Genomic DNA, 56,562 nt, shown 5'->3' on the forward strand with positions numbered 1-56,562 from the left:
CGTGGAAGTCAGTACGCCAGCGCGGCCTACCAGGCGTTGCTGCAGCGGCATGGCGTGGTGTGCAGCATGAGCCGCAAGGGCAATTGCTGGGACAACGCGGTGATGGAGCGCTTCTTCCTGAATTTGAAGATGGAACGGGTCTGGCAGCGCGACTACGCCAACCCGGCGGAAGCGGTGCGTGATGTGACGGATTACATCGTGGGCTTTTACAACAGCCTGCGGCTGCATTCCAAACTGGGTTACCGGCCACCCTCCGTGTTTGAGCGGGAATCGGCTGGCAACGCACCTAGTGGGGTGTCCGGGGAAAGTTGACCACTACAAGGGTTAGGGAGAGGGTGTTGAAAAGGATCCTGGCGCTGAAATACTCAACACCGCAGGCCCTCACCCCCAGCCCCTCTCCCACAAGTATGAGAGGGGAGCAAGTCCCCCTACCCCAACTCCACCATCGTCACCGGCAAGGTGATGTGAAACACCGATCCCTTCCCCACTTCGCTCGTCACGCTCACCGTACCGCCATGTCGTTCGATCACAGTTTTGACGAAAGGCAGGCCGAGGCCAACGCCGCTGCGTGCCTGGTGATCCACGCCAACCTGGAAGAACGGCTCGAACAGGTGTGGCATGGCTTCGGCGGGGATGCCTTCGCCTTGGTCGGCGATATCGATGGCGACGTGGCCGGGCAGATCGGCGATATCGCGCTGGATCGACACGGTAATCGTGGTATCTGGCGAGGAGTACTTGATCGCGTTGTCGATGATGTTAATCAGCGAACGCATGAGCATGTCGCGATTGGCGAGCACGAAGACATCGTTGCCATCGAGATCCGGGCCTTGTAGCTCGATGGACTTCTGTTCGGCCGAAGCGCTGATGTTATCGACCGTTTCATCGACCAGATCGAACAGCGGCACCGGGGCGAAATCGGCGGTATCGAGGTGCTCGGCGCGAGAGAGCTGCATGAAGTCTTGCGCCACGTTCAGGCTGTAATCGACCAGCCGGCGCAGCTCGCCGACGAATTTCTCATCTTGTGGCGGCGCATCGGGGCCGGCTTTGGCGTTTTGTGCTTCAAGCAACGCCAGAATGGTGGTGAGCGGATTGCGCAAGTCATGCGCCATGTGACGCAGCACTTGGCGGTCGTGCGTGACGGTTTCCTTGACGCCAGCGATGTCGACCAGACAAATCAGGTTCGATTCGCTTTTCTCGTTTTCCAGCGGCGTGAACGGCACGCACAGCAGCAAGTGCGCCATGCCATTCAGCTCCATCTCGATGCCGCCCTCGGCCGCTTCGGCGCGATGGTTGACGAGCAATTGCTGGATGGCGGGGATGGTCACGGCGGCCGGCTCGTGGGGATCGTCACCAGCATGCTTGAGCGAGAAATCCTTGCCCAGCACCTGCGATGCCTTGTCATTCCACAACACGATGCGACCGTTTTGCTCCAGAAAGATCGGATACGGCAACAGGTTGATCACATTCACATAGGCTTCTTGCCAGGAGCGAATCTGGCGCATGGCCTGGCTGATTTCCTCGCGCGAGTCCGCCACGGGCTGCGGCGTGCTGGCCGGGGCGTTGGGGTCGAAGCCGACCGCGGAAGAAATCTCGCGCAGCTCGCCAATCTCGCGCCGCAACAGCCGATAGGTGCTGGTCAGCCGGGCCCAGGCGAACGTGGCGTAGATCAGCGTGCCGGTCGCGATGATCGCGCCGACGGGCAGCCAGATATGCCATCCACCCAGCAGCGCGGTTGCGGCCGACAACACGCCAGCCCCCCATAGCAACGCAAACCAGTGCATCTTGCGACCCGGCGCGAAGATACAGATCGCCAGCATGATCAGCGCAAGCACTGCGTAGGCAGCCTGCTGGAGCCAGCGCGGCACTTCGCGCACCAGATTACCGTCGAGCAGGGAATCAGCAAGCAGCGCATCGAGCTGCGCCCGGCTGAGCGATTGCATGTTGAGCGATGAAATCTGGAACTCGCCTCCGGCCTCGTAGACGGAGTGGCCTACAAACACCAGTTTGTTGCGGAAGGTCTGCGGCGGCACTTGACCATTGAGCACATCGATATAGGAGTACTGAGCCACGCCCTGCAGGCCGGGCAGCATCAGCAGCAACGATGCGGTCAGTTCGGTATCGACCGAGAGCGCTTGCTCGCACACGTACGACTGCAACTTGCCGCCGGGCACGTGCAAACCCGCAACGCGGATGGCCTCCAGAGCGACGTGAGGAAAGCGTTTCGGGCCGATCTGCACATAAGGCACGATGCCGGTCACGGTGCCGTAATGGCCGATGGCGACCTCGTGATGCCCTACGCCAGCCACACCGCTGCATATGGCCGGCGATGAGCGCAGCAGCGGCTTGCCGCTGGGGCCGGCTTCACCCGAAGGCACTGGCAACACCACCCGGCCATTGCGATGCACCGCATCGGCAAAGTCGAAATCATCCTCCCCGGCACCGGGGAAAAGCATATCGAAGGTAACGCTGGAAGCCTGGTTCAGCCGGTCGATCAGCCGGGCATGCACGGTACGCTGGAAGATGGCCTCGGTGCCCAAGGCGCGAATCGTTTTCGCGTCGATATTGATCACCGCCACCTTGCCGGTGCCGGGCCGCGCAAAAAAGCGGGTGACGAAATCGAAATGAACCTTGTCGAAAGAGCCGAACAGCACCTGGGATTCCGGCATGCCAGCCACTACAGCGGCCACCAGCACAACCAACACGCTGATCACGCGAGCCATTCGCCACTTTGGCAACCAGAGGAACAGGGAATCTCGCAAGGGCATCAGGCAGGAATCTCTAACAACGGGGACAAGGTCTGGACGCTATGCCGGCCCACGCAAATCACGCCAAAGTGACGGATTGCTGACGTGACCCATTCTATCTATTCCAAACATTCTTGAACAAATTTCAAGCCGGATCAGATTCGGGTCAATATCAAGCACACCCGGCATCATCTTACGGGTACGTAGCCCGGACGGCTTGGCCGGCCGGGGTGGCATCGCACCAAAGATTATTCCGGCAGCCCCTCCGATCACTCAGCGCCCCCGGCCGGCCAAGCCGTCCGGGCTACAGACCCCCTCCCCCCTCACCCCTCACCCCTATTGATATTCCGTTTAGGTTTTTTCACTTCGCATAAGCCCCCTCCCAGAATGTCCCCATGCCAAGCGATTTCCTCGCCCGGGAGATCAAAAGGCAGCCATTTTCAACCGACATTCGGGAGTCCATCCAAATGAAACCGAGTATGAAACTAACCGCCCTCAGCCTCTTGGTCGTGGCTGGCGTGTGCATGCACGTTGCCCATGCCGCCAGTGCTGATTCAGGCACGATCCAGTTCAACGGCAAGGTGCTCGATACCACCTGCACCATCGATAACAACGCGCTCACGGTCGATATGGGCACAGTCGGCGCCGATTCATTCAAGACTGCAGGCACTACCGGCCCGGACAAGCTGTTCTCGATCGATCTCAGTGGCTGCAACGCCGCGTTGAATGGTGTGAAAGTCCAACTCACCGGCAACGCCGATGGCACCGTCCCCGACGACCTGAGTGTCGGCACGACCGCAAGTGATGCAAAAGGCATTGCCATTGCGCTGCAGGACGCGACCCACAACAAGCCAGTGGCGATCAACTCGACGACCGACGAATTCAAACTCGGCGAAACCACGGCCAAGCTGCAGTTCGCAGCGCACTACGTTTCGACCGCTCAGGCCGTGACTGCCGGCGACGCCAACGCCAATGCGCAATTCGTGCTGAATTACCGCTAAGCGGCCTGCGCTGGGCCGGGTCATACCAGCACAGTGCGGCAACGATCGGCCCTGGACAACACATCATCCCGGCCCAACCGCTCTCCCTTCCCGCTGGTCGAGGCCACCGCCTCTTGACCGCGAAGGTAGAGGGCGCACGGGTGACGGGACCGTGAACACCCAATCGGTCCGGCAACCCCGCTTCAGTGGATGACATCGCTTTGATGCGATCAAGGATGACATCACCATGAAGACGAACAGCTCCACCTTGAAGACACTTTGCTCGGCGGGCCTCATCGGTCTGGCCTTGAGCGCCGTGCAGCCCGCCCAGGCCAGTATCGTGGTTGGCGCCACACGCGTGATCTTCAACCAACACGACCGAGAGGCGTCAGTGCCGATCAAGAATGTCGATACCAAGTCATTCGTGGTCCAGTCGTGGGTCGAGGCAGAAAAGCAGGGCGTCAAAGCCCCGTTTTTCATCACCCCGCCGCTGGTTCGGCTCGATCCGGGCAAGCAGAACATGTTGCGGATCTTGCATTCGCACCAGGATCTGCCGGCGGATCGGGAGTCGAAGTTCCGTCTGAACGTGAAGGAAATCCCGGAAGCCGCCGACGAGCCGAACGTGCTGCAAATTGCAGTGCGCACGCGCATCAAGCTGTTTTATCGGCCAGCCGGTTTGCAAGGTTTGCCAATGGATGCGCCCAGGCAATTGCAGTGGCAGGTGATCCCGAACGCAACCGGCAAGGGCGATGTGCTCAAGGTGCATAACCCGACGCCGTATTACGTGACGTTTGCCCATATCAAGGCGGGCAACGAAAACGTGCCTGATCTGGAAGACGTCGCTCCGTTTGCCGATAGCATCCAGCCGCTCAAGCAGCACGCGCCCGCTTCGGAGCCGATCAGCTTTGCCACCATCAACGATTTTGGCGCAACGATTGAGCAGGACGTTGCGCACGCCGCGCCATGAACACCCTGCGCCATCCGCGTCCGGCATCCCGCCCTCGGCTGATATCCCGCCTGTTGCTTGCCGCCACCTTGGCGTTGGGCCTGGCTGGCACCGGCAGCGCGGCGGAGCTGGTGCTGGATGCCGCACCGGAAGGCATGACCGCGACCGCCCAGTTGCCCACCCTGCCTACCGATACTGCATCCACCGCCGCGACGACGCAGACGGCTGCCGTGCACCCGGCGCACAAGCGTTTCAACGCGCGCTTTCTGGCGCTCGGCGATAGTGAGGATGAGGCGGAGCAAGTCAGCGATACCGATCTGGCCGCGCTTGCAGATGGCAACGTCGCCACGCCCGGCGTCCACCGGATCGAGGTGATGCTGAACGACGAACGCGCCGGCATGCACGACATCCTGTTCCGTGCACGTGCCGCGGCAGGTGCGGCACCCTGTGTCACCCCGGCTTTGCTGGACAAGATCGGTGTGAATCTGTCTGCGTTTCCGGCTTTGGAAAATGTGCAGCCAGACGAATGCGTCGAAAAGATCGCCATGCCCGCCACCTACGTGGCTTATGACGCGGATACGCAGCATTTGAACCTGACCGTACCGAACGCGATGCTCAAGCATGTTGCGCGGGGCACGGTCGATTCATCGCAGTGGCAGAACGGCATCAACGCTGCGCTGTTCGATTACCGCGTGAGCGGCGCCAAGGATTTCGCCGCGTCGGATAGCAGCGTCAGCAGCTTGCAGTGGTATGCCTCACTGCGCTCCGGCCTGAATGTTGGCCCGTGGCGCTTGCGCAGCAATGCCTCGCTCAATCGCGATAGCACGGGCACCAAGCTGCAGATGCAGAATATCTATGCCCGCCGCGCCATCACCTCGCTCAAGGGCCAATTGACCTTGGGCGATGCGGTCACCGCCAGCGATCTCTTCGATAGCGTGCCGTTCCGCGGCGTGCAGCTGGAATCGGACGATTCGATGCAGCCGGATAGCCTGCAAGGTTACGCACCGGTCATTCGCGGCATCGCGCAAAGTCATGCCAAGGTGGAAATCCGCCAGAACGGTTTTCTGGTCTACAGCACCTACGTGCCACCCGGCCCGTTCCGCATCGACGACATGTACCCGACGGCCTCGAATGCCGACATGCAGGTGACCATCACCGAAGCCGATGGTCGCCAGCATGGTTTCACCCAGCCGTATGCGCGGATTCCGTCGCTGCTGCGCGAGGGCGCCTGGCATTACAGCGCCACCGCCGGCCAATTACGCATTCCGGGCGCGGATCGATCACCGGCCTTTGCCGAGGCCACCGTCTCGCGTGGATTCCGCAATGAATTCACGCTGTATGGTGGTGCCATCGCCTCGCCAATCTATCAATCCGCTGCCTTTGGGGTCGCCAAGAACATGGCGGTGCTGGGCGCGTTGTCGCTCGATGTGACGCATGCACGCTCGCAAATGGCCGATGGTCATACCGAGAGCGGCCAATCGTTGCGTTTCATGTACGAAAAATCCCTCGATTCGCTCGGCACTGAATTCCGCGTGGCCGGCTTCCGTTATTCCACGCGTGGTTATCACACCTTTTCGGATGTGGTGCAGCCGCTGAACACCGATCCATTCACGCTGCCGACGCTGAACGCGCGCGACCGGATCGAAACCAATATCTCGCAGAATCTGGGCGGCGCAGGCGCGATGTATGCCTCGTTCACGCAACAGGGGTACTGGAATCAGGGCGGCAAGGATCGGACTCTGCAGCTGGGTTATTCCAACAGCTACAAGAAGATTCCCTACAGCCTGAACCTGAGTTTCGACCGCCGCGCGGACGGTTCATCCAGCCGGATGATTTCGCTCAATGTGTCGATCCCGCTCGGCAAGGAGCCGACCAGCGCCAACGGCAATGCCAGCTATGCGACTGCATCTCTGGTGTCCGGCAGCGATGGCCTGCGGGAAAGCACCGGCGTGAGCGGCACCTTGCTGGACAACCATGCACTGAGCTACAGCGTGCACGCCGACAATAGCGACACCAGCGGCGTGAGTGGTGGCGCGAACCTGAGTTATCGCAGCGGCATCGGTGAGTTCGGCATCGCACACAACCAGTCGCGCACCCAGTCGCAAACCTCGGTCGAAGCCGCAGGCGGCATGATCATCCACGGCAATGGCATCACGCTGTCGCAACCACTGGGCGAAACCGTGGCACTGGTCGCCGCGCCCGGTGCCGCCGGCGTCGGCATTGAAAACAACACCGGTGTGCATACCGATGCCCGTGGTTATGCGGTGGTGCCGAACCTGACGCCGTACCGCATGAACCGCGTCACGCTGCATACCGCCGATCTGGGTCGCCAGCTGGAAGTGAAGACCGCCACCCGCATGATCGCCCCAACGCGCGGTGCAATCGTGCTGACCGACTTCAAGGTATCGACCGGCCGGATGCTGCTGAATATCAAGCAGGACAACGGCAAGCCTGCTCCGTTTGGCGCTCGTATCTTTGCCGGCGTGCACGATGAAGTCGGCATGGTCGGCCCGGATGGCCAGGGCTTCGTGAGCGGTGCCGGCAACCACGGCGTGCTGAGCGTGCGCTGGGGCAAGCAACTCAAGAATCAGTGCGAATTGAATTTCGACGCCACCGTCATCCACAAAAGCGAGGACTTCCCGGAAATCGATGCGGTCTGCCATCCGCCCAAGGTAGGAGCTGTATCGACCGCCGCTGCGCCGCAAAACGCTACGCCTTCCAAGGAGCGCGTGTCATGACTGTTAGAACTCTCTTCGGCAAGGCTCTCTTCGACGCGGGGTTGCTACGCCGTCTTCTCATCATGCTGGGTTTCGCGCTGCTCTCTGCACGGGCCTACGCCGTTTGCTATGTGCCGACCGGCGATTTCGATCCGCTCGAATTCGGCGCCGTCATGGCGGATGCATCCATCCCCATCGGCGCGCACCTTAACGTGCCAAGAACGTGGGATTTATCCATCAGGTGTGACAAAAAAGCGTCCGGCGACCCCGAACCGGAGCAATTGGATATATCACCCGCTTATGGCATCAGAACGGGTACGGATATGTGGAATACGACACTGTCAGGCGTGGCAATGCGCGTCTACCTGGATGAAACGGTGATCAGCGGCATCAACCACACCAGGTTCCCCCACCCCGGCGATGGCACCACCCAGATTCATCGCATGGCCATCGAATTGATCAAGGTTGGCCCGGTCCGGCCATCGCATTTCACGCCAAACATTTTCACGCTCACCGCCACACCCGCCGGTAGCAGCACAGTGACACTGGGCACCAAGCGCATCGTGGGGACATGGTTCCCCGGCATCGCTTGCACGGTGGATGCGGGGTCGCAAAACAAGGAGGTCGACTTCGGCATTGTCACGCCAGCGTCATTCAGCGGTATTGGATCAACTGCTGCGCAACGGCAACTTCAGCTACTACTGCATTGCGACAACATCGACGATCCGATTCCAACTCCCCTTTCGATCAAATTCGATGGCGTCGCCGTGAATGGGCATCGGGATTTGCTGCAAGTTGATGGCGACCAACCCGCCACCGGCATCGGGATTCGTGTGAAATCCGCCGATACGGGCACGCCGTTTACCCTGAAAACATGGAATAGCCTTGGCATAACAGGAAATGAGCATAACAAGTACCTCAACCTGCAAGCCGAGTACTACCAATACGCCGATCAGATCACGCCGGGCGATGCCAATGGGACGATGACATTCACCATTGATATGCGCTGATCCCAAAGACGCTTTCAGCGCTGATGATGGACGCGAAAACGGCGCACCGGGGTGCGCCGTTTATTGCTGGTTAACCGGGAACTGGATTAACGCAGGATTTCGATCTGATCGACTTCGACATCAATGCCGCGCCAATCGCGATCCACTTCACCGGTCAGGCGCACACGTGTTTGCGGTGTGATCTCGCCGGCGGGCCATTTATCGTGATCGACCTCGATCTTGATCGTGCCACTGGCGTCCTGGAAATCGTAGTGTTTCTTGTCGTGCTGACGAACGATTTTGCCTTCCAGCACCACCATCGTCTTATCGGCCGCCTTGCCGGCTTCCACCACGCTGGTGACCGTCGCGCCACCGGGGCCGACAAACCCGGCCATGGCGACCGATGCAGCGAACAAGCTCGCCAACAGAATGATTTTCTTCATATTGCCTCCGACGCGGGTAAACGCGTTTGGGCGGCATGCGGGGGGGTGTAGTTCCGGCTGCGGTATTTTTAAGGGAAGGCTGATCCGCCTGAGAAATCGGCAGACGTAGATGTAGGAGCGAGCTTGCTCGCGATGACACCGGTTAATCCAACGCAGCAATCGCGAGCAAGCTCGCTCCTACATTTTAGAAGCAGGCCTGCGGATAGACCTCAGTCGCCGCCCAGCGCCGCCAACAATTCAGCCTGCTGCTCATTCACCAGCGCCTGCGTCAAATCCTCCAGATCGCCATCCATGATCTGATCCAGCTTGTAGAGCGTGAGGTTGATGCGGTGATCGGTCATCCGCCCTTGCGGGAAGTTGTAGGTGCGGATGCGCTCGGAGCGATCGCCGGAGCCGACCAGCGATTTGCGCGTAGCCGCTTCTGCAGCATGGCGTTCACGGTCTTGCACGTCCTTGATCCGCGCAGCGAGCACCGCCAGGGCGCGAGCCTTGTTCTTGTGCTGGCTGCGGTCGTCCTGGCACTCGACGACGATACCGGTCGGCAAGTGCGTGACGCGCACAGCCGAGTCGGTCTTGTTGATATGCTGCCCGCCCGCGCCGCTGGCCCGGAAAGTATCGATGCGCAGCTCGGACGGATTAATGTTGATTTCTTCGGCTTCATCCGCTTCCGGCATCACGGCCACGGTGCAGGCCGAGGTATGAATGCGCCCTTGTGCTTCAGTCGCCGGCACACGCTGCACACGATGGCCGCCGGATTCGAACTTGAGGCGCGAATACGCGCCAAAGCCAACAATGCGAGCGATCACTTCCTTGTAGCCGCCGAGGTCAGATTCACTGGCCGAAATCACTTCCACTTGCCAGCGATTGCGCTCGGCGTAACGCGTGTACATGCGGAACAGGTCAGCGGCGAACAGCGCCGATTCGTCACCGCCCGTACCAGCGCGGACTTCCAGGAAGATATTGCGCTCGTCGTTCGGGTCTTTGGGCAGTAGCGCTTTTTGCAGATCGAGTTCCAGCGCTTCAATGCGGGCCTTGCCGGAGGCAATTTCCTCTTCGGCCATTTCCTTCATATCCGGGTCGGCCAGCAGTTCTTGCGCGGTAGCGATATCGGCTTCGGCCTGGCGGAATTCGTTGAACAGCGCGACAACCGGCTCCAGCTCGGCGTGTTCACGCGTGAGCTTGCGGTATTGATCCATATCGCGCGTGGCCTCTTCGGTGGCGAGCAGCGCGCCGACTTCTTCGAGGCGGTCTTTCAGTTGGGCTAATTTGCTAAAGATCGATGGTTTCATTCGTTGTCTTCCAGCGGCAGCCGATGAAGCCGGCGGGTGGCCGCTGCGAGTTGTTCTTGTTCGTGTGGCGCGGCGGCGTTAAGCGTGGCGAGCGGAGCGTGCAGGAATTTGGCGGCGAGTTGTTCGGCCAGGCGCTCCAGGACTTCCTCAGCGTTATCGCCGGCGGCAATGCGTTTCTTGGCGCGGGCCAATTCGTGGCGGGCGATGCGGTCGGTGTGATCGCGCAGCTCGCGGATGGTCGGCACTAGACTGCGGGTGGCGAGCCATTGGTGAAATTCGTCCACGCCCTCTTCCACCAGCACTTCGGCGGCTTCGACTTCACTCTCGCGGGAGGCCATGCCTTGGCGGACGATTTCAGAGAGGTCGTCGACGGTGTAGAGATAGACGTCCGACAGCTCGGCGACTTCGCCTTCGATATCACGCGGCACCGCCAGATCGACCATGAAAATCGGCCGGTGTTTGCGCACCTTGAGCGCCCGCTCGACCATGCCTTTGCCGATGATGGGCAGCGGCGAGGCGGTGGAGCTGACGACGATATCGAACTCGGCCAAGCGGGCACTGATGTCGTTCAGCAACATGGCTTCTCCGCCATGTTGCGCAGCCAGTTTCTCGGCGCGTTCCAGCGTGCGGTTGGCGACAACGATGCGGGCAGGTTTCTCGCCGGCAAAGTGGGTGGCGCACAGCTCGATCATCTCGCCCGCGCCAACGAACAACACCTTGCAATCGGCAATCGACGAAAACAGCCGCTCAGCCATCTTCACCGAAGCCGCCGCCATTGAGACCGAGGCCGCACCGATCTTCGTTTCGGTACGCACGGTCTTGGCAACCTGAAAGGCCCGCTTGAACAAACCGTTGAGCAGCACGCCCAGGCTGCCGGCCTCGCGGGCGACTCTTTCGGCATCCTTGAGCTGGCCAAGAATCTGCGTTTCACCCACCACCATCGAATCGAGCCCGGCGGCGACGCGGAAGGCGTGGCGGCTGGCGGCATCGTTTTCGAGTTGATACAGGTGTTGGGAGATTTCTTCGACCGGCCGACCACGCTGCGCCGCAAACCAACCCAGCACCGCATCCGCCTCGCGGGCGTTGCAGTACAGCTCGGTGCGATTACAGGTGGAGACGATAGCGGCCTCGGCAACGCCCTTCACTTGCGACAACTCCACCAGCGCGCCTTCCAGCTCGGCCGGCGTAAAAGCCAGCCGTTCGCGCACCGCAAGCGGTGCAGTCTGGTGGTTGACGCCAAGGACGAGCAGTTTCATCGGAGCGATGCGGAACGATCTAAAAGGAAAGGGTTTTATTCTACGCCGCGGCTAGCGGATACCACGTCCGGGATAGCGTGAATCCGGGCGTATGCCAAACAATTACAGGCCAGTGCCCGTTGATCACGAGCCCGGCCTGCAGGAGATGGCGCTATTTACGCGTAATCGCGCGCCAGCCGATGTCCTTGCGGAACTGCATGCCATCGAAATGCACGTCGGCCACCAGTTCATAAGCGCGTTTCTGCGCCAGCTTGAAGGTTTCACCAAAAGCCGTCGCACAGAGCACGCGACCGCCGCTGGTGATCGCTGCACCGTCGGCGTTCTGGGTCGTGCCGGCGTGGAAGATGTGGCCATCTTCGTACTTTTTGTCCAGGCCGGTGATCACGTCGCCTTTGCGGGGCGTTTCCGGGTAATTGGCCGCAGCCAGCACCACACCCAGCGCCACGCGGCGATCCCATTCGGCTTCGGCCTGATCGAGCGTGCCGTTGACGCCATGCTCCAGCAGCACAACGAAATCGGACTTGAGCCGCAGCATGATCGGCTGGGTTTCGGGGTCGCCGAAACGGCAATTGAATTCGACCACTTTCACCGCGCCATCCGCGCTGACCATCAGGCCGGCGTAGAGGAAGCCGGTGAACTCGACGCCATCTTTCGCCATGCCGGCGACGGTAGGCAGAATCACCTCACGCATGGCGCGGGCGTGCACTTCTGGCGTCACCACCGGTGCCGGGCTGTATGCGCCCATGCCACCGGTGTTCGGGCCTTCGTCGTTGTCCAACAGACGTTTGTGATCCTGGCTGGAGGCCATCGGCAACACGTTCTTGCCATCGACCATGACGATGAAGCTGGCTTCTTCGCCCTCCAGAAACTCTTCGATCACCACGCGGGCGCCAGCATCGCCGAACTTGTTGTCGGCCAGCATCATCTCGATGGCGGCGTGGGCTTCGTCCAGCGTCAGCGCCACAACGACGCCCTTGCCGGCAGCCAGACCGTCAGCCTTGATGACGATCGGCGCGCCCTTGGCGTTGACGTAGTCATGCGCTGCGGCGGCATCGCCGAAGGTTTCGTAATCAGCGGTGGGAATGCCGTGGCGCTTCATGAACGCCTTGGCGAAATCCTTCGACCATTCGAGCTGGGCGGCAGCGCGAGTCGGGCCGAACACCTTGAGGCCAGCGACACGGAAAGCATCGACCACACCTTGCGACAACGGCGCTTCCGGGCCGACGACCGTGAGCGAGACGTTTTCACGCTTGGCGAATTCGACCAGATCGGGAATCGCCGTCACATCGACATTGGTCAGTTCTCTTTCCAGCGCCGTGCCCGCATTGCCCGGCGCGACGAACACCTTGCCGACGCGCTCACTCTGGGCAATTTTCCACGCCAACGCGTGCTCGCGGCCACCCGAGCCGATGACGAGAATATTCATTACAAATCCTTAGTTAGAAACGAACCGCGTTGGCACCGCGAATAAAACCTTGCTGATTAGGCGACGACCGCCGGGCACCACAAATCTGCTGGTGTCGTGCGCAAACCCCTTCTGGCTAGGCATGCGAAGCGCAGACAGTACAACTCGTACGGCAAGCGAGCATAACAACGCCAGAAGGGGTTTGCGCATGACACCTATTCGAGTTCGATGCGACCGAATAGGTAGCCCACATTGCCATGATTCAAGCCCCCGCCCAGCTTGGGCAGGAAGGTACCCAGCAGCGAGAAACGATCAACCTTGACGGTCACGAGCGGAAACGCAACCGGGAACGGCACGCCGGAGAGGATATCGTGCCGGTGCGTCAGGCCAATGGTATAGCCGCCGCCAAGCTTCACCGGGCCGGCGATGTCCCAATACCAGAGCCGGCCGTAGCCGATATTGATCTGCATGTCCTTGTGCGAATCAGAAAACGCCAGACCGTAGACGAAGTCTTCGTTGCCGTCCGCATCGGTCAGCTGCTTGCCGTAACCGAGGCCCCACGCCTTGTTGTTGAGTTCGGAGCGCTTTTGTTCGGTATACGTGCCCGGATCATGCCAGGCGTAGCCGGACAGATAGAGGTCGCGCTTGCCGTCGGCAAAGGTCTTGGCGATGCGCTCGCAACCACTGCCGAGCGTTTCACCCATGTTTCCGCAATCAACCGCGTAGGCGGGCAACGCCGCGACGAGGCAAAGCAGAGCGAGTAGTTTTTTCATCGGTTGTCGATCCGTGTTGATGCGTTTACCTGGAGCCCGTTTACAGTTTTTTAGTCCCGTCTCCCACGTGTGGGAGAAGGTTAGGGAGAGGATGCTAAATAGAACGCTGCGTGTTGCAGGCCCTCACCCCCGGCCCCTCTCCCATAAATGGGCGAGGGGAGAAAACCTTGCTGGCCGCGAGAATTTCTACAGGCGATTTCCATCCAAAACCGATTCGGGAGCGAGACGTGCTTGGGCGCGAAACGAGGAGCGACGTGTACTTTCGTACACGAGCGATCGAGTGACAAAGCCCAAGCGCGTCGCAGCCCCGAATCAATGGCGGAAGTGGCGGATGCCGGTTACTACCATCGCAATGCCATGCTCATCCGCCGCCGCAATCACTTCATCATCACGCACCGAGCCACCCGGCTGGATGATGGCGGCCACGCCGTTCTCGGCGATCACGTCCACACCGTCGCGGAACGGGAAGAAGGCGTCCGACGCAGCCACGGAACCACGCAAATCCAGACCAGCATTCTTAGCCTTGATCGCGGCAATCTTGGTCGAGTCGACGCGGCTCATCTGGCCTGCACCAATCCCCAACGTCTGACCCTTGCCGCAGAAGACAATCGCGTTGGATTTGACGAACTTGGCGACATTCCACGCGAACAGCAGATCCTTGAGCTGTTCCGGCGTCGGCTGTTTCTTGGTCACGACCTTGATATCGGCCAGCGTCAGCAAATGCGTATCCGGCGTTTGCACCAGCAGGCCGCCACCCACGCGCTTAAAGTCGAACTTGTTTTCGCCCGACTCGATGGCGACCGCCAGCACGCGCACGTTGACCTTCTTGGCCAAGAGTTCGAGCGCTTCCGGCGTATAGGCCGGGGCAATCAGCACTTCCATGAATTGCTTGGAGACGGCTTCGACGGTTTCGACATCGATCGGCTTGTTGAAGGCGATGATGCCGCCAAAAGCGCTGGTGGTATCAGTGGCGAAAGCGAGGCGATAAGCGTTGTAGGTGTCGTCCGCGATGGCCACACCGCACGGGTTGGCGTGCTTGACGATGACGCAGGCCGGCGCTTCGAACTGCTTGACGGCTTCCCACGCGGCATCGGCATCAGCGATGTTGTTGTAGGACAGCTCTTTACCCTGGTACTGCTTGTAGTTGGCGAGCGAGCCGGCAGCCGGGTGCAGATCGCGATAGAACGCGGCGGCCTGGTGCGGGTTTTCTCCGTAGCGCATGTCCTGCACTTTCTCGAATTGCGCATTGAGGCGGGTCGGGAAGGCGGCTTTTTCGCCGTCTTCGGTCAGCGCGGTCAGGTAATTGGAAATCGCGCCATCGTAAGCAGCGGTATGGCTGAACGCTTTCTTGGCGAGATTCTTGCGCGTGGTGAGCGTGAGGCCGCCCTGGTTGGCTTTCATCTCGTCGATCAGCGGCGCGTAGTCGCTGGCATCGGTCACGATGGCAACGTGGGCGTGGTTCTTGGCGGCGGAGCGCACCATGGTCGGGCCGCCGATGTCGATATTCTCGATGGCGTCTTCATACGAGCAACCGGGCTTGGCGACGGTGGCTTCGAACGGATACAGGTTCACACAGACCAGATCGATGTTGCCGATGCCATGCTCACGCATGGTCTGCACGTGGGCTTCCAGATCGCGCCGGCCGAGGATGCCGCCGTGAATCTTGGGGTGCAGCGTCTTCACGCGGCCATCGAGCATTTCCGGGAAGCCGGTGTAGTCGGCGACTTCGATCACCGGCACGCCGTTATCGGCGAACAGTTTGGCGGTGCCGCCGGTGGAGAGGATTTCAACGCCTTGCGCGGACAGCGCCTTGGCAAAGTCGAGGACGCCAGTCTTGTCGGAGACGCTGATCAGCGCCCGGGTGATTTTGCTCATGCTCATTCCCTGATTTACAGACGATTTACAGAAGATCGTAGGTTTGCAATTTCTTGCGCAGCGTATTGCGATTGATGCCCAACAGCTCGGCGGCACGGGTCTGGTTGCCCTCGACGCGCTCCAGCACAAGCGTCAGCAACGGCTTTTCAACTCGCGCCAGCACCATGTCGTAGACCGCGCACGGCGCTTCGCCGTCGAGGTCGTGGAAATATTGCTCCAGCGAAGTCTTGATTGCGGCGGCGATCGGATCTCCGATTGCGTCCACGGCAAAATCGCTGGCTACCTGGTTATTCATCATGCCCCCTGATACATCTCATCATTTTCTATGTTGCTTCCACGTCATACGTCAGGCGCTCGCCGGTTTGTAGCAACCGGTCAAAAAACGCCTGCGTCGCACCTTGTTGTTCTGTCGTGCTTTCCAGCTTGTACATCGCCTGGCGAAACGCGTTACCGCCGTGCAAGCCCTTGGTGTACCAGGCAATATGCTTGCGCGCGATGCGGCAGCCGGAATACTCACCATAGTGGCTGTACAACCCGTCAAGGTGCTCGATCAGCACATCGCGGATTTCCTCCACCCGTGGTGGCGGCAACGTTTCCCCCGTTGCCAGATAGTGGCCGATCTCGCGAAACAACCACGGCCGGCCTTGTGCTGCGCGGCCGATCATGATGGCGTCCGCGCCCGTTTCCCTGAGCACTTCCGCCGCCTTCTGCGGGCTGTCGATATCGCCATTGGCGATGATCGGCATCTTGCTTTGCCGCTTTACTTCCCGGATCAGCGCATAACGCGCCGCGCCGTTATACATGTCTTCCCGCGTGCGACCATGGATGGCCAACGCGGCAATGCCAGCATCAGCGGCCATCTGCGCCACGCGCAGGATATTTTCCTCGCCGTTGCAAAATCCCAGCCGCGTTTTCAGCGTGACCGGCACATCGGCCGCCTTGACGACCGATTCCAGAATCTCACCCACCAGCGCCTCGTTCTGCAGCAAAGCCGAACCCGCCAGCTTGTTGCACACCTTCTTGGCCGGACAGCCCATATTGATGTCGACGATCTGCGCGCCGTTTTCCACCTGATATCGTGCTGCTTCAGCCAATTGGGCCGGATCGGAACCGGCGATCTGCACCGAGATCGGCGCCAGCTCACCCTCGAAATCCGCCCGGCGTTGCGTCTTTTTAGTGAGGCGCAGCGACTGATCTGAGGTAATCATCTCGCTCACCGCATGCCCCGCCCCGAAACGCTTGCACAACTGCCGGAATGGCTTGTCCGTTACGCCGGCCATGGGCGCGACGATCAGGTTGTTGGCAAGTTGATACGGGCCGATGTGCATGGAAAAAGGAGCGAAGAGGAAACCGCGAAAAAGGCGCGCATTCTAACGCCTGCCTAATTTTTAGGCAACAAAAACCGCCCTGTGGAGGGCGGCATTTCAAGGTTTGTCCGAGGATCAGACTTCCGTCCAAGGCTCTGCCTGCCCTGCGGCCTCCCACGCCTTGAACGCGGGCAGGTTCAGCAGCAGATCGGCATAGGCCTGCGCCTCAGGCGGCAGTGCGATGTTGTAGGTGCGGAACCGCGTCGCCACTGGTGCGAAAAACGCATCGGCCCAGCAGAACTCACCGAACAGGAATGGCCCTCGGTCTTGATTGGAACGGGTGCCGAAACGCGCCCGGCAATCGCCCCACAACGCGACGATGCGATCAACATCCGCCTGCACTTCCGGCGTGATCGTCACGGACTTCCGTTGCGACAAATCCATATTGCACAGCGAACGCAGCGGCACGAAGCCGGCATGCATCTCGGCACAAGCGGCGCGCGCCACGGCGCGGGCTTTGGCATCAACGGGCCAAAGTTTGGCGGCAGGGAATTTTTCGGCGATGTATTCGGCAATCGCCAGCGTTTCCCAAATGGTCAGGTCGCCATCAATCAGCGCGGGCACTTTGCCGGTCGGGGTGATTTTGAGACGACGCGCTTTGCTATCCGGCTCATGGAGGTTGACCAGCACTTCCTCGAACGGGATGCCGGCATGGGTGAGGCCTAACCACGGGCGTAACGACCATGACGAGTATTTCTTGTTGCCGATGACGAGTTGCATGAAGAGTCCTTGCGACAGGTGTAATGGTGCAAGCATGCCATAACTGCCACCCGTCTCCGCTTACCGTCGTTACGTTTTTTGACTTGCCACGCCCGTCGAGCAGTTTGACGATAACGCTTTCAGCAACGGAGTCCGGCGATGCTTGACGGCAATATCCTTACCCCTGACGGCTGGCGTTACGGTGAGCTCACTTTTGCGGATGGCCGAATCTCCCGGATCGGCGGCAAACACGCCAATCCCGCCGACAACAGCGATGACTACATCCTGCCCGGCTTCGTGGATCTACACATCCACGGCGCTCTCGGCTTCGACATGATGGATGGGGCTGAATCGGCGACGGCAATCGCCAGATTGCACGCCAGCCACGGCACAACGAGTTTGTTGGCGACGACGGTCTGCACCAGCCACGAGAAGCTGACTGCGCTGCTGAATGAACTCGCACCAATCATCCAGCAACGCCCGGCCAATGCCGCTCAACTATTAGGCGTGCACCTGGAAGGGCCGTATGTAAATCCCGGTCGGCTCGGCGGCCTGCCTGATGAAGCCCGTACCGCGGTGATGGCAGAGCTGGATCGCTATATGCAGCTCGTGCCGGTGAAGGTCGTCACGCTATCGCCGGAAATCGCCGGCCACGAAGCGGTAATCCGTGAACTGGCCGCACGCGGTGTGCGCGTGCAGGTTGGGCACTCACTTGGCAGTTATGAGGATGGCGTAAAGGCATTGGCCGACGGCGTGGCCGGCTTCACACACCTCTACAACGCCATGACCCCATTGGCGCACCGCGCACCCGGCATGGTCGGCGCAGCACTGGCACATGCTGAGTACAGCGAGCTGATCCCGGACCTGATCCACGTTCACCCCGGCGCGATGCGGGTGGCGCTGCGCAGTATCCCCAAACTGTATTGCGTAACGGACGCCACCCAAACCGCCGGCCTGCCCGACGGCACCTATACCGGCCGTGGCCGCACGGTGACCAAGTGCCTGGGCGCCGTCACGCTGCCGGATGGCACGCTGGCGGGCAGCGCGCTAACGATGGATGTGGTGCTGCGGAATCTGGTCGGGCTGGGATTGGCGCTGGAAGATGCGTCGAACCGCATTTCGCGCAATCCGGCGGATTATCTCGGTCTGGCAGATCGGGGCCGGCTGGCGATTGGGGCTTGGGGGGATGTGGTGGTGCTGGATCGTGAATTGCGGGTAAAGGCGGTGTATGTTGAGGGCGTTGAAATCAAGCCATTCGCCTAATTTCAACGCCTTCATTTGGCAAGCAGTCGATCCAGTTACGGAGAAATATATACGTGCCGTACGTCCTCGGAACCAGCCGCCAAATTACATGTACCAAGCCCGCCAATAACGACTGATCGTTGTGAAGCTTGAGCGGCAAGGAGAGTGGCCAGAATGTTTTTACCTGTAGATGTGGTGCCATCAAAAGTAAGTGGCCAAGCCGCTTGAGTGGAACAAGCCGCCCCGGTATAGGTGGTGCTGGTCTTAATCTGGCAAATATTTGTAAACGTATAGCAAACCACGCCGCTGATCGTGCCGCTGTAATCGGCATAAGCAGCCGACGAACCCGCGAGCAACACCGCCATCAATATCTTCTTGCGCATTGAATCAAATCCTCAGAATCATTAAATATTGGCTGTGCGTCAAAACAGGACACATCCCCACCTTGAACACATCAGCCTGTTCATTTATTAGAATTAACAGTCAACCCACTTTCTTCTTCAGCAACTCCAGCGCCATGGCCGGATTGGCCTTGCCACCGCTGCCCTTCATCACCTGCCCCACCAGCGAATTCAGCGCCTTTTCCTTGCCGGCACGATATTCCTCGATGGCTTTCGGATTGGCTGCAAGCACGGCATCGACAATTGCTTCAATCGCACCGGTATCGGTCTCTTGCTTTAGGCCGTCACGCTCGATGATGACGTCAGCGGCAGTCGCGTCAGTCGCCCCCGCCTCCCACATCTTCTTGAGCACGTCCTTGGCGGTCTTGTTGTTGATGGTGCTATCCATCACGCGCTTGATCAGGCCAGCCAGGGCAACAGCGGAAACCGGGCTGGCGTCGATGTCTTTTTCCTCGCGGTTCAAGGTGGCAGAGATATCGCCCATGATCCAGTTGGAGGCCAGCTTGGCATCGGCACCGGCAGCAACTGCCGCTTCGTAATAGGCGGCGAGCGCCTTCGAGCTGGTCAGCGTGGCGGCGTCATAAGCCGGAATGCCATATTGCTGCTGAAAGCGCACCTGCATCGCAACAGGCAATTCCGGCAGTTCGGACCTCACGCGCTCCAACCATTCGTTCGAGATCACCAGCGGCGGCAAATCGGGATCGGGGAAGTAGCGGTAATCGTGCGCGTCTTCCTTGCTGCGCATCATGCGTGTCTCGCCAGTATCCGGATCGAACAGGATGGTGGCCTGCTGGATCTTGCGGCCGTCTTCGATCTCGCCGATCTGCCATTGCACTTCGTATTTGATCGCCTGCTCGATGAATCGGAAGCTGTTCAGGTTCTTGATTTCGCGGCGGGTGCCGAATTCCTTCTGGCCTTCCGGGCGGACGGAGACGTTCACGTCGCAGCGAAAGCTGCCTTCCTGCATATTGCCGTCGCAAATCCCGATCCAGGTCACCAGCGAATATAGCGCTTTGGCGTAGGCGACTGCTTCGGCAGCCGAGCGCATTTCCGGTTCGGAGACGATCTCGAGCAGCGGCGTACCGGCGCGATTCAAATCAATACCAGTCTGGTGCTGAAAATCCCCGTGCAGGCTCTTGCCCGCATCTTCTTCCAGATGCGCGCGGGTGAGGTTGATGACCTTGTCGACGCCATCCACATTGATCGTGATCTGGCCGCCCTCGACCACCGGCAGTTCGAACTGCGAAATCTGATAGCCCTTGGGCAAATCCGGATAGAAGTAATTCTTGCGCGCAAAGATGGAGCGCTGATTAACCTTGGCACCAATGGCGAGGCCGAACTGGATCGCCTTTTCCACTGCGGCACGGTTCATCACCGGCAGTGCGCCGGGCAAGGCGATATCGACCACGGCGGTCTGCGTGTTCGGCTCTGCGCCAAAGGCCGTACTGGCCGGCGAGAAAATCTTCGATTTCGTTGTGAGCTGGGTGTGTACTTCCAGCCCGATGACGACTTCCCATTTCATGGTGTCTGCTCTCTTCTTCGTTCGATCGTCGTCAGCATGGCTGACGGCGATACCAATATTGATACTGCTCGGCAAAACCAAAACCAGCGTATAGCTCGACAGCCGGCGCATTTGCGGCCACCACTTGCAGCAGTCCTTGCGTTGCACCGGTTTCACGGCCCCAGGCCAGCAAGCTACTGACCAAGCGGCGGGCGTAACCCTGACGACGCGCCAGCGGTGTAGTCACGATGTCGAACAACAACACGCTATCCCACTGCCGCACGGCAAAGCCGCAACATTTCGCCTCGCCGTTCTCCAATAACATGCCGAACACGACCGGTGCCTTGTAGCTCAGCAGCAGCTTTCCAGCCGCATCACGCAACTTGCCGTCCAGTCCGCTCATGTTTGCAAACGCGGCAAACCACGGCATTTCAAGCGACGAACACAAAGCCACGTCCGCATCGAAACTCAGCAGTTGGCCCGCAAGCCGGGTGGTCTGGACACTGGACGGCTCGACCACTTCATAACCACGTTCGTCGAGCAAAGCATCCAGTTCCAGCGCCAGCCCGGTTTGCTTGAATACACAGGGCAATCCGGCCGCCCTGAATCGCTGCTCGGCATAAGCCAGTTTGTCCGCATTCGGCAAAGCACCGGCATAAAGCGGGCTGATTGAATTGGCACGCTTGGTATACCCGTCAGCAAAACGCAACACCCAACCATCCAGCAGTTCGGTTTGCAGCGCCGGCCATGCCGACAGGGCCAACGCTTCAAGGTGCGCGATATCTGCGTCAGTCATGGTTGACCCAAACAGCCGCTTACAGCGTCGGCGCTTTCAGATGCCAATCCGTCGCTTGCTGGAACTGATAAGCCACATTCAGCATCTTCGCTTCGCCAAAATAGTTGCCGATCAATTGCATGCCGACCGGGCGACCGTTCGAGCCGAAACCTACCGGCACGCTCATGCCCGGCAAACCGGCAAGATTGACGCCCAGCGTGTAGATGTCTTCCAGATACATCGCGACCGGATCGGCGTTCTTCTCACCCAGGTTCCAAGCGGTGTTTGGCGCGACAGGGCCGGCGATCACATCGCAATGCGCGAAGGCGGACTGGAAATCGTTGGCGATGATGCGGCGAATCTTTTGCGCTTGCAGGTAATAGGCGTCGTAGTAACCGTGGGAGAGCACGTAGGCACCGGTCAGAATGCGGCGCTTCACTTCCCAGCCGAAACCTTCGGCGCGGGTCTTTTCATACATTTCGGTCAGGCCGTCATAGTCCGCAGCGCGGTGGCCGTAACGGACGCCATCGAAACGAGACAGATTGCTCGACGCTTCGGCCGGGGCGATCACGTAATAAGCCGGGATGGCGAGCTTGGTGTTGGGCAGGCTGATTTCGACCACGGTCGCACCGAGTTTTTTCAGCTCGGCAATCGCGGTCTCGATCGCGGCGGCGACATCGCTCGCCAGACCTTCCGCAAAGTATTCACGCGGCAGGCCGACACGCAGACCAGCAAGTGGGACATTCAGATCACGCGTGTAGTCTTCCTTGGCGTGTTCCAGGCTGGTCGAATCACGTTCGTCGAAACCGGCCATTACGTTCAGCAGCAGTGCGCAGTCTTCGGCGGTATGCGCCATCGGGCCGCCCTGATCGAGCGACGAGGCAAACGCCACCATGCCGTAACGGCTGACGATGCCATAGGTCGGCTTGATGCCGGTGATGCCGCAGAAGCTGGCTGGCTGGCGGATCGAGCCGCCGGTATCGGTACCGGTCGCGGCCGGGACGAGGCCCGCGGCAACGGCGGCGGCAGAACCACCCGAGCTGCCGCCCGGCACGGCGTTCAAGTCCCACGGGTTTTTTACGGCACCGTAGAAGCTGTTTTCGTTGGACGAGCCCATGGCGAATTCGTCCATATTCAACCGGCCCAAGGTGACGAGGCCAGCAGCCTTCATCTTGGCGACGACGGTGGAATCGTAGGGCGAGACGAAGTTGTCGAGCATCTTCGAGCCGCACGTGGTCTTCCAGCCTTCGGCACAGAAGATGTCCTTGTGGCCGAACGGCACCCCGGCGAGCGGCGCGTTGCCTGCCGCGCGCAAAACATCTGCGGCGCGGGCTTCGGCAAGCGTTTTGTCCGCATCGACCGTGACGAAAGCGTTGAGCTTCGGGTTGAGCGTATCGATCTTCGCCAGGTAGTCCTGCGCGAGCTCGACGGCCGATGTCTTGCCGGCGGCAAGCAGATCGGAAAGCTGTTTGATTGTTTGCATGGCGCTTTGGGATATAAGAGCGTTAGCGTGAGGCGCAGTGGGAGTGAAGAGCAGGTTTACCCCTCACTCCTTCCCCCTCACGCCTCACTCAATGACTTTGGGAACCAGATAGAGGCCGTTCTCAACCGCGGGTGCGACCGCCTGGAAGGCTTCGCGGCGATTGGGGGCCGTGGCGGCGTCATCTCGCAGGCGCAGCGCGACATCTTGCGCATGGGCCATCGGTTCGATGCCGGTGGTATCAACTGCACGCATTTCTTCAATCAAACCGAAGATGCGATTAAGCTGTGTGTGCGTTGCAGCAATTTCTTCGTCGGATACGGCGATGCGGGCCAGTTTGGCGATGCGCCGTACGTCGTCCAGTGATAGGGACATGGCGGTAATTCTCCCCCTCTAAACCTTCATTAACGTCAGCGCCTTAGGGTATCATACCGCCCTTGATTCGCCCAAACCGACGGGCCTCCCCGCCCAAGCTGGCCGGGGCGCAACTCCCATACCCGATTTCACACTGCGAGCACACCGATGTTTGGTCTCCTTTCCGGCTATTTCGCCAACGACATTGCCATCGACCTTGGCACCGCCAATACGCTGATTTACATGCAAGGCAAGGGCATCGTCCTCGACGAGCCGTCCGTTGTTGCCATACAGCAAGAAGGCGGCCCTTCCGGCAAAAAAACGATTCTTGCCGTCGGCGCGGAAGCCAAGAAGATGCTGGGCCGCACGCCGGGCAGCATTACCGCGATCCGCCCGATGAAAGACGGCGTGATCGCCGACTTCACCATCACCGAGCAGATGCTCAAGCAGTTCATCAAGAAAGTTAATCCCAGCCGTCTCTTCTCCTCCCCTCCCCGTATCGTCATTTGCGTTCCCTGCGGCTCTACCCAGGTTGAACGTCGCGCCATCCGCGAATCCGCGTTGGGTGCCGGTGCGCGCAAGGTCGAGCTGATTGAGGAACCAATGGCCGCTGCCATTGGCGCGGGCCTGCCGGTCGAAGAAGCCACTGGCTCGATGGTGGTCGACATCGGCGGCGGCACCACCGAAGTGGGCGTGATCTCGCTCGGCGGCATCGTTTATGCATCCAGCGTGCGCGTCGGCGGCGACAAGTTCGATGAATCCATCATCAACTACATCCGCCGCAACTACGGCATGCTGATCGGCGAAACCACCGCCGAAGAAATCAAGAAGCGCATCGGCTCCGCCTTCCCCGGCGCAGAAGTGCGTGAAATGGAAGTGAAGGGTCGCAATCTGGCCGAAGGTATTCCGCGTGCTTTCACCATTTCCTCGAATGAAATCCTCGAAGCGCTGACCGAACCGCTAAACCAGATCGTATCGGCCGTGAAGCAAGCGCTGGAACAAACCCCACCGGAACTGGGCGCTGATATCGCCGAAAAGGGCATGGTACTGACCGGCGGTGGCGCGTTACTGCGTGACCTGGATCGCCTGCTGATGGAAGAAACCGGCCTGCCAGTGATCGTTGCCGACGATCCGCTGACCTGCGTGGTGCGCGGCTCGGGCAAGGCGCTGGAAAAACTGGACAAGGCTACGGCCATCTTCACGAATGATTGAGTGAAACGCGAGGCGTGAGGAGCGTGTTCTATCTAATCTAGTGGGTTGGATATACCGCTCCGCCACCTCACACCTCACCCCTTACTGCCTCACTCATCAATGCAATCGACTCAACCCGCCTTTTTCAAGCAGGGACCGAAGCCGCTCACGCGGCTTCTGATCTTCTCGGCCCTGTCATTCGTCCTCATCGTGGGTGACGCACGTTTTGCCATGCTCGGCCGCGTGCGCGAGCAGGTTTCAATTCTGCTCTACCCCTTGCAATGGCTCGCCACGGCCCCATTCTCGGCCGTCCGCACCACGAATGACTTCTTCACCAAACAAACACAGTTGCTGGCTGAAAACCGCGAGCTGCACGATGCGCAGCTTGCTGCCCAGGCCCAGGCGATGCAGTTGACCGCGCTGGAAGAAGAAAATCGCCACCTGCGTCAACTAACCGCCACCCAAGCTTCGCAGCCGCAAGCGACGCAATTGGTCGAGATTCTCTACAACGGCCGCGACCCGTTCTCCGCCAAATTGATCGTCGATCGCGGCGACAAGCAAGGCGTGCGCAGCGGTCAGGTCGCCATCGATGCCAAAGGCGTCGTCGGCCAGGTGGTGCGCGTACAGCCCTTGACCAGTGAAGTACGGCTGATTTCGGATCGGAACCACATGGTGCCGGTCGAGGTCGCACGCAATCAGCTGCGCACGGTCGTGTACGGAATGGGCCGCGCCCAGCCGCTGGAAATCCATAATCTGGCGCCGAACGCCGACATCGAACCGGGCGATATCCTGCGTACATCCGGCATCGATGGCTTGTATCCAGCCGGACTACCCGTTGCGAAAGTGATCAAGGTTGATCGCCAGGCGACCTCATTTGCGCGCATCATCTGCGTGCCGCTGGCCGAGATCGATCAACATCGCTTCCTGCTGTTGCTCGAACCGCCCGCCGCGCGCCCGCCCTACCCCGCCGAGGCCCCCGCTTCGGCTCCCGTTGCGAAAAAAAGAGGCCGCTGATGCCCGTTTCCAGCCAGATTCTGCGCCCAGTCAGCGTATGGGTCATTGCACTCAGCTTTGCGCTGGCGCTACTGATCAATCTATTGCCGTGGCAAAGCAGCGTCTCCAACCTATCGCCCGATTTCGTCGCGCTGATGGTGTTGTACTGGACGCTCAACCAGCCGCGCCGGGTTGGCGTGGGTTGGGCCTTCCTGTTGGGCATCGTGATGGACGTGGGCGATGGCAACGTACTCGGTCAACACGCCCTTGCCTACTCCGTGATCACCTACCTGATCCTGTCGCGCCAGCGGCTATTCGCTGTCTTCCCGTTCTGGCAACAGGCACTGGTCGTGCTCGGGCTGCTCACGCTCGGCCAGACCATCATGCTGTTGATCCAGTTTTCGCTGGGTGCGAGCTTTATCGGCTGGGGTTACTTCGTCGGCAATATCCTGGCTGCCGTGCTGTGGACGCCCCTGTCGAACCTGATGTTGTCGCATCAACGCAAGCCGCTGTCCGACTCCCTGTGATTCCCGTTGCGACCCATCAGTCATGAAATACCAACGCCAGCGCGCGATGTTCTCCCGCCCCATCAAGGGCCGCGTTCGCCCGCCCTCTACCAATGAGCTGAAGAATCCGAATAGCGAGCGCTATGCGTTTCAATTGCGCATCGTGGTCGCCGCGCTGTTCGTGCTGGCCTTGTTTGGCGTCCTGTTCGCCCGCTTCATCTGGCTGCAGGCGCTGCAGCATGACAAATACCAGACCCTGGCCGAAGCCAACCGGATCTCGCTGGTGCCGATCCAGCCATCACGCGGCATCATCAAGGATCGCAACGGCATCGTGCTGGCGCACAACTATTCAGCCTATACGCTGGAAATCACGCCCTCCAAGCTGCCGGACAATCTGGAAGCCAGCATCCAACGCTTGAACCAGATCATCGAAATCACGCCCAAGGATCGCCGTCGCTTCAAGAAGCTGATGGAGGAAACCAAGGATTTCGAATCGCTGCCGATCAAGACCCGTCTGACTGACGAGGAAGTCGCCCGCTTCGCCGCCAACAGCTACCAATTCCCCGGTATCGAAGTGAAAGCGCGCCTGTTCCGCCAGTATCCGATGGGCGAAATCGCCAGCCACCTGATCGGCTATATCGGCCGCATCAACGACCAGGATCTGACCGACCTCGAAGACGCCGGCCAGCTTGCCAACTATCGCGGCACCGATCACATCGGCAAGCTCGGCATCGAGCAATCGTATGAAGAGCAATTGCACGGCACTACCGGCTTTGAAGAAGTCGAAATCGACTCTGGCGGTCGAGCCGTGCGCACCCTGCGCCGCACGCAACCAGCGCCGGGCGAGAACCTGATTCTCTCGGTCGATATCAAGCTGCAGCAGATCGCCGAAAAAGCATTTGGCGACAACACCGGTGCGCTGGTTGCGATCGACCCGAAAACCGGCGGCGTGCTGTCGTTCGTCTCCAAGCCCGGTTACGACCCCAACCTGTTTGTCGATGGGATCGACCCGCAGAACTGGAAAGACCTGAACGAATCGCCGGATAAGCCGTTGAACAACCGGGCGTTGCGCGGCACTTATCCACCTGGCTCGACCTTCAAGCCCTTCATGGCACTCGGCGCACTCGAAGGCCACTTCCGCGCAGCCGGCTACGCCTTCCCCGACCCCGGTTTCTTCTGGTTCGGCGGCCACCAGTTCCGCGACGACAAGGTCGGCGGGCACGGCATGGTGGATATGTACAAATCCATCGTGGTGTCTTGCGACAGCTATTACTACTCGCTCGCCAACACCATGGGCATCGATAACATCTCCCGCTTCATGGGGCTGTTCGATTTCGGCTCGCAGACCGGCATCGATATCGATGGTGAAGTCACCGGCGTGCTACCCAGCCCGGAGTGGAAGAAAAAACGTTTCAAGAACCCGGCGCAACAGAAGTGGTTCGCCGGCGAAACCATCTCGATCGGCATCGGCCAGGGCTACAACGCCTACACCCCGCTGCAGATGGCCCATGCGACCGCCACGCTGGCCAATAACGGCGTGATGTTCAAACCACACTTGGTGCAGTTCATCGAAAACACCACCAATGGCACCAAGACTGCCATTGAGCCGAAACCTACCAAGACGCTCCCGTTCAAGCAGGAAAACCTCGACGTGATCCATCGCGCCATGGTCGGCGTCGTCAAGGAAGGGACCGGCGCGCGGGCGTTTGCCGGTGCGCAATATGAAGCCGCCGGCAAGACCGGCACGGCGCAGGTATTCAGCCTCAAGGGCGGCAAGTACAGCGAGAGCGGCACCAAGAAACGCCTGCGCGACCATGCGTGGTTCATCGCCTATGCGCCAGCCAACGACCCGAAGATTGCGCTCGCTGTATTGGTGGAAAACGGCGGTTTTGGCGCGGCAGCGGCGGCCCCGATCGCCCGGCAGGTGCTGGACTACTACCTGCTCGGCAAAGAGCCGAAAGCACCGGCAATCAGCGCATCCGATGTAGAGAGCGTGACTGATGATTAAGCAGCTGTGGAATCGCATCAAACAACCCATCGATCCGTGGTTGTTCCTGTTCACCCTGCTGGTGTTCGGGCTATCGGTCGTGCTGCTGTATTCGGCATCGAACCGCGATATCGACAAGGTGATGGACAAGACCACCTTCATGGGTGTGGCTGTCGCGGCCATGTGGCTGATTGCCAATGTGTCGCAACAGAACCTGATGCGCCTTGCGCTGCCGGCGTATGTATTGGGCGTGCTGCTGCTGGTGTTGGTGAATGTGCCGGGCTTGGGCGTGACCAGCCACGGCGCGACGCGCTGGCTCAATGTCGGCATCACGCGCATCCAGCCCTCCGAATTGATGCGGATCGCCATGCCGCTGATGCTGGCGTGGTACTTCCACCATTTCGAGGCTCATCTCAACTGGAAGCACTTTCTTGCAGCGGCAGCACTGCTGGTGCTGCCGGTCGGCCTCATCCTGAAACAGCCGGATCTGGGCACCGGCCTGTTGATCGCCTCATCCGGCTTTTACATCCTGTTCTTCGCCGGGCTGAGCTGGCGACTGATCGGGCTGATGATCCTGGCTGGCGGCGGTATGGCCTATACCGTCATGCATTGGGACCTGTGCATTCATCTGTTGCACGAGTACCAATGCCGCCGCGTTGCCACCATGCTCGATCCGATGCAGGACCCGCTCGGCGCGGGCTACCACATCATCCAAGGCACAATTGCCATCGGTTCGGGCGGCTTGCTCGGCAAGGGCTGGCTGAATGGCACCCAGACCCACCTCGACTTCATCCCCGAACGCACCACCGACTTCATCTTCGCCGTATTCGGCGAGGAATTTGGCCTCTTGGGCAATGCGATCCTGCTGACGCTGTACCTGCTGGTGATCATTCGTGGCCTGACCATCGCCAATAGCGCGTCGACCCTGTTTGGCCGCCTGCTGGCCGGTGCGATCGCGCTCAATTTCTTTACCTATGCCTTCGTCAACATGGGCATGGTGTCCGGTATTCTGCCGGTGGTGGGTGTACCGCTGCCCTTGGTGTCGTATGGCGGCACGTCGATGGTGTCGATCCTGACCGGTTTCGGCATCCTGATGAGCATCAACCGCGACAAGAAATTAATGAAGGCGTGAGGAGTCAGGTGTGAGGGGCGAGGTGGAAAAGCGGGTTGCTGGATGGGTGAGCTTGGCGCTCTTGGTATCACTGCTTGCAGCCTGCGGCACAGCACCGCGTCAACCGGCTCCGGTGGCAGAACGGCCGACCGCGCCCGCCACCCAACCCAGCACCGCCCCCGTTGGCACGCCGTCCCCCTACTCTTGTGTCTACGCCCCCAGCAGCGTGGGCAAAGGCGGCTTCTACAAAGATGACGGCCCGATGTCCGACCTGCCCGCCGGGCTCGACCTGACACCGGAACCCGTACCACGCTGGGAACCGCTCAACCGCTTCGCCAATAATCCCTACAGCGTGCTCGGGCTCAATTTCACCCCGATGAAAACGCCGGGTGTGCTCAAGGAAACCGGCACCGGCTCCTGGTACGGCCGCAAGTTCCACGGCCAGAAGACATCCAGCGGCGAGGTCTACGACATGTTCGCCATGACTGCCGCCCATCCCACCCTGCCCATCCCCAGCTACGCCCGCGTCACCAATCTGAAAAATGGCCGCAGCGTCATCGTGCGCGTGAACGACCGGGGCCCTTTCCACAAGGGCCGCGTCATGGATTTATCGTTCCTGGCCGCCTGCCGGCTGGGTTACGCGATGAATGGCAGCACCGAATTGCAGGTGGAAAGCCTGTTGCCATCCGATGCGCCAACCAGCGTCGTGGCCAGCGCCAGCCAGACCACCCCGCCCCCGGTAGCGCCGCCCCCCAGCCCTGCCATGCCGGAAAAAGTGCCGGTTGCCACCGCAGACGACGGCATTTACCTGCAGCTTGGCGCGTTCAGCAACCAAAGCAACGCCGAAGCATTCCGCGACAAGCTCTCCAGCATGCTGGACGATGGCGGTGCACGCGTCGTGATCCAGACTGCGGGAACGCTGCATCGCGTTCGCCTCGGGCCGTTCCCGGATCGGCAAAGTGCGCTGGCTGCGGCTGAACGTGTCACCGGCGAACATAATCTGCAGGCGGTCGTCGTTAAATAACCAAGCCGCCGAGTAATCGCGTCCGACCCGCTTTCTAAAGTTGCAATGGTCACCCTTTCGCCCACAATGAAAAAGATATCGCGATCAAGGAAAGCGCAGTGACCCTCCCTGTGGCCATCCAGCCCGATCAGGAAAGCGTTCGCTCGTTCGGCAAGATCCGGCACGTGCTGGTCATCCTGTCGCTGAGCGTGCTGCTGTTCTTTGCCGGCGCGGTAGGCTGGTCGATCTACCACAGCTATCGCGAGACGGTCAGCAGCGCCAATACCCAGATGCTGACGCTGGCGCACACCATGGACGAGCACGTCGGGCGCACGCTCGATAGCACGGTGAACCTGCTGTTTTCCATCCAGCAGGATGAAATCTTCAAGCTCTGCACCGCCGCGCACGACAGCGCCTGCCTGCATGCCTATCTGCTGCGCCAGATCAACCGCACACCACAACTCTCTTCGCTCTCCATCGCCTATGACGACGGCACGCTGGCCGCATCGAGCCTGATGCACCCGGTGCCATCGCACAGCCTGGCACAGGCGCACTACTTTCAGGTCGCCCGCTCGCAGCCCACCTCGCCTTATTACATCGCCGAACAGCAGCAAGACCCGACCGGTACCACCGATATCATCCCGATCACCACCGGCATCTCGGACAAACAGGGTCATTTTGTCGGCGTCTTGATCGCCGGCCTCGATCCGGGCTATTTCAAGCACTTCTATCAGACCATCAGCCAGAACCGCGATATCGTCATCGACCTGTTTCGCGACGATGGCGTCTCGCTGGCGCACTACCCGCTCGACGATCAAACCCCCGGCCGTGATCTCTCCGCACGGCGCTTTTTCGATAACGCCTTCCGCCAAGCCGATAGCGGCTCGTTCACTGAAACCAGTACCAGCGAACACATCACGCGCATCTACGGCTGGCGGCGCGTCTCCGGCCTGCCGCTGGGCGTGCTGGTCGGCATCGACCGTGAGCAGGTGCTGCAGCCGTGGCAACACGAAAGCGCGCTCAACGCGGCCATCAGCTTTGTTGCAGTGCTGTCCGGCTCGCTGCTGATGCTCTACCTGATGCGCCAGATCGAACGCCAGGAACGCACCGAAGAAGACCTATACCTCACCAAAGCCTCGGTCGAGCGCGGCGCCGACCTGGCCATCTGGCTCGACCCGGCCGGTCAGATCCGTTACGTCAACACCACCGCCTGCACCCGGCTCGGCTACAGCGAGCACGAACTGCTATCGATGCGCTTTCGCGACATCAACCCGACCTTCCGCCCGGATATCTGGCCCCGCTTCTGGGACAAACTGCGCTCCAACAAGCATCTGTTCGACGAAGTGACGCTTCGCACGCGCGGCGGCGAGGAGTTCCCGACCGAGGTTTACTCAACCTACATCGTCTTCAAGAAGCAGGAATACAACTGCGCGGTGGTCCGCGATATCTCGGAACGCCGCATCGCCGAAGAAGCCATCATCAAAAGCGAACAGCAGTTGCGCCTTGCGCTGGAAGCCTCCAGCACCGGCCTGTTCGACATGCCGCTCGACAACCGCCGCAACGCCGTCACCAGCCCGGAATACGACAAGCTGCTCGGGTTCGAGCCGGGCGAGCTGGTCGAAACCTTCGACAAATGGAAAGAGCAGCTGCACCCGGCCGACCGCGATCTGGTCGTCTCCGCCTTCCGCGACTACTACACCGGTGCATCGCCGCAATTCACCATCGAATTCCGCCGCCGCGTGAAATCGGGCGCTTATCGCTGGTTCCAGTCCCAAGGCAAATTCGTCGAATTCGACAACCGCAACCGGCCCAACCGGCTGATCGGCACGGTGACCGACATCACCGAGCGCAAAGCGGCGCAAGAGCGGATCACCGAACTGGCCAATTTCGACACAGTGACCGGCTTGGCCAACCGCAACCTGCTACGCGACGAGCTGCGATTGGCGTTGGCAGCGGCGGAGCGGTTCGAGCGCAAGTTGGCCGTGCTCTTCCTTGATCTGGACCGGTTCAAGACCATCAACGATTCGCTGGGTCATGCCGCCGGCGATCAAGTGCTGAATCAGGTTGCAGACCGCCTGAAAAAGTCCGTACGGCGCTCGGACATTCTGGCGCGGCTGGGTGGCGACGAGTTCGTGCTGGTGCTCACCGAGATCAAGGATGTGCTGCAGGCCCGCGATATGGCCGAGCACCTGCTGGAGACCTTTTCCGAACCCTTCGAGCTGGAAGCGGGGGGGTTTGCCACCACGACATCGATCGGCATCAGCGTCTATCCGGACGACGGCAATGACCCGGATACGCTGATCCGCAATGCCGATGTGGCGATGTACCAGGCCAAGTCGAACGGCCGCAACAACTGCCAGTATTTCACTGCCGACATGAACGAGCGGGCTTCAGAGCGGCTGGTGCTGGAAACCAGCATGCGCCAAGCGCTCTCCAATGGTGAATTCGAGCTGTATTACCAGCCGCAGGTCAGCCTGAAAGACGGCAAGTTGATTGGTGCCGAAGCACTGATTCGCTGGCACCACCCGGAACACGGGCTGATCCCGCCGGCCAAGTTCATCCCGGTGGCAGAAGAATCACGGATGATCGTCCCCATCGGCAACTGGGTACTGCAACAGGCGTGTCGGCAGGCAGCGGCCTGGCAAGCAGCGGGATTGCCGGGCATCACCATGGCGGTCAACCTCTCGCCGCTGCAACTGCACCAGGCCAACCTGCTCGATATCGTCGCCGAAGCAATGGCGGACGCAGGGCTCGAACCACGCTACCTGGAGCTGGAAGTCACCGAATCGGTAGTCATGCAGGAGGTCGAGCACGTGATGAGCATGCTGCATGGCCTCAAGCAACTGGGGGTGAAGCTATCCATCGACGACTTCGGGACCGGCTACTCCAGCTTGTCCTACCTGAAGCGCTTTGCCTTCGACAAGATCAAGGTCGACCAGAGTTTTGTGCGCGATATCGCCACCGATGCCAACGACGCCGCCATCGTGCTCGCCATCATCGGGCTCGGCAAAACGCTCGGCATGTCGGTACTGGCTGAAGGGGTGGAAACGCCGTTGCAGCTGGAATTCCTGCGCCGTGCCCAGACTGACGCGATCCAGGGTTACTTGTTCAGCCGCCCGCTCGACGAGGCCGGTTTCCGCCGCTTACTTGAAAACCCCGAAGTCATGCCGATGCCCGAGGGCAGCATGATCGATGGCTGATTGAGCAGTAGAGAGCGAGCCTCTGCGCAAGCATCAAGAACCGCTTTCCAAGCCAACTTCAAGCCAATTCTAAGCACTTCACCTTGTTATCAAACCCACGCACAATCGCTACCCTCTACCGATTGCAATCAGGAGTGTTCCATGGGCGCGCGCTATGTCGTTTTCGGCGAAGCACTGACCGATTTCATCCGCGAAGAAGGCAGCCACTGGCGGGCGATTGCCGGCGGTTCATGCTGGAATGTCGCTCGCGTGGGCGCCCAATTGGGCGTGCCGACCGGCTTCGCCGGCGCAATCAGTCGCGATACCTTGGGTGACGAGCTGGCGCAGCTATCCGAAACGGCCGGGCTGGATCTGCGCTTTTTGCAGCGCGTGGACAAATCGCCGTTCCTTGCGATGGTCACCTCCAAACACCCGCCGCATTACTTCTTTGTTGGCGACGACAGCGCCGATCTGCATTTTGATATCGCGAAACTGCCCGGCGGCTGGCTGGATGATGCCGAGATCGTGCACTTTGGCTCGATCAGTCTGTACCGGCAACCGTTGGCCGATCGTCTGGTGGCGCTCGCCGGCCAAGTCAAAGCTGCCGGCAAGCGCATCGCCTTCGACCCGAACTACCGCGCATTGATGGATGCAGGCTACCAGCCCATCCTGCAGCAAATGGCCAAGCTGGCTGACTACATCAAGATTTCCGACGAAGACGTCGGTCATCTGTTCAAGGGTCAAAGCGAAGCGCAAGCCGTTGCGACCCTGCGCGACTGGAATCCCACCGCCCACATCCTGTTCACACGTGGCGCTTCGGGCATTGAGCTGATCACGCCGGAGGGCACGATTGCCCGGCCCGTTTTCAAAGTCGAAGTCGCCGATACCGTTGGTGCAGGCGACGCCAGCATGGGCGGCTGGATGGCCAGCCTGCTGCAGCGCCCGGATGCACCGCTCGAGTCCCATCTGGCCTTCTCGGCCGCCACCGCCGCAACCGCATGCCGCCAACACGGTGCCTACGCGCCGCACTGGAACGAAGTGGAACAGCTGATCGCCGCGCAAAGCTGATCGGTTCCACCCGCAGCGACACCAATAAAAAAGCGACCAGAAGGTCGCTTTTTTATTGGGCTGGCGGCTATAGAAGATCAGCTATCGTTCTTCTTCAGCTCTTCGACCAGATCGATGTACAGCTGCATCGCCTCATCGCTGGTCTTGCCCTTGAACTTCGCCCAGCCATCGTACTTGGCTTGGGCCACGAAGTTGAGCGCCCCCGGGCGGTCACCAGTGACATCGCCATCGGTCGCTTGTTTGAACAGCCCGTAGAGCTTGAGCTTGTCCTGCGTGGTAGGCGGTTCGTTGAGTTCGGTGACGGCTTCGGAAGCGGCCTTGAAACGGGCTGCGAGGTCGGACATGGTGGACTCCTGAACAATTTAAAACAATTGTTTGATAACGGAACCAGTATAGCTGCGCATGCTCAAGGCTCCAAACCGGGGAAAGCCCCCAAGACGGCTGTTTGAGCAACCTAACAAAATCTTGTAGGGCGGGTTACGCAGCAAGCTGCTAACCCGCCCTACAGTCCGTGAATGCTCAAGCCGCCTGATAAACCAGCTTGCCCTTCACGAAGGTAAAGCGTGCTTGGCCCTTCACTTCCATGCCGGAAAACGGCGTGTTCTTGCCCTGGCTCTTCAATGTTTGCGGCGTCACTTGCCAGGTCGCATCCGGGTCGAACAACACCAGATCGGCGCGGCTACCGACGGTAAGCGCCGCCTCGAAACCGAGTTTCTGCGCCGGGACGCTACTGATCTTGGCCAATGCGGCCGGCAATGCAACGCCGCTGCGCTCAGCCCAAGCCAAGGTCAACGGCAGCAGCAGCTCCAGCCCCGTCGCGCCGGGTTCTGCTTCGGCGAACGGCAACAACTTGGAATCGTCATCCATCGGGCTGTGATCGGAGCAGATTGCGTCGATGGTGCCGTCGGCCAGTGCGGCGGCAATCGCATTGCGGTCACGCACGCTACGCAGTGGCGGGTCAAAGCGGTAGTGACTATCGAAATAGCCGATGTCGACGTCGGCCAGATGGATGTGGTTGATGTCCACGTCGCAAGTCAGCGGCAGCCCTTCCCGCTTGGCGGTGCGCACCAGTTCGATGCCAGCAGCGCTAGACAGGCGGGCGATATGCACGCGGCAACCGGTGGCGCGCATCAGTTGCACGATCTGCGCAATCGCCAGCGTTTCGGCAATCACTGGGATGCCGGTCAGGCCGAGGCGAGAGGCGTATTCGCCATCGTGCGCCACACCGTCATTCACCAGGCTGGCTTCTTCCGGCCGCAAACGCAGCTCGAAACCAAACGTCGCGGCGTATTGCATGGCGCGGTAAAGCACCTGCAGGTCGGCAATCGGCACATCGCCTTGCGAGAAGGCCACGCAGCCGGCCTCGCGCAGCTGCGCCATCTCGGTGATTTCCTTGCCCTTGAGGCCGACCGTGAGCGCACCGACCGGGTACAACCGCGCCAGATCATGCGCCTTGGCACGCTGGCGCAACATGGTGACGAGGCCCGGTTCATCGAGCGGCGGATCAGTATCCGGCGGGCAGACGATGCTGGTCACACCACCAGCCACGGCTGCGGCCATTTCGGACGGCAGCGTCGCCTTGTATTCAAAGCCCGGCTCACGCAGGCGGGCAGCCAGATCGACCAGGCCCGGCGCAACGATCAGGCCAGCCGCATCGATCTCTTGTTCGGCGTGAAAACCAGTCGGCGCAGCGCCGACGCCGACGATCTTGCCGTCGGCCAGATACAAGTCAGCCTTGGTATCCGTGCCGTGCGTCGGGTCGATCAGGCGGCCGTTGCGGATGATGGTCTGCTTCATTGTTGCTGCCCCCGCTGATTTTCAGAAACGATCGCCATCACGGCCATGCGCACGGCGATGCCGAAGGTGACTTGCGGCAGGATCACCGCCTGCTTGCCATCGGCGACGGCGGAGTCAATCTCGACGCCGCGGTTCATCGGGCCGGGGTGCATCACGATTGCATCCGGCTTGGCGAGCGCGAGTTTTTCCGGCGTCAGGCCGTAGTACTTGAAGAATTCTTGCGTGGACGGCAGGAAAGCACCGCTCATGCGCTCGTTCTGCAGCCGCAACATGATGATCACGTCGACGTCTTGCAGGCCCTCGGCCATGTCGTGATACACGTGCACGCCCAAGCTTTCGATGCCGGTCGGCAACAGTGTTTTCGGTGCAATCACGCGCACTTCCGGGCAGCCAAGCGTGGTCAGTGCGTGAATATCCGAGCGCGCCACGCGCGAGTGCAGGATGTCGCCGACGATGGCGACGCGCAGCTTGGTAAAGTCGCCCTTGAAGTGGCGAATGGTATACATGTCCAGCAGCGCTTGCGTCGGGTGGGCATGGCGGCCATCGCCCGCGTTGACTACGGCAATGCCCGGCTTCACATGTTTGGCGATCAGGTACGGTGCGCCCGATTGCGCATGGCGCACGACGAACACGTCCGCGCCCATCGCTTCGAGGTTCTGGATGGTGTCGAGCAGCGTCTCGCCCTTGGCGGTGCTGGATGCTTGAATGTTCAGGCTGGTCACATCGGCGGACAGCCGCTTGGCAGCGATTTCGAACGTAGTACGGGTGCGAGTGCTGTTCTCGAAAAATAGGTTGAACACCGAGCGCCCGGCCAGCGTGGTGAACTTCTTGTTGCCGGCATCGCCAGCGGCCACATATTCGGCGGCGCGATCAAGAATCTGGGTGAGGATGCGCTTGGGCAGTCCTTCCGGGGTCAGCAGGTGGATCAACTCCCCTGCCGCATTCAATTGCGGGTTGTAGGCCATGGTGACTCCAAGGGGGACTTCAGCTACTCCACCAGCGGCGACAACGCCGGCGGGGCATCGAAGTAAGACTGCAAAATCTGCATTGCGGCAACCTGATCGAGCGCGGTCTTCTGCTTGCGACCTTTCAGGCCACTCTGGTTCAGCGCTTCGCTGGCGGCGGCGGAGGTATAGCGCTCATCGACCAGCGCGACCGGCAGACTGAAGCGGCCATGCAGGCGATTGGCGAACTTGCGCGCCAGGCGGCTGGAATCCTGCTCCTCGCCGTCTTCGGTCAAGGGCAGCCCAACCACCAGCTGCGTTGGCTGCCACTCGCGGATCAGCGCTTCAATGCGGGAAAAACGGGTGTCATTGTCAGTGGCGGCGATGGTTTCGACCGGGTGCGGAATGCCCAGCTCCGTACTGCCCATCGCAACGCCGATACGCGCCGCGCCGAAGTCGAACGCCAGCACCGTACTCAAGCGTGCCCTGCCTCGTCCGAGAGCATGGCCATGTCGACGCCCAAGAGCTTGAGCGCCGCCTCGTACCGCTCTTCAGCCGGCAGCGAGAAGATGATGCTCGGGTCGGCCTCGACCGACAGCCACGCATTCTGCGCGATTTCGCTTTCCAGCTGACCGGCTTCCCAGCCGGCGTAGCCGAGCGTGACGAACATCTTTTCCGGGCCGGAACCTTCGCCAACCGCCAGCAAGATGTCCTTGGAGGTGGTGAGGCCCATGCCGTCGTTGACCGGTAGCGTCGATTGCCAGTCGCCCAGCGGCGTGTGCAACACGAAACCACGATCGGTCTGCACCGGGCCGCCGAAGCAGACTTCCAGTTCGGCGACATCCGGCCGGTGCAGTTCGACGTCGATCTGCTCGAACAGGGTGGTCAGCGTCATGCCCAGTGGCCGGTTGACGATCACGCCCATCGCGCCCTTGTCGTTGTGATCGCAGACATAGGCAAGCGTTTTGGCGAAGATCGGATCGACCAGACTGGGCATCGCGATCAGAAAATGCTGGGAAAGATTCATATCCATGCCGGAATTATCGCATAAGGCCACCGTATTCTTGTGGCGAGAACATGCAAATTCGGCGCTGGCCGGAAGGATCGCCCCACTGTCAGCTGCAAACCGTTCGGCTATAAAAACTGAATGGCTGCTTCGCGATTCCTCGACTACATCAACGGCACACTGTCCGGACGGTCGCTGGTTCGCATGGGGCTGCGCATTGCCGTCGTCATTATCGCTGCCACCCTCGCCACCTACTGGCACCTGTACCAGAGCCAGCTCGAACGCAATCTCGACGGCCTGCGCAATTATGTCGATGCTCGCGCACAAGCGGAGAGCGAGCAATTCCTGCTGGCCGAAACGCAGACCGGCATGATCGCCAGCGAATACCTGCGCCGGCTCAAGGCGTTTGGCGATACCGATCCACAGACAGAATTCGACGCACTCTTCGCCAAAGGCACCGACGGCAATCTGCGCGTACGGTCAGCGATCAACGACTACCAGCACAAGGCCACCGTCTTCGTGCGCGCGGATGTGCCAATCACGCCCGACCTGCGCCGCCGTGTGCTGGCCGGCTACGGTTTGCTATCCGAATGGGGCCCACTGACCACCAATCGTTTTCTGGATAGCTTCATGAACATGCCGGAGCAGCTGTCGATCAACTTCGCGCCGTTCGTCGACTGGAGTGCCACGGCGACCGCCAAAACCAATATCTGGGAATACGAAACCGTCTGGCGTGCCGACCCCAAGCGCAATCCCGGCCGCAAGCCGTTCTGGACCAGCGTCTACTTCGACGACGGCGCAAAGAAATGGATGGTGTCGCACGTTACCGTCGCCGATCTGGATGGTCGCTGGGTCGGCACCGGCGGCGAAGACATCGTGATCGATGACTTGGTGCGGCGTACTGCCAACCAACGGCTCGGCGGCACCTACAACCTGATCGTCCGCCAGGATGGGCAGCTGATCGCTCACCCCAAACTGGCCAAGGAAATCGCCGACGCTGGCGGCAGTCTCGATGTGGAACGCCTCAAAGACCCGGCGTTGCGCGCGCTGATCAATCAGGTCAAGTCGGTGCGTGACACGCCAACCGTGCTGGCGAGTGAAAACGGCAACTACTTCCTCGGCGTCGGGCAGATTCGCGGGCCGAACTGGCTGTTCGTCGTGGTGTATCCCACCGAGCTGCTGCGCACGGTGGCGCTTTCCAATGCGCGTTTTGTACTGGCATTGGGCGCTGTGTCGCTGCTGCTTGAGTTGCTGATTCTGTATTGGGTGCTGCGTCAGCAAGTCGGACAGCCCTTGCGCCGGCTGGTCGATGCCGCCGAACAGGTACGCGGTGGCAACTACGCCGTGAAGCTGAACTCATCCGACCATGACGAACTCGGCCAGTTGGCACGCGCCTTCACCAGCATGGCGCATACGGTCGGCGAGCGGGACAAACAACTGCTGCGTGCCGCCGAAGAACTCGCCACCGAAGCGCAGGCCACCCGTGCCAGTGCCGACCGTCTGGCCACGCTATCCGGAATCCTGCCCGACCCGGTGTTCCGCGTGGATGCACAGGGCGTGGTGCTGGAAGCATTCGGGGCCAGCGGCAAGCTGTTCGCTGCCGACCCGCAGGGCCAAAACGTGCTCGAAACTGTGCCGCCTACCTATACCGATGCAGCCCGCTCAGCGCTGGCCGATTGCCTGGAGCTGGGCGAAGCACAACGTATCGAATATGCCCGCCTGATCAACGGCACACCCCACTGGTTTGAAGCACGCGCGCTGCAATGCCCCGCCCGCGAAGACGAACCGGAATGCGTGCTCTGGCTGGTGCGGGACATCACCGACCTGAAACTGGCCGAACTGGAACTGCGTAGCGCCCGTGACCACCTGCAAGACATCGTCCATACCCAGACCGCCGATCTGCGCGCAGCCAAGGAGCGTGCCGATGCAGCCAATCAAGCCAAGACCCAGTTCGTTTCCAATGTATCGCACGAGCTGCGGACGCCGATGCACGCCATTCTCAGTTTCGCTCGCATGGGGCAGGACAAGGCGGAGACGGCCGACCCGGCCAAGATCAAACACTACTTCGACAACATCATCGACTCGGGCGAACGCATGCTGGCGATGGTCAACGACATTCTGGATGTGACCAAGCTCGAATCAGGGAAGATGGCCTACAACTGCGGGCGGCACCCGCTCGGCGGCATCTTGCTTGGCGTGATCGCCGAACTGCAGGAGATTGCCGCACGCAAACAAATCGCCATCGAGCCCTACCGCGAGGCCACGGATGACGAAGCGTGGTGCGATCCATCCCGCATCGGCCAAGTAGTACGCAATCTGGTGTCGAACGCGATCAAGTTCAGCCCGCAGGGTGGCTTGATCCAGCTGCGCTTGACCCACGACGGCCCGGACGCGCTGCAACTGGAAGTCACCGACCAAGGCCCCGGTATTCCGACAGATGAGCTGGAACACATCTTCGAGAAGTTCATTCAGGCTGGCGCGCCGCAAAGTGGCGGCACCGGGCTGGGCTTGGCAATCTGCCGCGAAATCATCGAAGCGCATGGCGGGCGCATCATGGCGCAGAACCGGCCGGAAAGTGGTGCGCGATTTATCGTGCGCCTGCCAAGACGGTTTCAGCTGGCCGCTGGTGGCGAATAAACAATCAGCGCCCGAAACCCGCCAGATAAAACCCACCGAACAAGATCGGCTGATGCAACAGATAAGCCGCCAGGCTGTGCCGGCCCAGCCATCTCAGCCAGCGCGGGGCGGCATCGCCGGCTTTTGCCAGCCCGCTGACCAGGCGATAGTCACGCTCTCGCCACGCCATGCCCACCGCCATCCCCAAGAACACCACGCCAATCCATGGCAGCAGCGGTACGTAGTCCTCGGTGAGCGGTTTGTTGGCGACCAGGCCAATCCAGTTGATCCACTTCGGATCGAACGCCGTGAGCTGAACACTCAAACCGACTGCCAGCGCAGCAGCACAAAGCGCCAGTAAAGCGTTGCGCGTCAAACGCAGGCAAGCCAAGCCAATCAGCGCCGCCAAAGCGTTGAAATGCAGGATGCCGAAGTAGATATACGCGTTGGGAAACAGTTGCAGGCTGGCCGCGGTGACCAGCAAGGCCGCGCCGGCAATCTGCAGCCAGCGTTTGGTGAACCCACGGCGGCTCTGGTTTTGCGCCAAAACCAAGCTCAGCCCAACCAGCAGCAGAAAGCTGGTGACGATCACGGTACGCCAAACGATCCAGCCCTGATCAACCAGGAACCGGAAGTGCGTGATGCCGAAGTAGGTGGTGTCGTAGCAGAAATGGTAGGCGATCATCATGCACACGGCGAAGCCGCGTGCTGCGTCGATGATGGCGAAACGGGGCGATGACGGCGGCGTTTTTTTCATGCCGCGAGTATAGCGGCGCCTGACGCGTGGCTTGGACTCGAAAACCGAAAATCTCGCTGAGAACACAGTAGAAAAGCAAAGGCGTGGGATGTTGTAGGAGCGAGCTTGCTCGCGATGGCAACGTTGAATATTCCGCCATTGCCATCGCGAGCAAGCTCGCTCCTACAGATGTTCTTCTCAAACGGGTTTGGTTACCCCTATGGCTCAGTATCTGGTTTTAAGCCGGAACCGCCTGACGACGGCGTGCGTAGCGCTGCACCATCTTTTCCAGCGAAACCGGTACGATCCGCGAGCCCTGACCCACGGTGCCAAAGGCTTCGAAGCGGCTCTCGCAGACGGCGCGCATGGCGGCAATCGCTGGTTTCAGGTAGCTGCGCGGATCGAAGTCGGCGGACTTTTCAGTCATGTGCTGACGAATCGCACCGGTCATCGCCAAGCGCAAATCGGTATCGATGTTGATCTTGCGTACGCCGTAGCGGATTGCACGCTGGATTTCTTCGACCGGCACGCCCCATGTCGGCTTGAGATCGCCGCCGTAGTGGCGCACTTGCTCCAGCAGCTCTTGCGGCACGCTGGACGAGCCATGCAGCACCAGATGCGTTTCCGGGATTGCTTCGTGAATCTGCTTGATGCGCTCGATCGCCAGCACTTCGCCAGTCGGCGGTGCGGAGAACTTGTAGGCACCGTGGCTGGTGCCGATGGCGATGGCCAATGCATCGACGCCGGTGGCTTCGACAAAGCGGCGGGCCTCTTGCGGATCGGTGAGCAGCTCGGCGTGGCTCAGGGCGCGGTTAGCGCCAACGCCGTCTTCCGCTTCACCCATGCCCGTGTCGAGGCGGCCAAGACAGCCCAGCTCGCCTTCCACCGATACACCACGCTCATGTGCGAATTTGACCACTTCACGCGTCACCGCCACGTTGTAGTCGTAATCGGCGGGCGTCGCGCCATCTTCACGCAGCGAACCGTCCATCATCACGCTGGAGAAACCCATGTCCATCGCGCTACGGCAGACCTGCGGCGTGGTGCCGTGATCCTGATGCATGACGATGACCAGTTGCGGATAACTGGCCACCGCCGCTTCGATCATCTTTTGCAAGAAAATCTCGCCAGCATAGCGGCGCGCACCGGCCGACGCTTGCAGGATGACCGGGCTATCAGTCGCCTCGGCAGCCTGCAGGATGGCGTGCAACTGTTCGATATTGTTGACGTTGAAAGCAGGCACGCCGTAGCCGGTTTCGGCGGCGTGGTCGAGCACTTGACGAAGCGATGCGAGCGGCATGGCGGTCTCCGGGCGGTTTGGATTGGGTTGTGCAATGCACAAACAATAGCTCCGCTTACAAGGCCGCCCCAATCGGGACATTCAGCATTGGGGAAAGTACGACGAGCTTGGCTTCATGCGGACTTTCTCGCCTGCGCACCGAGAAACCAACGCCAGGCCACAAGAAACCCACAAGAAAAAAGCCGTCTCACGACGGCTTTTTTTTTGCTGTTTCGAACTCAGATCAGAGATGCAGCTCAGCGAGCTTGCCCCGCTGGGACGACATGCACGCGTTCGTAATCGACACCGCGCTCGATCAGCGCTTCGACACGCATCTTGCGGATCAATTCTCCGTCCCACCATTCGATCAGACGCCCACGGCGGAACCAGCCCACCGGCACGAGGAAAGTCAGTTGGGCCTTGAGCGCTGCAATCGCTGGCAGCGACATCCCTTCGCTCCAGCCGCGACGGTCGGAATGGGCAAGTTCAATCGGTCGCAGCATGGCGGCGGCAGGCTGCCCTGGCAGCAAGCGGACACCAATCGACAACCAGCGTTCGCCCTCGAACTCCTCTTGCTGCAGCCAGCGCACCACGGCGGCGAAATACTTGCCATCCAGTTCGACCGAAAGCAGCTGCTGCAGCGCAATCCGGGCGCCACCAGTCGCCTTGCGTGCCAAGCGCAAGCCTTGCGCGGATTCATTGCGCACTTGCCAGACTTCTCTGGGCGGCAGCTCAGCGTGTGTTTTGGGGCTGGAGGACGAGCGCTGACCAAACAGCGCAAACCGCACCGCATCTTCCTCACGCATGCTCGCTGGCGCTTCATCCGGTGCGCCGAACTCCGCGCCGCCGATCAACGCAGTTTGTTTGGCCAACCCGAAGACAACATGCAGTTCGCGCTGGGTATCGTGACGGATCGCACGCTCGCTTGGGTGTTCGCACCAAGTGCGATACAGCTCGACCAGCAAGCTTTCGACCACGCTGGCGGCGAATTGCGTGCCCAAACCCAGTTTTTCCGGGCTTTCGCCCTGGCGCAACAGCTTGATCCGGCGCGACAGCGCCTGTGCCAACTGGTAGGTATCGAGTTCGCGGATCGCCGGGCCGGTGAGGCGGGGCTCGACGCGGCGCGGCGGACCGGGTTCGTCGAGATGAATCTGCAAGCTGCCACGACCGGGCAGCGATGGGGCTTCTTCGGACAGCGGCGCGCGTTGCGCCAGCATCGGCAACCGCTCGTCGAGCCAAAGGATCTGACGACCGGTGAAGTGGTACGGCGCAGAACCAGCCAGCAACAAGGCGTGGATGAACACTTGCTGCGGTGTTGCCACGCCGGACAGCGTCAGCAGGCTGTCCTTGGCCGGTTTTTCAGCCAGCCCGGCCGATTCGGCAATCGCGTAATAGTTATACAGTTGTGCCCATAGCGCGGTCGGAATCGGCTGGAAAATCAGCAGCGAATCCCGCGCTTGCAAGCACAGGTAGCGCAGGCTGCGTTGCGCCAGCAACGCCTGGTGGTCAACGGTATCGGGGGAGCCTTCGAGTGCCGCGCGCCAACAACGGGCATAAGCCTGACCCAGCGCCTGCCATAGCTGACATACACCCGACCAGGTCTTGTCTTCGTCCGGGGCCAGCGGCAGGGCACGACCGAGGAAGCGGTCGATCAGCGAGCCTTGCACCAGATGGATCGGCTCACGCAACAGCTCAAGGATCTTGAGCGTTTCATAAGGTGCGATCGAGCTATCCGCCAAGGCTTCGATGGCTTCAAGCAACTCGCCATGCGCAACCGGGGCATTGATCAACGGCAATAGCATAAGCCATGCCTTGGCCGAGCGGGCATCCTGGAACGGCGGTTCGGTCGCGCCGGTAGCGGCAGGCAATCGCGACAAATCAGTCATGAGCGATCCTAATTCTTTAGGCTCTAAAACAAAGCGCCAATACGTTGTTGCAACTCTGCGAGCTGGGCCGGGGTTACCGACACGACAGCGTCTGGCCGGCTTGGCGCCGTCCAGATCGGATTCGGGAAATGCCGATCGTCCCGCCAGCGCGGGATCACATGCCAGTGCACATGCGGCACGACATTGCCCAAGCTCGCGAGATTGATCTTGTCTGGATTCAGTGTATCCCGGATTACCGTCTCAACGGCAAACACCCGTTGCATCAATGTTGCCCGTTCACTTTCGGACAAATCGCTCATTTCCGCGACATGCCGATTGAGAATGACCCGACAAAAACCGGGATAACCGGGTTCATCGACGAGAACGACGCGGCACAGCGCGTCTTCGCCGAGTATTTCTCCTCCAGACTCCTGACATAACGCACATTCGAAGTGCATGGTCATTTCCTAGGGCCTGCTTACGTTTATTTCACGGCTGCGTTTGGGGTAGTTCGGGCGTAGCGTTGGGTCGTGGAGCGAGCCGTGGTGTCTACACCACAAGCGATTCACGACACGGCGATCCGCCCGAAATCCCCCAAACCCGCAGGGCTGGGCCAGAAAAAGGCCATTCACGTTGTTGTACTCCTAGGTAATAACCGGTTATTGCCGTCGTCGCACGCCTAGTGCCTGGCCTTTTTCTGGCCCAGCGCAGCCGCGAAATAAACGTAAGCAGGCCCTTATTTGGCCTGAATTATTTAACAAGCCGAGCGGATAAACAACGGGGGCATAACTTTGCAGTCATGCCCCCATCCTTATCCCGAACGTGAATCGGGAATTACCGCAACCACAGCATTTATAGCAATACGCGCTCGATGCCGCCGTTGCGCGCTTTCTCGACATAGTCCGGCATCCAGTCCGCGCCGAGCACGTGCTTGGCGATTTCGACCACGATGTAATCGGCTTCGGTGCCGGAATCGTCGTTGTAGCGTTGCAAGCCCTGCAGGCAGGATGGGCAGGAGGTCAGCACCTTGACCGGCGTCTCCGCCCCCGATTCCTTACGCAATTTCTCAGCACCGGCCCGCATCTCCTCTTCCTTGCGGAAGCGAACCTGCGTAGCGATTTGCGGCTTGGAAACGCCGAACGTCCCCGATTCGCCGCAGCAACGATCGTTCAGATCGACCTGCGTACCCATCAGCTGATTGGCCACTTCGATGCCTTTGTACTGCTTCATCGGCGTGTGGCATGGCTCGTGGTACATGTAGCGCGTACCGGCCACGCCTTCGAGGTGGACGCCCTTTTCCATCAGGTATTCGTGGATATCCAGCAGGCGGCAGCCGGGGAAAATCTGCTCGAACTGGTACTTCTGCAACTGATCCATACAGGTGCCGCAACTCACGATCACGGTCTTGATATCGAGGTAATTGAGCGTGTTGGCGACGCGATGGAACAGCACGCGGTTATCGGTGGTGATCTTGTCGCCCTTGTCGGCCTGCCCGGCCGATGTCTGCGGATAGCCGCAGCACAGGTAGCCCGGCGGCAAGACCGTGGTGGTGCCGACATGCCAGAGCATGGCCTGCGTAGCGAGCCCGACCTGACTGAACAGGCGCTCCGAACCGCAGCCGGGGAAGTAGAACACCGACTCTTGTTCTTCCATCGCCTGGGCCGGATTGCGGATCACCGGGATGGTCGCTGCGTCTTCCACATCCAGCAGCGCGCGAGCAGTTTTCTTTGGCAACTTGCCGGGCATCGGCTTGTTGATGAAGTGGATGACCTGCGTCTTGATCGGCGGCGTGCCGAGCGTGGTCGGCGGCTGCTTCAGGAAGGGCTTGAGCAGGCCCAACTTCTTGGCCAGCTTGTGCGCCAGCCGTTGCCCTTTGTAGCCCCACTCGATGGTGAGTTTGCGGATCAGCTTGATCGTGGCCGGGTCTTTGATCGTCAGGAAAGTCATACCCAGCGAGGTCACCGGGTTGAATTTCTTCTGACCTTCCTTACGCAGGAAATTGCGCATCGCGACCGATACATCGCCGAAGTCAATCTTCACCGGGCATGGATTCACGCAGCGATGGCAGACCGTGCAGTGATCGGCCACATCGCCCAGCTCGTCAAAATGCTTGAGCGATACGCCACGGCGAGTCTGTTCTTCGTACAGGAAGGCTTCGGTGAGCAAACCTGTCGCCAGAATCTTGTTGCGTGGGCTGTACAGCAAGTTGGCGCGCGGTACATGCGTGGTGCAGACCGGTTTGCACTTGCCGCAACGCAGGCAATCCTTGATCGAATCGGCAATTTCGCCGATATCCGATTGCTCCAGGATCAGCGATTCCGCGCCCAGCAGGCTGAACGACGGCGTGTAGGCGTTGGTCAGGTCAGCCCCGGCCAGCAGCTTGCCCTTGTTGAAGTGACCATTCGGGTCGACCAGCTGCTTGTATTGCTCGAACGGTGCGAGTTCTTCCTTGGTGAGGAACTCGTATTTGGTAATGCCGATGCCGTGTTCGCCCGAGATCACACCATCCAGATCACGCGCCACCTGCATGATGCGCGCCACGGCGTTGTGGGCGCGTTGCAGCATGGCGTAATCGTCGGAATTCACCGGGATGTTGGTGTGCACGTTGCCGTCGCCGGCATGCATGTGCAGCGCCACCCAGGTGCGGCCCTTGAGCACTTGCTGGTGGATCGCCAGCACCGCATCCAGCAGCGGCTTGTCGTTGCGGCTGGAGCACATCGCTTCGAAATCGGTCAGCAGTTCGCGCTTCCAGGACACGCGCAGCACGAAATCGCGCAGTGCCAGGAACACGCTTTGCGGCTGCTCTTCGGCCGAAAGCTGCTTTTCCAGCGGCATGGTCGGGAAGGCTGCGGTGTACGCCTCGAACGCATCGTCGAGGTGAGTGCGAATCCACTGCCAGTGGGTACGCGCACGGGCAATCAGCTCCAGCGCGGCAACGCGGCGGTCGCCGACCAACGCCTCGCGCGACAGCGGCGAATCCGCAAAATCAACCGGCAACACACCTTGCTCGAAGAAATCGTTCAGTTTCTCGAGCAGCTCCAGCTTGTTGTCGATCGCCAGCTCGATATTGATGCGCTCGATGGCATCCGAATACTCGCCCAGGCGGCCGAGCGGAATCACGACGTCTTCGTTGATCTTGAAGGCGTTGGTGTGCTTGGCGATGGCGGCGGTACGGGCACGGTCGAGCCAGAATTTCTTGCGCTGCTCGGCACTGGCGGCAATGAAGCCTTCGCCGCTACGTGCATTGGCAAGGCGCACGACTTGCGATGCAGCCTCACCGACGGCGATTTCGTTGTCCGAGACCAGATCGGCCACCAGCACCATCTTTGGCCGGCCTTTGCTCTTGGCCTTGGTGGCGTAACCGACGGCGCGCACATAGCGCCAATCGAGGTGTTCCAGCCCCGCCAGCTGCACATCCGGGTGACCGTCGAGGTAATCCTTGATCTCGACGATGGACGGCACGGCACGGCTGACTTCGCCGAAGAATTCCAGGCAGACGGTACGCACGTGCGCCGGCATGCGATGCAGCACAAAGCGCGCGCTGGTGATCAGGCCGTCAGTGCCTTCCTTCTGCACACCCGGCAGGCCGGACAGGAATTTATCGGTGACATCCTTGCCCAGACCTTCCTTGCGGAAGCTCTTGCCCGGAATCGATAGCACGCCTTCGGACAGCTTGGTCTTGCCATCCGGCTTGTAAGTGGTGACGCGGAAGGTGGCTTTTTCGGCGTCGTGAATCTTCGACATATTGTGGTCGAGCCGCTCGATGAACTTCCAGTTGCCATCGGCATCGACCATTTTCCAGCTGACGAGGTTGTCGAGCGCGGTGCCCCACAACACGGCTTTCTTGCCGCCAGCGTTCATCGCGACGTTGCCGCCGATGCACGAGGCATCAGCAGAAGTCGGATCGACCGCGAACACGAGACCGGCCTCTTCGGCGGCTTCCATCACGCGGCGGGTCACAACGCCCGCGCCGCACTGGATGGTGGCGACTTTTTTGCTTTGACCCGGAATCTCGATGAATTCGACGCCATTGTGGCGATCGAGCTTTTCGGTGTTGATCACGGCCGATAGCGGTGTGAGCGGGACTGCGCCACCGGTGTAGCCGGTACCACCGCCACGTGGAATCACCGTGAGGCCCAGCTCGATACAGGCGGCCACCAGCGGGGCCATTTCTTCTTCGGTATCCGGGGCGAGTACGACGAACGGGTATTCGACGCGCCAGTCGGTAGCATCGGTGACGTGCGACACGCGGGCGAGGCCATCAAAGCAGATATTGTCGCGGCGGGTATGCGCGCTCATGCGCTTCATCACCTTCTTGCGCAACACGGCGACTTCGTGGAATTCCTGCTCGAACGCGTCGACGGCGACCTTGGCACGGCTGACCAGGAAGCCAACCTGCGGATTTTCCTGACGGCGCTTTTCGATCTCGGCCAAGCGGTGGCGCATGGCATCGACGAGCATCTTGAGCCGCTTCGGGTTCTCCAGCAGGTCGTCTTGCAGGTAGGGATTGCGCTTGACCACCCAGATGTCGCCCAGCACTTCGAACAACATCCGCGCGGAACGCCCGGTCACCCGTTGCTGGCGCAATTCGTCGAGCACCCGCCAACCTTCGTCGCCCAACAGGCGGATCACGATCTCGCGATCAGAGAACGAAGTGTAGTTGTAAGGGATTTCGCGCAGGCGCTCGGCGGCGTGAGGGAGGCTGGCGGCGGTGTGGTCTGCCATGGCAGGCAATCTCGCAATGCTGCTAAAGATGGGATTTTACCGGAATTTACTTCGCCTAAAGGCCCAATTTGATTGGGGTTTTAGGGAGATCGGCCAAGATGCGGGTGAATTGCGCCGGCGAACAAAACCCGGAATGGCGACGCGCACCGGGCAGCACGCCGCAAACTGCACAAAATGAGGACATGTAAAACGCCTCTGCCCGGTCCGGTGGACATGAGGGGGCAAAAACCGTCATCCCTTACGGAAACAGCGCCCCGCACAGCCAGCTTCAATGCCGTGGCTGATCAACCATCACCTGATTGCGCCCGCCCGCCTTGGCGCGATAGAGCTGCCGGTCGGCGCGCTCAAGCAACTCGACCAGATACATATCGGCGATCCGATCGGCAACGCCCACGCTGACGGTGAGCACCAGATCAGGGTGGATACGGCTCCACGGCCAGCTCTCGACCAGCTTGCGCAGGCGCTCGGCCAATTCGACACCGCCATGCCAATCGCGGCCCGGCAGCATGATCAGGAACTCCTCGCCGCCATAGCGGGCCACCAGATCGTCCTGCCGACAGCCGGATTTGAGCAAGGCGGCGGTCTGGCGAAGCACGGTATCGCCCAAGCCATGACCAAAGCGATCATTCACACGCTTGAAGTGGTCGATGTCGATCATCAGCGCCGTGATCGGCTGGCTGTCCTCACGCGCTCGCGCAAACATCTGCTCGCCCAACGTATCCATGCCGCGCCGGTTCAGCACCCCGGTGAGCGCATCCTGAATCGCCAGCTTTTCAGCCCGTTGCAATTCGCGGCGCTGCGTCGCGCCTTGTTGGCGCAGATTGGCGTTTTCCAGCCGGGCTTTTTCGACTTCCAGCCGCATTTCCATCAAATGCAGTTTGTATGGCGATGCTTGACGCAGGATCGCCACATAACCGGCGTGATAGCGCCGGTAGTAGTGTAACGAGCGCTGCACATCGCCCAGCCCTTCGAAGGTGAAGCTGAGCTGCTCTTCGATCTGATACACCAGATGGGCCGCGCCAATCGACTCGGCTTGCGTGAGCGCCAGCTGCAACAAGCTGGCGGAGCGGCCTTCATGTTTGCGTGCGAATTCGAGCTTGCCCAGCAGCAGCAGATTGGCGGCCTCACCCCACAGATTGCCGTGGGCGCGGTTGATATCGAGCGCTTGTTCGAGATAGCGCTCGGCATGCTCCAGCTCGTGCTTGCTCAGATAGACCGCGCCGATGCCGCTCAGCGTATCGGCTTCGTATTCAAGATGTGGGGTGCGGCGCAACAGTTCGTGCGCCGCATTGAGTTCTTCCAGCGCATCGTCAAAACGGCCCAGTCGATGCAGGTCCACCCCCAGATTGATCAGCACCGCCGCCTTGAGAGTGTCATCGGTGAGATGCTGGAAGCCATCACGCGCCTTCAGGTGATGGTCGTAGGCGGACTGGAAATCGTCGTGGGCGAAATAGAGCTGGCCGATGCCGATCTGGGCGCGCACATAGGCTTCGTAGGCTTCGATGTTGAGCGACACATCCAGACAGCTCGACCAATACTGCAGCGCCGTGTCGTACTCGGCCAGCACATAGTGCGCGCGGGCGATTTCCTGCAGACATTCGGCCACGTGCAAGGTATAGCCATATTCCTCACCGAGAAAGAGGCTATGGCGCATCAGCGCAATCGCTTCCTGATACCCACCCTGCAGCAAGAGCGCACGGGCATGGTTCAGCAGCCCCTCGACGTAGCCGAAGTGGTAATCGAGCTGGATGGCCTGCTTGCAGGCGGCTTCTGCCAGCGAACGCGCTTCATCGCTCCGGTCGCGATACATCGCCCGGGCGCGCTGGTTAAGTTGATCGACGGTAGCGGAGGAAACCGGGTCGGCGTTCATTGCTGGCGAAAGTAGCGAGAAAAAGGTCCGTTCAAACAGAGGCTTGGCGACGCTTGTGATCACAACCGCAAAGCAGGCATCGGGAAAACCCGAACAGCATAACCGGCCCGCACAAAGCGCGAATCCTTGATTTGGCCGAACGGCGGAAAATCTGCGACCAAGCGTGCGGCCCGGTGCGCCGGATCGCTTGCCTTGGCTATCGGCGCCTTACTGCGTCAACCGTAACTCCATATTGGCAAAGCGGCTGGAACTGACTTGCTCGCTCATTTGCTGCTGCAACCCGTCATAGGCAGCCAAATGCTCAATCGAGCGTTCTGGTTGATCCAGCCCGACATACAGCGTGGAAAGCGCCAGATGGATGCGGGCCACCAGATTCTGCGCGCCCATTTCCTTGGCCAGATGCATGGCACGCAACAACTCATCGTGCGCCGTATCCAGCTCGCCCTCGGTGAGGCTGCAGTGCCCAAGCCAGAACAGGTCATTGGCCTCGCCCCACAGATTGGTGTGCAGCCGGTTGATCTTGAGCGCAACGCGCAAGCTCATGCGCGCCTTGGTCAGATCGCCCCGGGCAAACTGGATCTGGCCCATGATGCCGTAGATTTCGGCTTCGAATTCGTAGTGTTCCGCCGCTCGCGCCAAGGGCAGCGCCTGTTTGAGCACGGCGCAGGCTTCGTCGAAATGCGCCAGATATTGCAGATCGACCGCGATATTGATCAGGCTGCTGGCCGTCAATTGCACGTTGTCGCACTCTTCGGCCAATTCGGATGCGCGGCGGTGATGCGCCAGGGCTTTTTCGTATTGCTCGTGGGCGAACATCACTTGGCCCAGCCCGATGTGGGCCCGCACGCGGTCAACTTCCGCGACGAGATTGGCTGGCAGCTCCAGGCAGGCAAACCAGCAATCACTGGCAGAGTCGTAATCGCCCTGGGTGTAGTGGCTGCGTGCGATCTGCTGCAGCGCTTCGCCATGCCGGATACCGATGTCCCGCGTGTTGCCGATGTCCATGACCGTCATCATCTCGTTCATGGCATCGCCATACCGGCCAAACAGGAACAGCACCTGTGCCGAGATATTCAGCGCCTCGGCTTCGCCCGGCGCGTCGCCCAGTGAACGTGCGAGTTCCCGTGCGCTACGCGCAAAGGCGAGTGCATCGGCGCTCTGGGAGTAAACCAGCTTGCGCGCGCGTTCCAGCAAGGCTTCAAGGTCGGATTGGGGCATGGGTACAAATGGCGAAATCGGTACTGCGGATTCGAAGCTTAGCACTTCGGCCACCGCTTCACCGGCCCAGCATACATGGGCGTTTGCATCCGTTGTTGCGCTGCAACGCCCGCTGCAAGCCGAGGGAGCTAAACCGCCATGGCGACGATGCGGGCGCAATCGTCCGGCGTCAGCACGCCGCCTTCACCCAATTTGAGCCGGTTATGCCGCGTGAGCTGCTCGCGCACGGCCTTTGCCACTTCGCTGGCATCGAGCTGATAAGCGGAAAACCGTGTCGGCACGCCCAGATGCTCGAAGAACGCTTCGGTCGCGTCGATGGCGCCTGCCGCCACGCTGGCATCGCTGCCGCTCAAACGCCAGACGCGCCGGCCGTATTGCGCCAGTTTGGCCGTTTTGTCTTTCAGACGGTAACGCAACAGGCTGGGCAAGGTCAGCGCCAGCGAGCGGGCATGATCGATGCCGTGCAGCGCAGTCAACTCGTGACCGATTGCATGCGTAGCCCAATCGACGACCTGACCGATGCCCACCAGCCCGAACAACGCCTGATTGGCAGCCCAGACCAGATTGGCGCGGGCATCGGGGTTCGCTGGGTCAGTCAGCGTGACCGGGCCGTTTTCGATCAGGGTGGAGAGGATGCCTTCCGCGAGCCGATCCTGAATCGCCGCGCCGCTGGGCACGGTCAGGTATTGCTCGGTGGTGTGCACGAAGGCGTCAACGATGCCGTTGGCGACCTGCCGCGTCGGCAAGGTTTGCGTCACGGACGGGTCGAGCACGGCGAAGCGCGGGAACACCAGCGCATTCTTGAACGAGAGTTTGTCTTGCGTTTCGCGCCGGGTGATGACCGCCGCGTTGTTGCTTTCCGACCCGGTGGCCGGCAGCGTCAGCACGCAGCCCAGCGGGGTCGCGGTATGCAGCGGGGTGCGGTTGCCGACGATCTGCCACAGGTCGATGGCCGGATCGAGCGTGATCCCCGCGGCAATGAACTTGCTGCCGTCGATCACCGAACCGCCACCGGCGGCCAGCACCCAATCCACGCGCTCGGCACGGCCCAACTCAACGGCGCGTTTCAGCGTTTCAAACTCGGGGTTCGGTTCGATACCGGCAAACTCGATCACCGTGCGGCCAGCGAGTGCGGCTGCAATCTGCGCATGCACGCCATTGTGATGAATGCTGCCGCCGCCATAGGTCAGCAGTACGCGACTGCCGGCAGGAATCTCTTCGGCAATGCGTGCAATCTGGCCGGGGCCAAAGTGAATGCGAGTGGGATTGTGAAACGTGAAGGCATGCATGGCGAAGCACTCCTGGCAGGCCTTGGGTGATTGCTTGGGTGACCGCTAGCAGCTGAGTTGTGCTTCCAGTGCCCGCAGTTGTGCAAACGTCGTCGGCCTGACGATGCGGTTGAATACATCCTGATAACGCCGATGATAGCGCTCTGCCGCTTGGGGGTCACCGAGCCGGTGGCTCACGTTCGCCAGTAGCCGGTTGATTTGGTAGATGTCATGCGCCGAGCCCATGTCCTCGGCCTTTTGCTGCGCCGCCAGGAAACAGGCGCGCGCTTCGGTCAGGTCGCCTTCCGCCAGATGAAGCCGGCCGCGTGTGATCTGCTGCGAGGTCTCGCCCCACATCCAGGCGCGTCGCAACGATTCGGCCTGGGCGAGATAGGTATGCGCCAAGACCGTTTCGCCCAGATCCAGTGCGATATGGCAGAGATAAACAAAAATTTCGCCCTGATATTCCTGGTTGCCGGCTTCTTGCGCCAGCGGCTGCGCGGCGATCAGTTGCTCACGCGCTTCGTCGTAGCGGTGCAGCTTGTAGTAGTCGGCAGCGAGGTTGATTTTCACCCGGCAGCGCAAATCCACATCGAGCTGCAGCGTGATCATTTTTTCGGCGGTGAGGTGATGCGCCAGCGCCATCTGGAATGATTCGTGCGCGTAATAGACCTGGCCAAGCCCGATATGAGCGTAGACACGCGTGGAGAGCATGAAGCCGGCGTTGTGCATCTGATCGAGACAATCGCCCCAATACGCAATCGCCTCGCCGTACTCGCCCAGCGTGTAATAGACGCTCGCCAGCTCCTGGATGATCTCGCCACGCTCCGCGACCAGATCTTCGGTCTCGGCAATCATCAACGCCCTCAGGAGGGCCTGCTGGCCATCCGGCACTTTGCCAAAGCTGAGCAGCAGCGCGCCATAGCGACGCCACGCCTTGGACGCCATGGTGGCATCGTCGGCTTGCTGCGCCAGCTCACTCGCTTGTCCGGCCAGGCTCAGCGCCTTGTGCGGATTGACATACGTGAGCCGTTCGCTTTCTTCGATCAGGTGGGCCAGATCGGCCAACTCCGGCATGGCTTGAACGAACCTCAAAGTAACGGGCGGGGATGGGTCGCAGACTAACGCCATCCCTCACTCATTTCAAGTAAATTTCCAAATGCTGACTAAATATAAGCAGATTCTTTCTTAGTAATGAATACATCGCGGGTTGCAACGTCGCAAGCAAACACGGTTTGAAACGGTCGTTCACTGCCAAACCCATTGGCGATCTCACTCAAAAATCCCAACAAGAATGAAAGCATATTTAAGAATTAATGAAAAACGCTGCCAGGCAATGCGCTAAATCGGTGCCATATCAGACTCAGGCGGGCCTACCGCGCAGGTATACAGCTGATCGATATCCAAGTCATACCGTGGCTAGCGTGCACGCAAAAAAGCCGGCCCTTGCGGGCCGGCTTTCTCAAACCAGAATCAGCAGCAATAGCGCTGAATCAAAGTCCGAGGGCAGAGATGAAGCGGTTGGTGAACGTGGCACCGGACTGATCGCGGTCATACGACCAGAAGTGCACGCCTGCCAAGCCATTCGCCTTGACCCACGAGGACACGGTGTCCACATCGGTCAGGGAGAAGTTTTCACCAGCAACGTCGTTCGCCAGAATCATTGGCGTCACTTCGATCTGGCTATACGGCAGGTTGTAGTAGCGATGCAGGTTCATCGCGGCCTGGATGGCGGACTGGCCCATCTGGCACTGACTACCACTGACCACGCAGGTGCCATTGCTGGCCGGGCTGCCGTAGTCCATCGTCATCAAGTTGACGGTGTAGTTGGTCAGGCCGTAGCTCTTGATCGCATTCATGACCATGATGCCCATGCTGCCCAGCGGGTTCGGCGAGCTGGCACCTTGGTCGACCGCAACGGCAGAACCGCTCGGGCTTTGCGCCAGCGTAGCCAGCGTGAAGCTGTAACGCAGGTTCGGCCACGTCTTCTGAGCCGTGATCACGCGCTGCACCAGATCATTGACCTGTTGCTGGGTCTGACCGGCTTCAATGTCGAAGTCCACGCCGATCATATTGGCCGAGTAGTAGTTGTTGATGAACTTGGTGAAGCCCGCGTCGGTCGCGCAAGTAAACGCACCCGCAGCGCCACCGGTGGAGACGATGTACTTCTTGCCCGAACCGGTGAACAACGGCACGTTGGTGGCCGCAAACGTAGCCGGCAGCATGCCGCCGAGGTTTTCGCCCACTGGCGATGCAGCGGAAGAACCGCACTCGCCGGTAACGAACGCCCAAGTCAGCGTCGTGGCCTTGGCCGGCATATCGACCGTGATGGCCTGCGCGGTGCCCTTGGCCACCGTGCTGCGCATTTCATCGTTGTTCCAGTCGGTATTGACGGTCACGTCCTTGTACGGGCTGTACATGAAGCTGGCCGGTACGCCGCTCGGGGTCGGTGTCGGGACTGGGGTCGCGGTCGGAGCGGGTGTCGGCGTAGCCGGGGTAGGTGTCGGCGTTGCGGTCGGCTTCGGTGTCGGGGTAGCGGTCGGAACCGGTGTCGGTACCGGCGTTGCGCCGCCACAGTTGCCCAGCACAGTCCAATCCTTGCCGGAGCCGCTCGGGCCGCTGTTGGTCGACGGATTGGCGTTGGTCCACCAGTTGGCAACGTAATTCACGCCATTCAACGTGACCTTGTCGCCGCCGTTGTAGTGATCCTGCGTTGCGCTCCACGCTGCGTAGCAGGTGGTGGCCGGGGTCGGCGCGGGGGTCGGGGTAGCAGTCGGCGTCGGGGCCGTTGTCGGCACTGGCGTGCCGGTCACCGGTACCGGCGTTGCCGTCGGCTTCGGTGTCGGGGTTGCGGTCGGTGCCGGGGTCGGTGTAGCACCGCCGCTGCTCACGCCAAGGTCAGTCCACAGGCTGGCGTTGGTCGGGTTCCAGCCGGTGCTGGTGTAGTCGGTCTGGTTGACCAGT

General features: G+C 60.5%; 44 protein-coding genes and 1 pseudogene. 15 read left to right on the top strand and 30 right to left on the bottom strand.

Annotation, left to right across the window (positions count from 1 at the left end):
- Positions 1–312: integrase core domain-containing protein (locus tag BR41_RS19140; RefSeq protein WP_035059890.1), on the top strand; the 312-nt coding region annotated here is incomplete at its 5' end.
- 116 nt (positions 313–428) lie between these two features.
- On the opposite strand, the gene BR41_RS19145 is transcribed toward BR41_RS19140, so the two are convergent.
- The gene (locus BR41_RS19145; RefSeq protein ID WP_051711385.1) at positions 429–2,720 is read right to left on the bottom strand and encodes an ATP-binding protein; all 2,292 of its coding nucleotides are present in this window, start codon (positions 2,718–2,720) and stop codon (positions 429–431) included.
- Positions 2,721–3,223: 503 nt separating this feature from the next.
- Here BR41_RS19145 and BR41_RS23205 point away from each other — a divergent pair.
- The 4 genes from BR41_RS23205 (at position 3,224) to BR41_RS19165 (ending at position 8,397) form a co-directional block, all read left to right on the top strand.
- The gene (locus tag BR41_RS23205; RefSeq protein ID WP_051711386.1) at positions 3,224–3,745 is read left to right on the top strand and encodes a fimbrial protein; all 522 of its coding nucleotides are present in this window, start codon (positions 3,224–3,226) and stop codon (positions 3,743–3,745) included.
- 226 nt (positions 3,746–3,971) lie between these two features.
- Positions 3,972–4,691, top strand: coding sequence for a fimbrial biogenesis chaperone (locus BR41_RS19155; protein ID WP_051711387.1), 720 nt, complete (start codon positions 3,972–3,974; stop codon positions 4,689–4,691).
- On the top strand, positions 4,688–7,408 hold the full coding sequence (locus tag BR41_RS19160; RefSeq protein ID WP_051711388.1) for a fimbria/pilus outer membrane usher protein: 2,721 nt from the start codon (positions 4,688–4,690) through the stop codon (positions 7,406–7,408). Before BR41_RS19155 ends, BR41_RS19160 begins: the two co-directional genes overlap by 4 nt.
- Positions 7,405–8,397, top strand: coding sequence for a fimbrial protein (locus BR41_RS19165; protein ID WP_084187433.1), 993 nt, complete (start codon positions 7,405–7,407; stop codon positions 8,395–8,397). Before BR41_RS19160 ends, BR41_RS19165 begins: the two co-directional genes overlap by 4 nt.
- A gap of 86 nt (positions 8,398–8,483) precedes the next feature.
- Here the strand turns inward: BR41_RS19165 and BR41_RS19170 are convergent, their stop codons facing one another.
- The 9 genes from BR41_RS19170 to BR41_RS19210 form a co-directional block, all read right to left on the bottom strand.
- Positions 8,484–8,819: a YgiW/YdeI family stress tolerance OB fold protein gene (locus tag BR41_RS19170; RefSeq protein ID WP_035060276.1), complete on the bottom strand. Its 336-nt coding sequence runs from the start codon at positions 8,817–8,819 to the stop codon at positions 8,484–8,486.
- A gap of 209 nt (positions 8,820–9,028) precedes the next feature.
- The gene (gene prfA, locus BR41_RS19175) at positions 9,029–10,108 is read right to left on the bottom strand and encodes a peptide chain release factor 1 (protein WP_035060279.1); all 1,080 of its coding nucleotides are present in this window, start codon (positions 10,106–10,108) and stop codon (positions 9,029–9,031) included.
- On the bottom strand, positions 10,105–11,364 hold the full coding sequence (hemA, locus tag BR41_RS19180; protein WP_035060282.1) for a glutamyl-tRNA reductase: 1,260 nt from the start codon (positions 11,362–11,364) through the stop codon (positions 10,105–10,107). The genes prfA and hemA overlap by 4 nt, the downstream gene beginning before the upstream one ends.
- 151 nt (positions 11,365–11,515) lie before the next feature.
- The gene (purD, locus tag BR41_RS19185; protein ID WP_035060284.1) at positions 11,516–12,790 is read right to left on the bottom strand and encodes a phosphoribosylamine--glycine ligase; all 1,275 of its coding nucleotides are present in this window, start codon (positions 12,788–12,790) and stop codon (positions 11,516–11,518) included.
- Between the two features lie 194 nt (positions 12,791–12,984).
- Complete coding sequence (locus BR41_RS19190; protein WP_035060287.1) at positions 12,985–13,542, bottom strand: hypothetical protein; 558 nt, start codon at positions 13,540–13,542, stop codon at positions 12,985–12,987.
- 312 nt (positions 13,543–13,854) lie between these two features.
- Positions 13,855–15,417 carry a bifunctional phosphoribosylaminoimidazolecarboxamide formyltransferase/IMP cyclohydrolase gene (gene purH, locus BR41_RS19195; RefSeq protein WP_035060290.1) on the bottom strand — a complete coding sequence of 521 codons (1,563 nt, stop codon included), beginning with the start codon at positions 15,415–15,417 and terminating at the stop codon, positions 13,855–13,857.
- Positions 15,418–15,442: 25 nt separating this feature from the next.
- Positions 15,443–15,682, bottom strand: a complete 240-nt coding sequence (locus BR41_RS19200; RefSeq protein ID WP_444541692.1) for a helix-turn-helix domain-containing protein — start codon at positions 15,680–15,682, stop codon at positions 15,443–15,445.
- A 58-nt stretch (positions 15,683–15,740) separates the two neighbouring features.
- Entirely contained in the window at positions 15,741–16,745 is a 1,005-nt protein-coding gene (dusB, locus tag BR41_RS19205; RefSeq protein ID WP_035060293.1) for a tRNA dihydrouridine synthase DusB, read from the bottom strand.
- A 114-nt stretch (positions 16,746–16,859) separates the two neighbouring features.
- Complete coding sequence (locus tag BR41_RS19210) at positions 16,860–17,504, bottom strand: glutathione S-transferase family protein (RefSeq protein WP_035060296.1); 645 nt, start codon at positions 17,502–17,504, stop codon at positions 16,860–16,862.
- A 138-nt stretch (positions 17,505–17,642) separates the two neighbouring features.
- Between BR41_RS19210 and BR41_RS19215 the strand changes: the two genes are divergently transcribed.
- On the top strand, positions 17,643–18,746 hold the full coding sequence (locus tag BR41_RS19215; protein ID WP_035060298.1) for an N-acetylglucosamine-6-phosphate deacetylase: 1,104 nt from the start codon (positions 17,643–17,645) through the stop codon (positions 18,744–18,746).
- A 35-nt stretch (positions 18,747–18,781) separates the two neighbouring features.
- Here the strand turns inward: BR41_RS19215 and BR41_RS24350 are convergent, their stop codons facing one another.
- The 5 genes from BR41_RS24350 to gatC all read right to left on the bottom strand — a co-directional run bounded on the left by BR41_RS24350 (position 18,782) and on the right by gatC (position 23,257).
- Positions 18,782–19,108 (bottom strand): hypothetical protein, encoded by a 327-nt coding sequence (locus BR41_RS24350; RefSeq protein WP_156970799.1) that lies wholly within the window; start codon positions 19,106–19,108, stop codon positions 18,782–18,784.
- Positions 19,109–19,208: 100 nt separating this feature from the next.
- On the bottom strand, positions 19,209–20,648 hold the full coding sequence (gene gatB, locus BR41_RS19220) for an Asp-tRNA(Asn)/Glu-tRNA(Gln) amidotransferase subunit GatB (RefSeq protein ID WP_035060300.1): 1,440 nt from the start codon (positions 20,646–20,648) through the stop codon (positions 19,209–19,211).
- 31 nt (positions 20,649–20,679) lie between these two features.
- On the bottom strand, positions 20,680–21,423 hold the full coding sequence (locus BR41_RS19225; RefSeq protein WP_035060302.1) for a GNAT family N-acetyltransferase: 744 nt from the start codon (positions 21,421–21,423) through the stop codon (positions 20,680–20,682).
- Between the two features lie 19 nt (positions 21,424–21,442).
- A complete protein-coding gene (gene gatA / locus BR41_RS19230; protein WP_035060303.1) occupies positions 21,443–22,885 on the bottom strand; it encodes an Asp-tRNA(Asn)/Glu-tRNA(Gln) amidotransferase subunit GatA in 1,443 nt (480 codons plus the stop codon).
- 84 nt (positions 22,886–22,969) lie between these two features.
- Complete coding sequence (gene gatC / locus BR41_RS19235) at positions 22,970–23,257, bottom strand: Asp-tRNA(Asn)/Glu-tRNA(Gln) amidotransferase subunit GatC (RefSeq protein ID WP_035060304.1); 288 nt, start codon at positions 23,255–23,257, stop codon at positions 22,970–22,972.
- Positions 23,258–23,404: 147 nt separating this feature from the next.
- Between gatC and BR41_RS19240 the strand changes: the two genes are divergently transcribed.
- From BR41_RS19240 to BR41_RS19275, 8 genes are all read left to right on the top strand, one after another.
- Complete coding sequence (locus tag BR41_RS19240) at positions 23,405–24,448, top strand: rod shape-determining protein (protein ID WP_035060306.1); 1,044 nt, start codon at positions 23,405–23,407, stop codon at positions 24,446–24,448.
- 99 nt (positions 24,449–24,547) lie between these two features.
- Positions 24,548–25,441 carry a rod shape-determining protein MreC gene (gene mreC, locus BR41_RS19245; RefSeq protein WP_035060308.1) on the top strand — a complete coding sequence of 298 codons (894 nt, stop codon included), beginning with the start codon at positions 24,548–24,550 and terminating at the stop codon, positions 25,439–25,441.
- Positions 25,441–25,947 (top strand): rod shape-determining protein MreD, encoded by a 507-nt coding sequence (mreD, locus tag BR41_RS19250; RefSeq protein WP_035060310.1) that lies wholly within the window; start codon positions 25,441–25,443, stop codon positions 25,945–25,947. Before mreC ends, mreD begins: the two co-directional genes overlap by 1 nt.
- Before the next feature lie 22 nt (positions 25,948–25,969).
- Positions 25,970–27,934 (top strand): penicillin-binding protein 2, encoded by a 1,965-nt coding sequence (gene mrdA, locus BR41_RS19255; RefSeq protein ID WP_211251811.1) that lies wholly within the window; start codon positions 25,970–25,972, stop codon positions 27,932–27,934.
- Positions 27,927–29,045, top strand: coding sequence for a rod shape-determining protein RodA (gene rodA / locus BR41_RS19260; RefSeq protein WP_035060312.1), 1,119 nt, complete (start codon positions 27,927–27,929; stop codon positions 29,043–29,045). Before mrdA ends, rodA begins: the two co-directional genes overlap by 8 nt.
- Before the next feature lie 52 nt (positions 29,046–29,097).
- Positions 29,098–30,048, top strand: a complete 951-nt coding sequence (locus BR41_RS19265; protein WP_211251812.1) for a septal ring lytic transglycosylase RlpA family protein — start codon at positions 29,098–29,100, stop codon at positions 30,046–30,048.
- Positions 30,049–30,146: 98 nt separating this feature from the next.
- Positions 30,147–33,227 carry a bifunctional diguanylate cyclase/phosphodiesterase gene (locus BR41_RS23210; protein WP_156970800.1) on the top strand — a complete coding sequence of 1,027 codons (3,081 nt, stop codon included), beginning with the start codon at positions 30,147–30,149 and terminating at the stop codon, positions 33,225–33,227.
- 141 nt (positions 33,228–33,368) lie between these two features.
- Positions 33,369–34,274, top strand: a complete 906-nt coding sequence (locus tag BR41_RS19275) for a carbohydrate kinase family protein (protein ID WP_035060316.1) — start codon at positions 33,369–33,371, stop codon at positions 34,272–34,274.
- Positions 34,275–34,351: 77 nt separating this feature from the next.
- Here BR41_RS19275 and BR41_RS19280 read toward each other — a convergent pair whose 3' ends face one another.
- From BR41_RS19280 to BR41_RS19300, 5 genes are all read right to left on the bottom strand, one after another.
- Positions 34,352–34,618 carry an acyl-CoA-binding protein gene (locus BR41_RS19280; RefSeq protein WP_035060319.1) on the bottom strand — a complete coding sequence of 89 codons (267 nt, stop codon included), beginning with the start codon at positions 34,616–34,618 and terminating at the stop codon, positions 34,352–34,354.
- A 175-nt stretch (positions 34,619–34,793) separates the two neighbouring features.
- The gene (locus BR41_RS19285) at positions 34,794–36,071 is read right to left on the bottom strand and encodes a dihydroorotase (protein WP_035060321.1); all 1,278 of its coding nucleotides are present in this window, start codon (positions 36,069–36,071) and stop codon (positions 34,794–34,796) included.
- Complete coding sequence (locus BR41_RS19290) at positions 36,068–37,036, bottom strand: aspartate carbamoyltransferase catalytic subunit (protein ID WP_035060323.1); 969 nt, start codon at positions 37,034–37,036, stop codon at positions 36,068–36,070. Before BR41_RS19290 ends, BR41_RS19285 begins: the two co-directional genes overlap by 4 nt.
- A gap of 23 nt (positions 37,037–37,059) precedes the next feature.
- Positions 37,060–37,494 carry a Holliday junction resolvase RuvX gene (gene ruvX / locus BR41_RS19295; protein ID WP_035060326.1) on the bottom strand — a complete coding sequence of 145 codons (435 nt, stop codon included), beginning with the start codon at positions 37,492–37,494 and terminating at the stop codon, positions 37,060–37,062.
- Positions 37,491–38,048, bottom strand: coding sequence for a YqgE/AlgH family protein (locus tag BR41_RS19300; protein WP_035060328.1), 558 nt, complete (start codon positions 38,046–38,048; stop codon positions 37,491–37,493). The genes ruvX and BR41_RS19300 overlap by 4 nt, the downstream gene beginning before the upstream one ends.
- A gap of 114 nt (positions 38,049–38,162) precedes the next feature.
- Here BR41_RS19300 and BR41_RS19305 point away from each other — a divergent pair, with 114 nt between their 5' ends.
- A complete protein-coding gene (locus BR41_RS19305) occupies positions 38,163–40,658 on the top strand; it encodes a sensor histidine kinase (RefSeq protein ID WP_035060330.1) in 2,496 nt (831 codons plus the stop codon).
- 4 nt (positions 40,659–40,662) lie between these two features.
- Here BR41_RS19305 and BR41_RS19310 read toward each other — a convergent pair whose 3' ends face one another.
- The 10 genes and pseudogenes from BR41_RS19310 to BR41_RS24955 form a co-directional block, all read right to left on the bottom strand.
- On the bottom strand, positions 40,663–41,394 hold the full coding sequence (locus BR41_RS19310) for a heparan-alpha-glucosaminide N-acetyltransferase (protein ID WP_035060333.1): 732 nt from the start codon (positions 41,392–41,394) through the stop codon (positions 40,663–40,665).
- A 217-nt stretch (positions 41,395–41,611) separates the two neighbouring features.
- Positions 41,612–42,673 (bottom strand): class II fructose-bisphosphate aldolase, encoded by a 1,062-nt coding sequence (gene fba, locus BR41_RS19315; protein ID WP_035060335.1) that lies wholly within the window; start codon positions 42,671–42,673, stop codon positions 41,612–41,614.
- A 236-nt stretch (positions 42,674–42,909) separates the two neighbouring features.
- Entirely contained in the window at positions 42,910–44,538 is a 1,629-nt protein-coding gene (locus BR41_RS19320) for a cyclic-di-GMP receptor FimW-related protein (RefSeq protein ID WP_035060336.1), read from the bottom strand.
- Positions 44,539–44,561: 23 nt separating this feature from the next.
- A complete protein-coding gene (locus BR41_RS19325) occupies positions 44,562–44,981 on the bottom strand; it encodes an HIT family protein (protein WP_035060338.1) in 420 nt (139 codons plus the stop codon).
- Positions 44,982–45,369: 388 nt separating this feature from the next.
- Positions 45,370–49,242, bottom strand: a complete 3,873-nt coding sequence (locus BR41_RS19330) for a DUF3683 domain-containing protein (protein ID WP_035060341.1) — start codon at positions 49,240–49,242, stop codon at positions 45,370–45,372.
- Between the two features lie 268 nt (positions 49,243–49,510).
- Positions 49,511–51,112 carry a tetratricopeptide repeat-containing diguanylate cyclase gene (locus BR41_RS19335; RefSeq protein WP_035060344.1) on the bottom strand — a complete coding sequence of 534 codons (1,602 nt, stop codon included), beginning with the start codon at positions 51,110–51,112 and terminating at the stop codon, positions 49,511–49,513.
- Positions 51,113–51,319: 207 nt separating this feature from the next.
- Positions 51,320–52,330 carry a tetratricopeptide repeat protein gene (locus BR41_RS19340; protein ID WP_156970801.1) on the bottom strand — a complete coding sequence of 337 codons (1,011 nt, stop codon included), beginning with the start codon at positions 52,328–52,330 and terminating at the stop codon, positions 51,320–51,322.
- Positions 52,331–52,458: 128 nt separating this feature from the next.
- Positions 52,459–53,619: an iron-containing alcohol dehydrogenase gene (locus BR41_RS19345; RefSeq protein WP_035060348.1), complete on the bottom strand. Its 1,161-nt coding sequence runs from the start codon at positions 53,617–53,619 to the stop codon at positions 52,459–52,461.
- 45 nt (positions 53,620–53,664) lie between these two features.
- Positions 53,665–54,729: a tetratricopeptide repeat protein gene (locus tag BR41_RS19350; protein ID WP_169741335.1), complete on the bottom strand. Its 1,065-nt coding sequence runs from the start codon at positions 54,727–54,729 to the stop codon at positions 53,665–53,667.
- Positions 54,730–55,091: 362 nt separating this feature from the next.
- Positions 55,092–56,562 (bottom strand): annotated as a pseudogene (locus BR41_RS24955) (hypothetical protein); the annotation flags it as partial.

The sequence above is a fragment of the Andreprevotia chitinilytica DSM 18519 genome (assembly GCF_000711875.1).
GTDB lineage: Bacteria > Pseudomonadota > Gammaproteobacteria > Burkholderiales > Chitinibacteraceae > Andreprevotia > Andreprevotia chitinilytica.

Bases quoted from the DNA above. Each gene is read 5' to 3' on its own strand.
- BR41_RS19145 (WP_051711385.1), bottom strand. From the start codon at position 2,720: ATGGCTCGCGTGATCAGCGTGTTGGTTGTGCTGGTGGCCGCTGTAGTG.
- BR41_RS23205 (WP_051711386.1), top strand. From the start codon at position 3,224: ATGAAACTAACCGCCCTCAGCCTCTTGGTCGTGGCTGGCGTGTGCATG.
- BR41_RS19155 (WP_051711387.1), top strand. From the start codon at position 3,972: ATGAAGACGAACAGCTCCACCTTGAAGACACTTTGCTCGGCGGGCCTC.
- BR41_RS19160 (WP_051711388.1), top strand. From the start codon at position 4,688: ATGAACACCCTGCGCCATCCGCGTCCGGCATCCCGCCCTCGGCTGATA.
- BR41_RS19165 (WP_084187433.1), top strand. From the start codon at position 7,405: ATGACTGTTAGAACTCTCTTCGGCAAGGCTCTCTTCGACGCGGGGTTG.
- BR41_RS19170 (WP_035060276.1), bottom strand. From the start codon at position 8,819: ATGAAGAAAATCATTCTGTTGGCGAGCTTGTTCGCTGCATCGGTCGCC.
- prfA (WP_035060279.1), bottom strand. From the start codon at position 10,108: ATGAAACCATCGATCTTTAGCAAATTAGCCCAACTGAAAGACCGCCTC.
- hemA (WP_035060282.1), bottom strand. From the start codon at position 11,364: ATGAAACTGCTCGTCCTTGGCGTCAACCACCAGACTGCACCGCTTGCG.
- purD (WP_035060284.1), bottom strand. From the start codon at position 12,790: ATGAATATTCTCGTCATCGGCTCGGGTGGCCGCGAGCACGCGTTGGCG.
- BR41_RS19190 (WP_035060287.1), bottom strand. From the start codon at position 13,542: ATGAAAAAACTACTCGCTCTGCTTTGCCTCGTCGCGGCGTTGCCCGCC.
- purH (WP_035060290.1), bottom strand. From the start codon at position 15,417: ATGAGCAAAATCACCCGGGCGCTGATCAGCGTCTCCGACAAGACTGGC.
- dusB (WP_035060293.1), bottom strand. From the start codon at position 16,745: ATGCACATCGGCCCGTATCAACTTGCCAACAACCTGATCGTCGCGCCC.
- BR41_RS19210 (WP_035060296.1), bottom strand. From the start codon at position 17,504: ATGCAACTCGTCATCGGCAACAAGAAATACTCGTCATGGTCGTTACGC.
- BR41_RS19215 (WP_035060298.1), top strand. From the start codon at position 17,643: ATGCTTGACGGCAATATCCTTACCCCTGACGGCTGGCGTTACGGTGAG.
- BR41_RS24350 (WP_156970799.1), bottom strand. From the start codon at position 19,108: ATGCGCAAGAAGATATTGATGGCGGTGTTGCTCGCGGGTTCGTCGGCT.
- gatB (WP_035060300.1), bottom strand. From the start codon at position 20,648: ATGAAATGGGAAGTCGTCATCGGGCTGGAAGTACACACCCAGCTCACA.
- BR41_RS19225 (WP_035060302.1), bottom strand. From the start codon at position 21,423: ATGACTGACGCAGATATCGCGCACCTTGAAGCGTTGGCCCTGTCGGCA.
- gatA (WP_035060303.1), bottom strand. From the start codon at position 22,885: ATGCAAACAATCAAACAGCTTTCCGATCTGCTTGCCGCCGGCAAGACA.
- gatC (WP_035060304.1), bottom strand. From the start codon at position 23,257: ATGTCCCTATCACTGGACGACGTACGGCGCATCGCCAAACTGGCCCGC.
- BR41_RS19240 (WP_035060306.1), top strand. From the start codon at position 23,405: ATGTTTGGTCTCCTTTCCGGCTATTTCGCCAACGACATTGCCATCGAC.
- mreC (WP_035060308.1), top strand. From the start codon at position 24,548: ATGCAATCGACTCAACCCGCCTTTTTCAAGCAGGGACCGAAGCCGCTC.
- mreD (WP_035060310.1), top strand. From the start codon at position 25,441: ATGCCCGTTTCCAGCCAGATTCTGCGCCCAGTCAGCGTATGGGTCATT.
- mrdA (WP_211251811.1), top strand. From the start codon at position 25,970: ATGAAATACCAACGCCAGCGCGCGATGTTCTCCCGCCCCATCAAGGGC.
- rodA (WP_035060312.1), top strand. From the start codon at position 27,927: ATGATTAAGCAGCTGTGGAATCGCATCAAACAACCCATCGATCCGTGG.
- BR41_RS19275 (WP_035060316.1), top strand. From the start codon at position 33,369: ATGGGCGCGCGCTATGTCGTTTTCGGCGAAGCACTGACCGATTTCATC.
- BR41_RS19280 (WP_035060319.1), bottom strand. From the start codon at position 34,618: ATGTCCGACCTCGCAGCCCGTTTCAAGGCCGCTTCCGAAGCCGTCACC.
- BR41_RS19285 (WP_035060321.1), bottom strand. From the start codon at position 36,071: ATGAAGCAGACCATCATCCGCAACGGCCGCCTGATCGACCCGACGCAC.
- BR41_RS19290 (WP_035060323.1), bottom strand. From the start codon at position 37,036: ATGGCCTACAACCCGCAATTGAATGCGGCAGGGGAGTTGATCCACCTG.
- BR41_RS19300 (WP_035060328.1), bottom strand. From the start codon at position 38,048: ATGGATATGAATCTTTCCCAGCATTTTCTGATCGCGATGCCCAGTCTG.
- BR41_RS19305 (WP_035060330.1), top strand. From the start codon at position 38,163: ATGGCTGCTTCGCGATTCCTCGACTACATCAACGGCACACTGTCCGGA.
- BR41_RS19310 (WP_035060333.1), bottom strand. From the start codon at position 41,394: ATGAAAAAAACGCCGCCGTCATCGCCCCGTTTCGCCATCATCGACGCA.
- fba (WP_035060335.1), bottom strand. From the start codon at position 42,673: ATGCCGCTCGCATCGCTTCGTCAAGTGCTCGACCACGCCGCCGAAACC.
- BR41_RS19320 (WP_035060336.1), bottom strand. From the start codon at position 44,538: ATGACTGATTTGTCGCGATTGCCTGCCGCTACCGGCGCGACCGAACCG.
- BR41_RS19325 (WP_035060338.1), bottom strand. From the start codon at position 44,981: ATGACCATGCACTTCGAATGTGCGTTATGTCAGGAGTCTGGAGGAGAA.
- BR41_RS19330 (WP_035060341.1), bottom strand. From the start codon at position 49,242: ATGGCAGACCACACCGCCGCCAGCCTCCCTCACGCCGCCGAGCGCCTG.
- BR41_RS19335 (WP_035060344.1), bottom strand. From the start codon at position 51,112: ATGAACGCCGACCCGGTTTCCTCCGCTACCGTCGATCAACTTAACCAG.
- BR41_RS19340 (WP_156970801.1), bottom strand. From the start codon at position 52,330: ATGCCCCAATCCGACCTTGAAGCCTTGCTGGAACGCGCGCGCAAGCTG.
- BR41_RS19345 (WP_035060348.1), bottom strand. From the start codon at position 53,619: ATGCATGCCTTCACGTTTCACAATCCCACTCGCATTCACTTTGGCCCC.
- BR41_RS19350 (WP_169741335.1), bottom strand. From the start codon at position 54,729: ATGGCGTTAGTCTGCGACCCATCCCCGCCCGTTACTTTGAGGTTCGTT.